The organism is Sulfitobacter sediminilitoris (assembly GCF_010667575.1).
In the GTDB taxonomy this organism is placed as follows: domain Bacteria; phylum Pseudomonadota; class Alphaproteobacteria; order Rhodobacterales; family Rhodobacteraceae; genus Sulfitobacter; species Sulfitobacter sediminilitoris.
The window spans coordinates 112,595-169,425 of record NZ_JAABNT010000010.1 but is presented as its reverse complement, the minus strand read 5'-3'; the positions used below and the strand labels follow the sequence as shown (position 1 = coordinate 169,425).

The 56,831-nt window shown below is 56.1% G+C and carries 56 protein-coding genes, 2 pseudogenes and 1 other annotated feature (2 of these 59 running past the window's edge); of the genes and pseudogenes, 29 read left to right on the top strand and 29 right to left on the bottom strand.

Going from position 1 to position 56,831, the window contains the following annotated elements:
- Nucleotides 1-410 carry the 3' end of a replication-relaxation family protein gene (locus tag GV827_RS16015; RefSeq protein WP_164354810.1) on the top strand. The gene continues 502 nt to the left of window position 1, outside the view, so 410 of the gene's 912 nt are visible here — the last part of the coding sequence; the start codon falls outside the window, past its left edge; its stop codon occupies nt 408-410.
- 317 nt (nt 411-727) lie between these two features.
- Here GV827_RS16015 and GV827_RS16010 read toward each other — a convergent pair whose 3' ends face one another.
- Nucleotides 728-2,308, bottom strand: coding sequence for an ABC transporter substrate-binding protein (locus tag GV827_RS16010; protein WP_164354809.1), 1,581 nt, complete (start codon nt 2,306-2,308; stop codon nt 728-730).
- 282 nt (nt 2,309-2,590) lie between these two features.
- Between GV827_RS16010 and GV827_RS16005 the strand changes: the two genes are divergently transcribed.
- Nucleotides 2,591-4,720: a YjbH domain-containing protein gene (locus GV827_RS16005; protein WP_328823168.1), complete on the top strand. Its 2,130-nt coding sequence runs from the start codon at nt 2,591-2,593 to the stop codon at nt 4,718-4,720.
- Nucleotides 4,717-5,367 (top strand): YjbF family lipoprotein, encoded by a 651-nt coding sequence (locus GV827_RS16000; protein ID WP_164354808.1) that lies wholly within the window; start codon nt 4,717-4,719, stop codon nt 5,365-5,367. The genes GV827_RS16005 and GV827_RS16000 overlap by 4 nt, the downstream gene beginning before the upstream one ends.
- 152 nt (nt 5,368-5,519) lie before the next feature.
- Here the strand turns inward: GV827_RS16000 and GV827_RS15995 are convergent, their stop codons facing one another.
- From GV827_RS15995 to GV827_RS15975, 5 genes are all read right to left on the bottom strand, one after another.
- Nucleotides 5,520-5,711: a type II toxin-antitoxin system RelE/ParE family toxin gene (locus tag GV827_RS15995; RefSeq protein WP_164354807.1), complete on the bottom strand. Its 192-nt coding sequence runs from the start codon at nt 5,709-5,711 to the stop codon at nt 5,520-5,522.
- Entirely contained in the window at nt 5,698-5,997 is a 300-nt protein-coding gene (relB, locus tag GV827_RS15990) for a type II toxin-antitoxin system RelB family antitoxin (RefSeq protein WP_164354806.1), read from the bottom strand. Before relB ends, GV827_RS15995 begins: the two co-directional genes overlap by 14 nt.
- Nucleotides 5,998-6,208: 211 nt before the next feature.
- A complete protein-coding gene (locus GV827_RS15985) occupies nt 6,209-7,522 on the bottom strand; it encodes a nucleotide sugar dehydrogenase (protein WP_164354805.1) in 1,314 nt (437 codons plus the stop codon).
- A gap of 69 nt (nt 7,523-7,591) precedes the next feature.
- Entirely contained in the window at nt 7,592-8,944 is a 1,353-nt protein-coding gene (locus tag GV827_RS15980; protein ID WP_204325922.1) for a polysaccharide biosynthesis/export family protein, read from the bottom strand.
- A 142-nt stretch (nt 8,945-9,086) separates the two neighbouring features.
- Nucleotides 9,087-9,803: a metallophosphoesterase family protein gene (locus GV827_RS15975; RefSeq protein ID WP_164354832.1), complete on the bottom strand. Its 717-nt coding sequence runs from the start codon at nt 9,801-9,803 to the stop codon at nt 9,087-9,089.
- 390 nt (nt 9,804-10,193) lie between these two features.
- Here GV827_RS15975 and GV827_RS15970 point away from each other — a divergent pair, with 390 nt between their 5' ends.
- Complete coding sequence (locus GV827_RS15970) at nt 10,194-12,347, top strand: GumC family protein (protein WP_235930389.1); 2,154 nt, start codon at nt 10,194-10,196, stop codon at nt 12,345-12,347.
- A 352-nt stretch (nt 12,348-12,699) separates the two neighbouring features.
- On the opposite strand, the gene GV827_RS15965 is transcribed toward GV827_RS15970, so the two are convergent.
- Both GV827_RS15965 and nrtS read right to left on the bottom strand, forming a co-directional pair.
- Nucleotides 12,700-13,998 (bottom strand): adenylate/guanylate cyclase domain-containing protein, encoded by a 1,299-nt coding sequence (locus GV827_RS15965; protein ID WP_164354804.1) that lies wholly within the window; start codon nt 13,996-13,998, stop codon nt 12,700-12,702.
- Nucleotides 13,995-14,201, bottom strand: a complete 207-nt coding sequence (gene nrtS, locus GV827_RS15960; protein ID WP_204325921.1) for a nitrate/nitrite transporter NrtS — start codon at nt 14,199-14,201, stop codon at nt 13,995-13,997. Before nrtS ends, GV827_RS15965 begins: the two co-directional genes overlap by 4 nt.
- A gap of 575 nt (nt 14,202-14,776) precedes the next feature.
- Between nrtS and GV827_RS15955 the strand changes: the two genes are divergently transcribed.
- The gene (locus GV827_RS15955) at nt 14,777-16,258 is read left to right on the top strand and encodes a flavin-containing monooxygenase (protein WP_164354802.1); all 1,482 of its coding nucleotides are present in this window, start codon (nt 14,777-14,779) and stop codon (nt 16,256-16,258) included.
- Complete coding sequence (locus GV827_RS15950; protein ID WP_164354801.1) at nt 16,255-17,205, top strand: alpha/beta hydrolase; 951 nt, start codon at nt 16,255-16,257, stop codon at nt 17,203-17,205. The genes GV827_RS15955 and GV827_RS15950 overlap by 4 nt, the downstream gene beginning before the upstream one ends.
- A gap of 251 nt (nt 17,206-17,456) precedes the next feature.
- On the opposite strand, the gene GV827_RS15945 is transcribed toward GV827_RS15950, so the two are convergent.
- Nucleotides 17,457-18,161 (bottom strand): IS6 family transposase, encoded by a 705-nt coding sequence (locus GV827_RS15945; protein WP_164354800.1) that lies wholly within the window; start codon nt 18,159-18,161, stop codon nt 17,457-17,459.
- Nucleotides 18,162-18,329: 168 nt separating this feature from the next.
- Complete coding sequence (locus tag GV827_RS15940) at nt 18,330-19,226, bottom strand: sulfotransferase domain-containing protein (protein WP_164354799.1); 897 nt, start codon at nt 19,224-19,226, stop codon at nt 18,330-18,332.
- Between the two features lie 340 nt (nt 19,227-19,566).
- Here GV827_RS15940 and GV827_RS15935 point away from each other — a divergent pair, with 340 nt between their 5' ends.
- Together GV827_RS15935 and GV827_RS23630 are read left to right on the top strand one after the other, a co-directional pair.
- Nucleotides 19,567-20,028, top strand: a complete 462-nt coding sequence (locus tag GV827_RS15935; RefSeq protein ID WP_164354798.1) for a hypothetical protein — start codon at nt 19,567-19,569, stop codon at nt 20,026-20,028.
- A gap of 46 nt (nt 20,029-20,074) precedes the next feature.
- The gene (locus GV827_RS23630) at nt 20,075-20,284 is read left to right on the top strand and encodes a GDCCVxC domain-containing (seleno)protein (protein WP_164354830.1); all 210 of its coding nucleotides are present in this window, start codon (nt 20,075-20,077) and stop codon (nt 20,282-20,284) included.
- Nucleotides 20,285-20,391: 107 nt separating this feature from the next.
- On the opposite strand, the gene solA is transcribed toward GV827_RS23630, so the two are convergent.
- On the bottom strand, nt 20,392-21,561 hold the full coding sequence (gene solA, locus GV827_RS15925; protein ID WP_164354797.1) for an N-methyl-L-tryptophan oxidase: 1,170 nt from the start codon (nt 21,559-21,561) through the stop codon (nt 20,392-20,394).
- A 59-nt stretch (nt 21,562-21,620) separates the two neighbouring features.
- Here solA and GV827_RS15920 point away from each other — a divergent pair, with 59 nt between their 5' ends.
- The 5 genes from GV827_RS15920 to GV827_RS15900 all read left to right on the top strand — a co-directional run bounded on the left by GV827_RS15920 (nt 21,621) and on the right by GV827_RS15900 (nt 27,025).
- Nucleotides 21,621-22,535, top strand: coding sequence for a LysR family transcriptional regulator (locus tag GV827_RS15920; protein ID WP_164354796.1), 915 nt, complete (start codon nt 21,621-21,623; stop codon nt 22,533-22,535).
- A 916-nt stretch (nt 22,536-23,451) separates the two neighbouring features.
- Nucleotides 23,452-23,967 (top strand): GNAT family N-acetyltransferase, encoded by a 516-nt coding sequence (locus GV827_RS15915; RefSeq protein WP_164354795.1) that lies wholly within the window; start codon nt 23,452-23,454, stop codon nt 23,965-23,967.
- Nucleotides 23,968-24,132: 165 nt separating this feature from the next.
- Complete coding sequence (locus GV827_RS15910) at nt 24,133-24,882, top strand: hypothetical protein (protein WP_164354794.1); 750 nt, start codon at nt 24,133-24,135, stop codon at nt 24,880-24,882.
- A gap of 376 nt (nt 24,883-25,258) precedes the next feature.
- Nucleotides 25,259-25,525: a DUF6429 family protein gene (locus GV827_RS15905; protein WP_235930387.1), complete on the top strand. Its 267-nt coding sequence runs from the start codon at nt 25,259-25,261 to the stop codon at nt 25,523-25,525.
- A 54-nt stretch (nt 25,526-25,579) separates the two neighbouring features.
- Complete coding sequence (locus GV827_RS15900) at nt 25,580-27,025, top strand: DUF6880 family protein (protein WP_164354793.1); 1,446 nt, start codon at nt 25,580-25,582, stop codon at nt 27,023-27,025.
- Between the two features lie 240 nt (nt 27,026-27,265).
- On the opposite strand, the gene GV827_RS15895 is transcribed toward GV827_RS15900, so the two are convergent.
- The 6 genes and pseudogenes from GV827_RS15895 to GV827_RS15870 all read right to left on the bottom strand — a co-directional run bounded on the left by GV827_RS15895 (nt 27,266) and on the right by GV827_RS15870 (nt 31,751).
- Complete coding sequence (locus GV827_RS15895; RefSeq protein ID WP_328823170.1) at nt 27,266-27,472, bottom strand: FAD-linked oxidase C-terminal domain-containing protein; 207 nt, start codon at nt 27,470-27,472, stop codon at nt 27,266-27,268.
- A 32-nt stretch (nt 27,473-27,504) separates the two neighbouring features.
- Nucleotides 27,505-27,666 (bottom strand): hypothetical protein, encoded by a 162-nt coding sequence (locus GV827_RS15890; protein WP_164354792.1) that lies wholly within the window; start codon nt 27,664-27,666, stop codon nt 27,505-27,507.
- Between the two features lie 57 nt (nt 27,667-27,723).
- A pseudogene (locus GV827_RS15885) lies at nt 27,724-28,950 on the bottom strand (AMP-binding protein); the annotation flags it as partial.
- A 15-nt stretch (nt 28,951-28,965) separates the two neighbouring features.
- Nucleotides 28,966-29,154 (bottom strand): hypothetical protein, encoded by a 189-nt coding sequence (locus tag GV827_RS24005; RefSeq protein WP_328823167.1) that lies wholly within the window; start codon nt 29,152-29,154, stop codon nt 28,966-28,968.
- 265 nt (nt 29,155-29,419) lie between these two features.
- Nucleotides 29,420-29,891, bottom strand: a pseudogene (locus GV827_RS23625) (transposase); the annotation flags it as partial.
- Nucleotides 29,489-29,605 (bottom strand) — a sequence feature (AL1L pseudoknot). (Overlaps the previous pseudogene by 117 nt.)
- Nucleotides 29,892-30,683: 792 nt before the next feature.
- Nucleotides 30,684-31,751 carry a helix-turn-helix domain-containing protein gene (locus tag GV827_RS15870; protein ID WP_164354789.1) on the bottom strand — a complete coding sequence of 356 codons (1,068 nt, stop codon included), beginning with the start codon at nt 31,749-31,751 and terminating at the stop codon, nt 30,684-30,686.
- A 226-nt stretch (nt 31,752-31,977) separates the two neighbouring features.
- Here GV827_RS15870 and GV827_RS15865 point away from each other — a divergent pair, with 226 nt between their 5' ends.
- Together GV827_RS15865 and GV827_RS15860 are read left to right on the top strand one after the other, a co-directional pair.
- Nucleotides 31,978-32,880 carry a recombinase family protein gene (locus GV827_RS15865; RefSeq protein WP_164354788.1) on the top strand — a complete coding sequence of 301 codons (903 nt, stop codon included), beginning with the start codon at nt 31,978-31,980 and terminating at the stop codon, nt 32,878-32,880.
- A 329-nt stretch (nt 32,881-33,209) separates the two neighbouring features.
- Nucleotides 33,210-33,929 carry a CpsD/CapB family tyrosine-protein kinase gene (locus GV827_RS15860; RefSeq protein ID WP_328823166.1) on the top strand — a complete coding sequence of 240 codons (720 nt, stop codon included), beginning with the start codon at nt 33,210-33,212 and terminating at the stop codon, nt 33,927-33,929.
- Nucleotides 33,930-33,942: 13 nt separating this feature from the next.
- On the opposite strand, the gene GV827_RS15855 is transcribed toward GV827_RS15860, so the two are convergent.
- The 3 genes from GV827_RS15855 to GV827_RS15845 are packed head-to-tail and all read right to left on the bottom strand — an operon-like array spanning nt 33,943 to nt 37,018.
- Entirely contained in the window at nt 33,943-34,848 is a 906-nt protein-coding gene (locus GV827_RS15855; RefSeq protein ID WP_164354787.1) for a ParB/RepB/Spo0J family partition protein, read from the bottom strand.
- A complete protein-coding gene (locus GV827_RS15850) occupies nt 34,848-36,179 on the bottom strand; it encodes an AAA family ATPase (RefSeq protein WP_164354786.1) in 1,332 nt (443 codons plus the stop codon). Before GV827_RS15850 ends, GV827_RS15855 begins: the two co-directional genes overlap by 1 nt.
- A 23-nt stretch (nt 36,180-36,202) precedes the next feature.
- Nucleotides 36,203-37,018 carry a helix-turn-helix domain-containing protein gene (locus GV827_RS15845; protein ID WP_164354785.1) on the bottom strand — a complete coding sequence of 272 codons (816 nt, stop codon included), beginning with the start codon at nt 37,016-37,018 and terminating at the stop codon, nt 36,203-36,205.
- 107 nt (nt 37,019-37,125) lie between these two features.
- Here GV827_RS15845 and GV827_RS15840 point away from each other — a divergent pair.
- A protein-coding gene (locus GV827_RS15840; protein ID WP_204325919.1) for an IS630 family transposase occupies nt 37,126-38,090 on the top strand; the annotation gives its coding sequence in 2 pieces (ribosomal slippage) (nt 37,126-37,467 and nt 37,470-38,090; 963 coding nt in all).
- 417 nt (nt 38,091-38,507) lie between these two features.
- On the opposite strand, the gene GV827_RS15835 is transcribed toward GV827_RS15840, so the two are convergent.
- Both GV827_RS15835 and GV827_RS15830 read right to left on the bottom strand, forming a co-directional pair.
- Nucleotides 38,508-38,894, bottom strand: a complete 387-nt coding sequence (locus GV827_RS15835) for a type II toxin-antitoxin system VapC family toxin (protein ID WP_164354784.1) — start codon at nt 38,892-38,894, stop codon at nt 38,508-38,510.
- Entirely contained in the window at nt 38,891-39,130 is a 240-nt protein-coding gene (locus GV827_RS15830; RefSeq protein WP_164354783.1) for a type II toxin-antitoxin system Phd/YefM family antitoxin, read from the bottom strand. The genes GV827_RS15835 and GV827_RS15830 overlap by 4 nt, the downstream gene beginning before the upstream one ends.
- A gap of 412 nt (nt 39,131-39,542) precedes the next feature.
- On the opposite strand from GV827_RS15830, the gene repA reads away from it, so the two are divergent.
- The 3 genes from repA (at nt 39,543) to repC (ending at nt 42,889) form a co-directional block, all read left to right on the top strand.
- The gene (gene repA, locus GV827_RS15825) at nt 39,543-40,643 is read left to right on the top strand and encodes a plasmid partitioning protein RepA (protein WP_235930398.1); all 1,101 of its coding nucleotides are present in this window, start codon (nt 39,543-39,545) and stop codon (nt 40,641-40,643) included.
- Nucleotides 40,643-41,599, top strand: a complete 957-nt coding sequence (gene repB / locus GV827_RS15820) for a plasmid partitioning protein RepB (RefSeq protein ID WP_164354781.1) — start codon at nt 40,643-40,645, stop codon at nt 41,597-41,599. Before repA ends, repB begins: the two co-directional genes overlap by 1 nt.
- Nucleotides 41,600-41,782: 183 nt before the next feature.
- Nucleotides 41,783-42,889 (top strand): plasmid replication protein RepC, encoded by a 1,107-nt coding sequence (gene repC / locus GV827_RS15815; RefSeq protein ID WP_164354780.1) that lies wholly within the window; start codon nt 41,783-41,785, stop codon nt 42,887-42,889.
- Nucleotides 42,890-42,911: 22 nt separating this feature from the next.
- On the opposite strand, the gene GV827_RS15810 is transcribed toward repC, so the two are convergent.
- A complete protein-coding gene (locus tag GV827_RS15810; RefSeq protein ID WP_164354672.1) occupies nt 42,912-43,295 on the bottom strand; it encodes a hypothetical protein in 384 nt (127 codons plus the stop codon).
- On the opposite strand from GV827_RS15810, the gene GV827_RS15805 reads away from it, so the two are divergent.
- From GV827_RS15805 to GV827_RS15790, 4 genes are all read left to right on the top strand, one after another.
- Nucleotides 43,176-43,820: a response regulator gene (locus GV827_RS15805; protein ID WP_164354779.1), complete on the top strand. Its 645-nt coding sequence runs from the start codon at nt 43,176-43,178 to the stop codon at nt 43,818-43,820. The two genes, GV827_RS15810 and GV827_RS15805, sit on opposite strands and share 120 nt — an antisense overlap.
- 207 nt (nt 43,821-44,027) lie before the next feature.
- Nucleotides 44,028-44,393 carry an Hpt domain-containing protein gene (locus tag GV827_RS15800; RefSeq protein WP_164354778.1) on the top strand — a complete coding sequence of 122 codons (366 nt, stop codon included), beginning with the start codon at nt 44,028-44,030 and terminating at the stop codon, nt 44,391-44,393.
- A 5-nt stretch (nt 44,394-44,398) separates the two neighbouring features.
- A complete protein-coding gene (locus GV827_RS15795; protein ID WP_204325918.1) occupies nt 44,399-47,674 on the top strand; it encodes a PhnD/SsuA/transferrin family substrate-binding protein in 3,276 nt (1,091 codons plus the stop codon).
- A 43-nt stretch (nt 47,675-47,717) separates the two neighbouring features.
- On the top strand, nt 47,718-48,113 hold the full coding sequence (locus tag GV827_RS15790; RefSeq protein ID WP_164354776.1) for a response regulator: 396 nt from the start codon (nt 47,718-47,720) through the stop codon (nt 48,111-48,113).
- A gap of 9 nt (nt 48,114-48,122) precedes the next feature.
- Here GV827_RS15790 and GV827_RS15785 read toward each other — a convergent pair whose 3' ends face one another.
- Together GV827_RS15785 and motA are read right to left on the bottom strand one after the other, a co-directional pair.
- Nucleotides 48,123-48,569: a flagellar motor protein gene (locus tag GV827_RS15785; RefSeq protein ID WP_164354775.1), complete on the bottom strand. Its 447-nt coding sequence runs from the start codon at nt 48,567-48,569 to the stop codon at nt 48,123-48,125.
- A 3-nt stretch (nt 48,570-48,572) separates the two neighbouring features.
- Entirely contained in the window at nt 48,573-49,442 is an 870-nt protein-coding gene (gene motA, locus GV827_RS15780; RefSeq protein WP_164354774.1) for a flagellar motor stator protein MotA, read from the bottom strand.
- 140 nt (nt 49,443-49,582) lie between these two features.
- Here motA and GV827_RS15775 point away from each other — a divergent pair, with 140 nt between their 5' ends.
- Entirely contained in the window at nt 49,583-50,206 is a 624-nt protein-coding gene (locus GV827_RS15775) for a flagellar motor protein (RefSeq protein ID WP_328823165.1), read from the top strand.
- Here GV827_RS15775 and GV827_RS15770 read toward each other — a convergent pair.
- The 3 genes from GV827_RS15770 to GV827_RS15760 all read right to left on the bottom strand — a co-directional run bounded on the left by GV827_RS15770 (nt 50,203) and on the right by GV827_RS15760 (nt 52,508).
- Nucleotides 50,203-51,402 (bottom strand): flagellar motor protein MotB, encoded by a 1,200-nt coding sequence (locus GV827_RS15770; RefSeq protein ID WP_164354773.1) that lies wholly within the window; start codon nt 51,400-51,402, stop codon nt 50,203-50,205. The genes GV827_RS15775 and GV827_RS15770 overlap by 4 nt on opposite strands.
- Nucleotides 51,403-51,545: 143 nt before the next feature.
- Complete coding sequence (locus GV827_RS15765; RefSeq protein WP_328823164.1) at nt 51,546-52,013, bottom strand: MucR family transcriptional regulator; 468 nt, start codon at nt 52,011-52,013, stop codon at nt 51,546-51,548.
- Nucleotides 52,014-52,292: 279 nt separating this feature from the next.
- Entirely contained in the window at nt 52,293-52,508 is a 216-nt protein-coding gene (locus tag GV827_RS15760; RefSeq protein ID WP_164354772.1) for a hypothetical protein, read from the bottom strand.
- A gap of 274 nt (nt 52,509-52,782) precedes the next feature.
- On the opposite strand from GV827_RS15760, the gene GV827_RS15755 reads away from it, so the two are divergent.
- The 5 genes from GV827_RS15755 (at nt 52,783) to GV827_RS15735 (ending at nt 56,172) form a co-directional block, all read left to right on the top strand.
- Nucleotides 52,783-53,451 carry a winged helix-turn-helix domain-containing protein gene (locus GV827_RS15755; RefSeq protein ID WP_164354771.1) on the top strand — a complete coding sequence of 223 codons (669 nt, stop codon included), beginning with the start codon at nt 52,783-52,785 and terminating at the stop codon, nt 53,449-53,451.
- 449 nt (nt 53,452-53,900) lie between these two features.
- Entirely contained in the window at nt 53,901-54,272 is a 372-nt protein-coding gene (locus GV827_RS15750; protein WP_164354770.1) for a hypothetical protein, read from the top strand.
- A 238-nt stretch (nt 54,273-54,510) separates the two neighbouring features.
- A complete protein-coding gene (locus GV827_RS15745; protein WP_164354769.1) occupies nt 54,511-54,912 on the top strand; it encodes a flagellar biosynthesis regulator FlaF in 402 nt (133 codons plus the stop codon).
- Nucleotides 54,913-54,918: 6 nt separating this feature from the next.
- Entirely contained in the window at nt 54,919-55,338 is a 420-nt protein-coding gene (locus tag GV827_RS15740) for a flagellar biosynthesis repressor FlbT (RefSeq protein WP_164354768.1), read from the top strand.
- A 9-nt stretch (nt 55,339-55,347) separates the two neighbouring features.
- Nucleotides 55,348-56,172 carry a DUF1217 domain-containing protein gene (locus GV827_RS15735; RefSeq protein ID WP_164354767.1) on the top strand — a complete coding sequence of 275 codons (825 nt, stop codon included), beginning with the start codon at nt 55,348-55,350 and terminating at the stop codon, nt 56,170-56,172.
- 7 nt (nt 56,173-56,179) lie between these two features.
- Here the strand turns inward: GV827_RS15735 and GV827_RS15730 are convergent, their stop codons facing one another.
- Nucleotides 56,180-56,831: the 3' portion of a flagellar motor switch protein FliG gene (locus GV827_RS15730; protein WP_235930385.1), read on the bottom strand. 380 nt of this gene lie beyond the right edge of the window; the window shows 652 of its 1,032 coding nt (coding positions 381-1,032); its start codon lies beyond the right edge, outside the window; the stop codon is at nt 56,180-56,182.

The following is a 56,831-nucleotide window of genomic DNA, read 5'->3' as shown; positions in this document are numbered from 1 at the left end:
CGGATCAACTCTTCGCGCTCGACTACGGCGGCAGCTATCGCGCCTTTGCCCTCGAGGTAGATCGAGGAACTGAACCGAAAGTCTCGAGCGCCGCGCGAAAAAGCTGGGCCACAATGATCGACCAGTACGGCCAAGTTTTGGAACAGCAGCTCTACAAGCAGCATTACGGCCTCAAAGCAAATCTTTTGGTACTCTGTGTGATGTCCAGTGCGCGGAGAGCTGAGGCGTTTTGTGAGATGCTGCAGGGGAGGGCAGACAGCGTCGCGGCGTCAGTCTTGGTTCGACCTTTTGCTTCGTCTTGCAATTCGCACGGCCTTTTTGATCCTCAAGAGCTATTCTGGAAAGGTGAATGGCGGCGTCCCGGACTGGATGCCGTGTCTTTGCAATTGAAGTCAGTCGACCTCTCTTAGGTCGTCGTGGCGCGCCGCAAAAGCTCAGTGCGTAAGGATGCGCTGAGGGCAGGACTCAAGGAAACCGTCTTGAAGGCGCTGTCAGAAGGTTTTGAGGCGGCGGGCTGTCATAGCAACAGAGCTCTTCAAACAGACATACTGAAAGACGCCCCAGGCTTCTATTTGGTCAGGTGATTTGCAGGACATTTCAGTCTTGTCGGAGAACTGATTACAGCCGACATCCGCACTGGCTACATCAAACCTGCAGAACTCTGAAACGTGCTCTATCCCCGAAGATAACGCGGGCGCTTGAGATCAGGCGCCCGCGTTTGACCCCATCAGTTCATCTTGAAATACTTGAACTTGGCCGTGTCATCCGCCGCGACGATCGTATCGACGCCAGACTTCATGCCCCAGTTCAATACCTGGTGGTGGATCGGCACATAAAGCGCCTCAGATTGCACCACTTCCCAGATCTCACCGATCATGATGTTCCGCTTTTCCAGATCCGTCTCGGAGGCGAGCGCCTCGATCTTGGCATCCAGATCCGCATCGCCAAAACGTGTACCGTTCCAGGAGCCGTACTTCTCATCCCGGCTGTGAACCAAGAAGTTAAAGATGTACTCGGAATCGTAGGTCGGCACGCCCCAGCCCAGCATGTAGAAATCCGTCTCAAGCGTGTTGATCAGCGGGAAGTGCTGCGCCTTCGGCTTGGCATCAAGGTTCACGGTCACGCCGATCTGGGCGTACATGCCCACGGCTGCCTGACAGATTGCCTCGTCGTTGATGTAGCGGTCGTTCGGGCAATCCAGCTGGATCGAGAACCCGTCGCCATAGCCTGCCTCAGCCATCAGCGCCTTGGCCGCCTCGACGTCGGTCTTTGACGAACTGTCCATCGCCTCGCTCCAGCCATTCACGAAGGGCGGTGCGATCATGCCGGCAGGAGCCGACTGTCCGCGCATCACGACCTGTTTGATCGCATCCCGGTTGATGGCCATGTTCATCGCCTGACGCACACGCACGTCAGCAAAGGGGTTCTTGCCCTCAACGTTGTCGTTCTTCAGATCGTCATCGCCGGAGTTCATCCCGAAAAAGATCACGCGGTTCTGAGGCGCCGTGCGCACGTCCAGACCATCGGTCCCGGCCACGCGCTGCAAATCCTGCACCGGCACGTCCTGAATGAAATCGACCTCACCCGACAGCAGGGCCGCCACACGGGTCGCGGCGTTCTGGATCGGCGTATAGACGATCTCGGTCACTTCCATGGGGAATTCACCTTTGCCCCAGTAATTCTCATTGATCGTCAGAACCGTCTTTACGTCAGGCTCGCGGCTGACCAGCTTATAGGCACCGGTGCCATTGGCGTTCTTGGCCGCGAAGGTATCCTCGCCCCCTTCGTAGTCCTGCACCTTGACGGCGTTGTTCGCCTCGGCCCAGTCCTTGTCCATGATGAACAGGTTGGTCAGGTTGTTGGGCATGATCGGGTTCGGACCGTTCGTCTCGATCTCGACGGTCAGCGCGTCCGGTGCACGGACCTCTTTCACCGAAGCCAGCAATTCCTTATAGTCGCTGTCTTCGGTCATCGCGCGGTCAAGGCTGAACTTCACGTCAGACGAGTCGAACGCCGCGCCGTCGTGGAACGTCACGCCTTCGCGCAGGGTAAAGACCCAGACATTTGGATTTTCTTCAGACGGTCCCCACTCGGTGGCGAGTGCGGGCACGATGGTGCCTTCCATGTCGCGCATGACCAGCGGTTCCATGATCTGGTGCGCAAGCGCAGAGGTCGGGCCTTCGTTCTGCGCGTGTGGGTCAAGCGTCAGCGCATCCCCTGCCCGCGCCCAGCGGATCGTCTCAGCGCTGGCCAGTGCTGTTGTGGACAGAAGAAGGGCCGCAGATAGCAGCGTTGTGGTGGTTTTCATTTTGGTTTCCCCGTTGTTTTATGATTGAAACAGTTTTGGGGAGTTGCGCGGAGGGTGCAAGCAGGTTTTTCCCCTGATCGAAATGCCCCGCACTCTAAATACAAACCTGCTCAGTCTCGCGGCATTGCAAGATCGGCTTAATTCCCCCAATGCGGCACTCATTCGAGTAGGGTCTGTTGCATAACTAACGCATCATCGGACGATCATGCCCACAGTTATCCAAGCGCCCTGTATAGTTCTCGCCGATCTCCTCTATGTTCGGTGAAAAATGAGGCAATAATCGTGTTTACCAGGAGCCGCAGGTCAACAGCCTACTTTACCGTTGCGTTCGCGTCGACGACCGCGCTTGCCTGGACATTTGCGGCTGCCCAGTCGGACCAGACGTCGTTGTCCACATATGGGACACCGGGCCTGGTTGAGACACCCACCGCACGCAGCCTGAATGACGGGGAACTCGCCTTCACCTCCAGCTTGGTCGGTCCAACCCTGCGCAATACCGTGACGTTTCAGATCTGGCCGCGGGTATCTGGCAGCTTTCGCTACACGCGGATCGATGGGGCGCAAGGCGATGGCTCAGCCAACTACGACCGCAGTTTTGACATTGCTTTCCAGCTTCTTGACGAAACCGACCTGCGCCCCGCCGTGGCGCTTGGGCTGCGCGATTTCCTCGGCACCGGGCTCTACAGCGGTGAATACCTTGTCGCGACCAAACAGTTCGGATCGCGTCTGGAGGTCACTGGCGGTATCGGGTGGGGGCGCTTTGCTGCAAGAGATGGCTTTACCAACCCCCTTGGCATTCTCGATGATCGCTTTGAAACGCGTCCGGGAGGCTTAACTGGCAAAGGCGGTCAGGTCGAAACCGGTAACTGGTTTCGCGGTGACGCCGCAATCTTTGGGGGCATCGCCTATCACCTGAACGACCGCACGACGCTTTTCGCAGAATATTCAACCGACACCTACGAACGCGACTCGAACCAGGGCCTGATCGATATCGACAGCCCCCTCAACGTTGGCGTCCAATACCGCTTCCGCAACGGTGTTGATCTCAAGGCCTTCGTCGTAGGCGGAAATGAGATTGGCGCACAGCTCAGCTATGTCATTGATCCCCGCAAACGGGCCAGCCCCGGCGGCGCTGACACCGCCCCGCGCCCCTTGGGCAACCGCGATCAACTCGCCATCGCAGACTGGAACAACTCCGCACGCGGCGGCGGCAAGGCTGCAGCGCAGCGCGTACTTGACGCCCGGTTAGCCGAGGAAGGCATGACCCTGCAAGGCTTTGAAATGTCAGGCAGCAGTGCCACGATCCGGGTTGAAAACAACCGGTGGGGCGTTGAGGCACAGGCGGCGGGCCGTGCAGCACGTGTCATGGCCACGACGCTGCCGCCAAATGTCGAAGAGCTGCGTGTTGTTCTGCAAGAACGTGGTGTTCCGATGAGCCAGGTCACCACACGCAGGTCTGATCTGGAAGACTTGCAATATGACTACGATGGCTCCTGGCGCACCTACGCCCGCGCCGAAATCGGTGACGCTTCCGACCTCGGTCGCGCGGGTGAAGTGAGCGAAGCCTTCCCGGTCTTTGACTACGGCCTGACACCCTATGTCGCGCTGTCGTTCTTTGATCCGGACGAGCCTTTGCGTGCCGAAGCAGGTGCGCAATTCAAGGCCTCCTACCGGCCTGCCCCCGGCCTGACTTTTTCTGGCAAGTTCCGCTACCCCTTCGCAGGCAATATCGAGGATTCAGCCCGCGTCTCCGACTCCGCCATCGAGCCCGTCCGCACCAACGCCGTGCTCTATGCCCGCGAGTCCGAACTTGAGATCAACACACTGACCGCAGAGTACATGTTCCGCCCCGGCAAAGACCTCTTCGGTCGTGTGACGGCTGGATACCTCGAAGACATGTTCGGCGGTGTTTCTGCCGAACTGCTGTGGTACCCGGTGGGCAGCCGCCTTGCCCTCGGGGCCGAGGTGAACTACGCCCGCCAGCGTGACTTTGACATGTTGTTCGGGTTTCAGGACTATGACGTGGTGACCGGCCACGCCTCAGCATACTACGACTTTGGCAACGGGTTTCAGGGACAGATCGACGCCGGCCGCTACCTCGCAGGCGATTGGGGGGCAACCATTGCTCTGGACCGCGAATTCAACAACGGGTTCCGCGTGGGTGGGTATTTTACCCTCACGGACGTCTCGTCTGATGACTTTGGCGAAGGCTCCTTTGATAAAGGCATCCGGTTCGAAGTGCCCCTGTCATGGGTCACGGGCCGCCCGTCCAAAACAACACTCAAGCAGACCATACGGCCAATCCAACGGGACGGCGGTGCGCGTCTGAATGTAGATAACCGGTTGCACCGCTTTGTCCGCGATTATCGCGGTCAGGAACTGCGTGATGGCTGGGGGCGGTACCTACGATGAAATGGTGTTTTGGCATCTTGGCAGCTGCACTGGCACTTTCGGCGTGCGGCAATTCCAACCTTCAACAGCGCGCCATTCAGGTATTTCTGGATGAACCCGCCCCTGCTGATGCATCCGGGCAATTTCCCCGTTTCCGGCCAATTTTGCAGGCTGGTCAAGGCCCTGCGCTTGATGTGCGCATCGCTTCGGCGGGTGCGCGTGGCGGTTTCTTGCTGGAATCGCGCCGGGGCAACATAGAAAGCTGGCTTGGCAACGACGGCGTGTCGTTGATCTTTGATCGCGGTGTGCTGCACGGCACGCGCGGCATCGGCGCAGGCCTTCTGGCTTCTGACGTGGCCCCAACAGCCAGTGCGGTGCTGGCGGGGCGTTCCGGCAACGTGGAGCGTGTTCACACGTACCTTAACGGCAATGATGAAGCGGAAACCCGCGCCTACGCCTGCACCATTACGAACGAGGGGCAGGAGACCATCCAGCTTGATAACGGGGCCACGCCCACGCGCCGGATGAAGGAAATCTGCCGCAGCATCAATCAGCAATTCACCAATACCTACTGGGTCGATACCCGCCGAGGCCGCATCGTGCGCTCACGCCAGTGGTCGGGTGAATATGCCGGTGAACTGGTGATCACTACGGTCTATAATTTCTAAGCTTTGGACCCATTCATTGACTTTGTGCTGCAGCTGGCCGCGTGAGTGAGGCTCCCGGCCTCTAAGGGTGATCTGATGCGCCATCTTTCTCGCTGAGCGTCGAGCAAATGGCGCACCCTCCCCGCAGTAAGGGGCATTCTCTCGCTAGCCACTCAGGGCCACTGCTGTGCTGCGTGCAGGACACGCAAAATAGTCACGACTTCTGGGTTATCTGGGATACGTGAGGTTTTCGCTTCGATCTCATCTTTGACAGCTTGGGCTGCGTCTGGATTGTCGTCGGAAATGAAATCGACAATCGCCAGCAGGTCGGCGATGGCCGCGGCCTTCATTTCAAGATCGGGCACGGCGCTTTTCGTCAATCAGTGCCTGCGCTTCCTGCATCACTTGGGTATGCGGAGTCGCGGGGCGCGGATCATCCAAAGCTTCTTTCACCTTGGCACGGAACCAAGCGTCGTAGGCATCAGGATCGGCTGTCAGACCAGCGGGCAATCCACCTTCCGTCGCAACGCGCGTGAGCAGGATGCGTACTGCATCTGAGAGGGTGAGGCCCACACCCGCGAGGGCGTCAGCGGCCTGAGCTTTAAGCTGGTCGTCCACGCGGACATGAAGCATTGAAGTGCGTGCGGGCATGGGAAGTCCTCCTGAGCAGGAATGTATCTCATTTGAGATACGACTTCAATCATCTGCAACTTGCCCTACTCAAGTTGCGGTAGGCTCTGTAAATCAATCACGAAAAACCCGCGTAAGCGCGGTCTTCTTGCGGGTCTCAAGAGTTTCCTCAGCCTACCCAGCTTGGACTATATCAGCCGCGATGGCGATGCTGTTCTGACGTGGTCTAAGCTCAGGCCTTGGTCACCAAATCCATCGGCAAGCCGCGCTTGGCCATCGCGTTGCGCGTGTCGATGATCGGGCAGCCCAGTTCCAACAGAGCCGCGTAATCCACCGCATCATGATCCGTCGCAATGACCACAGCGTCGAACCCAGCATCAGAAATCCTGCCGGGATCAAGCGCGGCGCGCCCCTCAAAAATCCCATACTCCCGCATCTGCGGGATCTGCGGCACATGCGGGTCGATAAAGGAAACCTCTGCCCCGGCTTCCTCAAACAATTGCATCAGCCGCATCGCAGGGCTCTCGCGCATGTCTGACACGTTCTTTTTGTACGCCACCCCCACCAGCAACAGCTTGGCCCCATTCAGCCCCCTGCCCTGGGCCCGGTCCAGCACCTCGCGCGTCCGGTGAACGATATGCGCGGGCATATTGGTGTTGATCTCTCCTGCCAGTTCAATGAACCGCGTCGGCACGTCGAACTTGCGCGCCCGCCAGGTCAGGTAAAACGGATCAATCGGGATGCAGTGACCGCCCAGACCGGGACCGGGATAGAACGGCATGTAACCAAAAGGCTTTGTTGCCGCCCCGTCGATCACCTCCCAGACGTCGATCCCCATCTCGTCGTAGATCAGCTTCAACTCATTGACCAAGGCGATGTTGACCGAGCGAAAGATGTTCTCGGTGATCTTGACCGCCTCGGCCACGGTGGGTGTGGGGACTGTCACGACCGTCTCAACAACGGCACCGTAGAAAGCCTCCATCAGCGCCTGCGCGGCTTCGCCATCGCCCGCGATGATCTTGGGAATGGTCTGGGTGCGATAGGTTGCATTGCCGGGGTCTTCCCGCTCGGGTGAGAACCCAACAAAAATATCACGCCCCAAGGCATGCCCACTTTGCGCAAGGATCGGCTTCAGCACTTCTTCGGTCGTTCCGGGCCACGTGGTGGATTCAAGAACCACCAGCGTCTCGGGCGTGACATGCGCCGCAATCTGGCGCGCGGTATCCTCGACGAAGGACAGGTCCGGTTCGCGGTGTTGGTTCAGTGGGGTCGGCACGCAAATCACAACCACATCGCAGGTTGCGATCTGCTCAAAATCCACGGTCCATGCGCATAGATGGTCCGTCTGAGCCAGATCATCTGGCGACACCGCCTCAATATAGCTTTCACGGGCATAAAGCCGTTCGACCTTGGACGCGTCTACGTCAAAACCAATGACGGAATACCCGGCCTTCGCCGCTGCCACCGCAAGCGGCAGACCCACGTACCCCAGCCCAATGATGCCAACGGTTGCTTCGCGTGTCCGAAGCCTGTCCAAAAGTGCCATGCGCTGCGCCTTGCTGCCCTGCCCGTCAAACCTTCTGATACAGGCAAGATGCCGGCAAAGACCAGCCCGCTATCCGTTCGTCGCGACGTTGGCCGAGTTGATCAGCAGCGGGAAGATCTGGCGGAAGGCGCGGTTCCAACGGGTGATCGGCTGTTCGGCGATGAACACGATATCGTTGGGTTGCATTTCGAACCGTGTCGCCAGCGTCATGTTGGCCGCGTTGCGGGCGTCCAGATGCCACGCCGTCACCGCCCCGAAGTCAGCCGGATTGGACGACCCGCGCAGGACGTAGATCTGCGATGGGTTCGCAGTTTCTGCTGTGAACCCGCTATCGGAATAGATCGCATCCGCAAGCGACGCCTGACGGCCAAAGGGCATGGTAAAGCGACCCGGCTTGCTGACCTCACCGGTCAGGTAAACGAAATCACGGTCCACGGCATCGAAATCAACCCGGTCTTTAAAGTTTGACCGCGCCTCTGTCAGCGATGCCCGGCGCAGGTTCACTTCCGCATTCAACTCTGCCAGCGCCTGCACCCGCGCTTGCTGCCGGAACTGCGCAAGCGTGATCTGTTCTTCGAAATAGGCCTGCGCCTTATCCAGCTCAAACTCTGTATCGACGAAGACGCTGTCACCATCGACCAGACGCACCTTTTGCAAATCGCCGCGCCGCAGGTATTCCTCCAGCGGGATCTGGTAGAGCGTCCCGTCGCGGTAAATGCGGATCGACGCGAAATCGAGGTCTTCGGTCGAGATGCCCCCTGCAACGGCAAGCGCCTCATCCAGGTAAAGCGGCGTCAGGCGAATGGGCGCAACGGTGGGGTTGGATACCGCACCACCCAGCGACACGCGCTTTGAATTAAACTCGGCAATTTCAAGGCTGAAAGTCGGGTCAATCTGGCTTTGCACAAGGCTTTGGAACAGCTGGGCCTCAGCCTCTTCCAGTGTCAGCCCTTCCAGCACCACGCGGCCCACATCGGGGATCGCAATCGCGCCATCATCCTGGACGGTATAGCCCTGACGCGCATTCTGTGCGGCCAACAAGCCGCTCAGTTCCTCAACAGTGTTTCCCGATCTCTTGGTTGCCAGCAACAAAACATCACCGACGCCAATCTGGTAGGGTCCGGGGGTCACGGCCGGCGGGATGCGCAGGGTCATTGCAGACGGACGCTGCTGCACGTCCAGCGACGCAGGCGGCACAGCCCCTGCCCCACGCGCGGCCCCTGCCCCGCCCGCGTTCTGAAAGAACACGGCTGGAAGCTGCTTGGGGTTATACTGCGCCCTGTTCGCCACCAGGACGGTTTCCGCATTCACCGGCAGAACCCGCACCTTGCCATCACGCGCATCGACTTTGGGCGAGACATAAACAGACCCGCAACTGGCCATAAAGAACACAATCGAGGCGATGAACGTCAATCTCAGCATCAGGAATACCCTTATTACGCGTACCCACTGTTTGTTCAGGAATTGACCTGTCGTTTCAAGCTGTCCATGGCCAATTCAAAATTTTGAGCGAGATTGTCGCCAGATTGCCGCATTATCCACAGGCTACCCAATCAGAACGGGCTCAGATGAACTCGCATGTCCCCAGGCCAATCGCCGCAACCGTCAAACGACCGCTGTGATACGCGCCCGTGTCGATAGAGATTCGCGATGGCGCGATCTGAGGTTCGCGCACGATGGTGTGCCCGTGCACGACCCAAAGGTCATCGTTTCGCGGCGTGGTCATAAACTCTTTGTGCCCCCACAGCAGAACCTGGCTCGACTGATCTTCAGGCTCCAGATGCGGGTCCATTCCGGCATGCACCACGCAAATATTCCCACTTTGATGCATCAATGGCAGGTTGCGTAGCCATTCCAGCACGCCGTCTGGCAGCGCCGCTTCAAGCGCATGGCTGGCCTCCGTTAGCTCCTCAACATCCGAATTCTCGCGCACGCCACCAATTCTGTAACTCGCCAGAGTCTGAAGCCCCCCATTCCGCAGCCACCGCTGCCCCCGGCCTGCCGGATCGTCAAGGAATTCCAGCATCATGCGTTCATGGTTGCCCATCAGGCAGGTGACGTTATCCGGCAGATCCTTTTGCAGATTATGAAGCCACTCCAACACCCGCGCGGAGTGTTCACCCCGGTCGATATAATCACCGACGAACACCAGACGAGGAATGCCATGAAGATCCACATCTCTGGCCTCGACAAAAACATCGACGTCTTTCAGGCACTTGCCCAGCAGATCATAGCTGCCGTGCAGGTCCCCGACCACCAGCAAAGGCTGTTCGGGCGCCATGCCGCTGACATCGGCGGGCGGGTTGGTCTTCTTCGTCTTGGAAGGGACTAATATGGTTCTTATACGGTCAAGCACTCTTCGTGGCCTTACTTCGGGCAGGCATGCCCAACTCGTTACGTTGCAGCAATCGGCCGTACCCCCTGCCTCATCAGCAAGATGATATGACACACCGATCATGTTCAGACATAATACGTTCGGAGCTCAAGAAAAGATGTCCTTTCTTTTGCCAAGGTATTCTCAGGCACCCATGGCGCCGAGATGCAGGTGAGTGAACGATCAGATCCAAACTCATGCTTAGCTTGTATCAGCCCTCCAAAATACACGTTATTCGTCACTGCAGCGTTGCCATTAGGCCGCTCATATGAGAAGCAAGCAATCATGGCTTAATGAATGAGTTCTCCGTTGAATAACGCCCACCCCTCCGAACGCGCGCGCTTCAGGCAGACGATGCAAGTCGAAGACGACGAGATCGACCTCGCCGCCCTGGTGGGGACCCTTTGGCGTGGCAAGTTCCTCATCTTGTTTTGCGCCATTGCTGCCGTGCTCATGGGCGGCTGGTATGCGTATTTTCAGGCAACGCCCGTCTACACCTCAAGTGCGACAGTTGCCTTGGAAAGCCGGCAGGAACAGGTCGTCGACATCGAAAGCGTCGTCACGGGCCTTTCGGGCGATCAGGCGACGATCAATACCGAAGTAGAAGTGATCCGATCCCGAGGCCTTCTCGAAAAGTTGGTGAACCGGCTGGATCTTGTGCAAGACCCTGAATTCAATGCGAATTTGCGGCCTGAACCTCGCTTTTCAATCGGGGCTTTGGTGGGATTGATCCGGTCACTTATCTCCACAGAGACGGAAGATTTGGCTGTTCCATCTGAGCGGAGCGAGCTGGATGCAGTCATTGATGCGGTTTTGGAAGACATCTCAGTCAGCAACATCCGGCAAAGCTATGTTTTCCGCATCACGGCGACGACAGAGAATCCGCAGAAATCAGCAGCATTCGCGAACACGCTCGCAGAGCTTTATATTCTTGAACAGTTGGAAACGAAATTTGAAGCGACCGAGCAGGCGACAACTTGGCTGACCGACAGGGTTGCAGAGTTGCAGGTACAGCTTGAAGCCGCTGAGGCCGCTGTAAAGGACTTCAATGCTGGCGCTGAACTCGTTAGCGCCGACGCGCTGACCGGGCTGAATGTCCAGATCAAAGAACTGAGAGATCGGCTGGGCGATACACAGATTGAGCGTGACGCGACAGCGGCACGGTTGGATGCCCTGCGTGTTGCCGCTGCGAGCAACGATATTGACGTCATGGCGCAGACAGCAAACGACCAGACACTGAACCGGGTGCGTCAGCTTATGGCGAACAGCGGTCAGGAAAGCCCGGACCGTTCCGCGTTCGACGCGCGCTTTGAGCAGATCGTCACACGCGCCCAACTCGAAGTGTCGCGCGCTGAAAACCAGATCGGCGCCCTGCAAGAGACAATCCAACAGCAAGAACAACAGATTGTGAATCAATCGGCCGATCTGGTCCGTCTTCAGCAGCTTCAACGCGAGGCCGAAGCAAGCCGTCTGATCTACGAATTTTTTCTGAACCGGCTGAAGGAAACCAGTGTTCAGGAGGGTATACACCAGTCTGACAGCCGTATCCTCTCGCAAGCGGTTGTCCCCAATCGGCCTTCTGCACCCCGCAAGTCTCTGATCCTTGCGTTGTCGATGATGCTGGGTCTTATGTTTGGCTCTGGCATCGTACTGCTCCGCGAATTTGCCCAGAACACTTTCCGCGAGCCTTCCGAACTTGAATCCCGGACCGGCTATACCGTTATCGGTCAGGTGCCAGCGATCCCAGCCCGTCGACGCAAGAACGTCCTGAAATACTTCGTCGACAAACCCACTTCGGCCGCCGCCGAAGCGATCCGCAATCTGCGGACCTCTGTCCTGCTGTCGAATATCGACAACCCGCCGAAGGTGATCATGTCCACCTCCTCAATCCCGCAGGAGGGTAAGACGACCCAATCGATGGCGCTTGCGCTGAACCTGACCGGACTTGGAAAGCGTGTGCTTTTGATCGAAGGGGACATTCGCCGCCGGATCTTTAGCCAATATTTCGAGCTTCCGAACACAAACGGACTACTGTCTGTATTAGCTGGTAACCTCAGCCTGCAAGATGCGGTCATCCGCATCGACGCTCTTGGTGCCGACGTGCTGATTGGTGAGAAAGCCAAGACCAACGCCGCCGACATTTTCTCGTCTGAACGCTTCGCGATGCTTCTTGAAACCGCCCGCGAGCAATACGACTACATCATCATCGACACGCCCCCGGTTCTGGCCGTGCCGGATGCACGGATCATCGGCAGACATGTCGATGCGATCGTCTACACAGTCAAATGGGACAGCACCTCGCACCGGCAGGTGCGTGAGGGCCTCAAGGCTTTCGAAGATGTCAATCTGCGCGTCTCCGGCCTCGTGCTTGGCCAGATCAACGCGCGCGGAATGAAGCGATATGGCTACGGTGACAGTTATGGCGCCTATAACGCCTACTACGACAATTAGGCCAGGTTGGAGACTACTTAGCGAGAAGGTGTGCGGTCTTCTCGGCCACCCATGCCGCCTCAACGTCCCTGTCGGTCAGAATGCTGGCCGACACGCCAGCCTTTGCGGGCTACACGGTGACCTTTAGGTCATTCCGGCGGACCTCCGCACCCTGTCCACAAGCAATTGTGACGGTCGTTGAGCCGGAGCTAGGCGCGCATAAGCGAAGGCTAGCGCGAGCAAGACCTACAGATCGTCTTAGGTTGTCGAGTTATCTTGCGTGCAACGGAGTTTGTTGCGTTAGGCCGGCAGTCGCAAAGAGCCTGTGGCGTTTCACCTTTGATAGATCAAATGAAGCCCGAACCCGATGTCATTAGGGTGGCGAAGCATCCTTTTCATTTTTCGCCAGCAGGGCCTCAAACTTGTTCTGTATTTCGCGCAGTTCCTCAATGGCACCGCGGATATCTCCACTGTCATAGAGCATGACTTCGACATGCTTTCCCACGTGCGACAGTTGTTTCTGAACTTCATGCCGCGCTTCTTGAGCCAGGGTCTTCAACTCGTAATAACGTACCGGGCGCGCAAATCCGCGCGGCTGAAACTCCCCGGCAAGGTCCGCCGAGACGACAGTTTCTACCAAGTTGAATGTGTTTTCATCCATTACGATCTTGTTAGGTTCCGCAACACTCTGCAACCGAGAGGCCAGATTGACCGGGCTGCCAAGAACGGTGTAGTCGAGCCTTTGGTCTGAGCCGAAGTTGCCGACCGTACAGAAACCAGTTGCGATACCCATTCGTACCTTCAGCCCGTTGGTGACGCCTTTCTTTCGCCATTTGCTCTGCAACTGGGCGACCCTTTCCTGCATTCTTACGGCCATTTCGACGCACCGAAGCGCATCCTCGGCTTCACCCTCCGTTTCAGGATCCCCGAAAAAGACCATGATGGCGTCCCCGATGAACTTGTCGATGGTTCCGCCACACTCAAGCGCAATATTGGTCATTTCGGACAGATAGGAATTCACGACGTCGGCAAGGCGTTCGGGTTCGAGCGTGTCGCTGAGATCGGTGAACTGGACGATGTCGGAAAAGAAAATGTTCAGTGTCTTGCGCCTATGCACATGCGACGTGTCTTCACTTTCCGAGAAGATGCTCTTGTAGATCTGTGGTGAAAGGTATTTCGCCAGCCGGGTTGCAAGGTTCTGCAGTTCCCTGGATTTCGCTTCGATCAGCTCGCGGTCCCGCAGCTTCTGTTCCAGAAGTTCCTCGCGTTCCTTGCGAAGCGACCATTCTGCCGTCCGGTCGACGAACTGGCCTTGGATGCCGTTTAGGTAGGTGAAATCAGCGTCTTGTGTGAACGTGGACAGCAGCGAGTAGATCCGGTCTTCTCCGTTCGCGGAAATCTCAACCTTGGGCAGCAAGACCGAACCGTTTTCCAACAATTCCGATTTGTATGTATCGATCTGGACACCGGGAAGTCCGAGCTGTTCGAGCACATCAAACATTGAGACGTTGGAGACATTTCCCAGCAGTGGAAAAAAAGCGCGGAAATTGTCGTTGGTACGCAGAATCTCGAAGTCTTGGTTCGCGAAATATGCTGCGGTAATCGCGTTCTTGAAGTTGAAAAAGCTCAGATCAAGAATCGATTTTTGATTAAAGAACTGCTCTGCATTCATCGTCGAACCTCCTCATGTAGAACCACTTTGGCCTGATTGTCTCGGTACTGTGCAAGCTTGCCAGTCGCAGCCCCCCAACTCGTGACGCAGTAAGGAACGCAATAGGTCAGGATAATCTTGACCACAGGAGGGTAGTCGCCCGCGAGGATACCGTCACCATGATTGATGCCGGTCAGAACTGTTCCAACCACCAAAGCCGTCATAGCTGCTTTCCGTGGAGTGCCCCCGCCGAACAGCAATTCCGGTATGCTGGGTTCGGACTGTGTAATCAGTGTCTCCAATAAGTATCTCACCGGCCAAGTCGGCGCTGTGATCATTCTTCGGATGCTTTTGCATGCGAACCGGTTTAGAGGAGCATACTTTTTCCAGACTAGCCAGTTCTTTTGGCTAGACGCCATCGGGAAGAACGGGCTTTGGAGCCGTGGACCTGAACGTCAGATTTGTACCGCTCATGAGACATCGGGCGCAGCCGCAGCGAATGGCCGATGTTCGTAAAAGCGTTCGCTACAGTGCAAAATCGGATGTTGCCGTGGTGCTGGCTTGTCATGAGTGACCGCTCTCGGTGGCTACAGGGTCATCCGACGAAAATACTCCGATGACCGAGTCGAGCCCAATGTGTAAGTTGATGCGTTCCGGGAAGCGAATTGCCACGCTTCCGGTATGAAGCGGTGCGGTGTCAGACGTATTTGAGCGATATCTGCGGCAGAATTGATTTGTCACTGAGGAAGGCAGCGCTCTAACCTGCTTTAAAATGAAGTAGACAGAAGAGAGCAATTGAATGCCTGAGCACTTTGATGTTCTGATTGTGGGTGCGGGCATTTCCGGCATAGCCGCAGCCTACCACTTGCAAGACCAGTTGCCCGATGCGTCCTTCGCGATACTCGAAAGTCAGAATGGGTTCGGCGGGACCTGGAAGACGCACCGATATCCCGGTATTCGCTCCGACAGCGACCTTTATACATTTGGCTACCGCTTCAAGCCCTGGGTTGGACCTCCGATCGCCAGTGGCACGGAAATCATGCGCTATTTGGAAGAGGTCATCGAGGAAAACGATATCGCGCAGCACATCCGCTATCGCCATCATGTCCAAGCCGCGCGTTGGTCGAGTGACGACAATCTCTGGACGCTCTCGGCAACCAATCTCGATACCGGAGAAACGCGCGAGTTCACTGCCGGTTTTCTTTGGATGTGTCAGGGCTATTACCGGCACGACAAGGGCTACACGCCGAATTGGGACGGGATGGCGGATTTTGGTGGACAGATCATTCACCCGCAGAACTGGCCAGAAGACTTCGACACGTCCGACAAGCGCGTGGTCGTCATTGGCTCGGGCGCAACGGCCGCGACGATTGTCCCGGCGATGGCCGGAAAATGTGCGCATGTGACGATGCTTCAGCGCTCGCCGACGTACTTTTTCATCCGTCCAAATGTGCATGAATTGGCGCAGGCGCTGCGAGAAATCGAGATCGACGAAGATGTGATCCATCCAATCGTGCGAAAACGCATTCTCTTCGATCAGAACGCTTTTATTCAGCGCTGCGCCGCAGAACCGGAGGAGGTCAGGCAAGAATTGTTGGCGCTCGTGCGCGCGCATGCGGGAGAGAAGGTCGATATCGAAAAGCACTTCTCGCCTGGTTATCGCCCATGGCGGCAGCGTCTTGCGCTAGTTCCTGACGGTGATCTGTTTCAGGCTATCCGCGACGGCCATGCCTCCGTCATCACCGATGAAATAGAGCGCTTCACGGACAGCGGAATTCAATTGAAATCCGGCGACAAGATTGAAGCGGACATCATCGTCACGGCGACCGGTTTTAACCTCAATGTGCTCGGTGATATCGACTTCATCATCGATGGTGCACCGCTCGATTTCCACGAAACTCTGACCTATCGGGGTATGATGTTTACCGGCATGCCCAACATGGTCTGGGTCTTTGGCTATTTCCGCGCCAGTTGGACTCTGCGCTCCGAGCTTATCGCGGACTTCGTATGCCGCCTATTGACCCACATGAAAGCCAAGGGTGCAAAACGCGTCGAGCCGATGCTGCGGGCTGCCGAGCAGGACATGACGCTCGGCCCGTGGATGGATCCTAAGGATTTCAATCCTGGATACCTGATGCGCGGGATGCACTTGCTTCCGAAGCGCGGCACCACGCGGGACTGGCAGCACACGCAGGATTATTGGCACGAAAAGGACGAGTTTCCGCAGATCGATCTGACTGACGAGGTGTTCGTCTATGACGGCAATAGGGCAAGCGCGTGAGTGTGCCGTCTGACGTTCATCCGCAGGTGCGCGCGGTGTTGAAGAAGATGGCCGAGCTTGGCATCCCGAAGGTGCATGATCTGTCAACGCAGGCCGCGCGCGCGCTCGTCGAGAACCTGTCTGCCGCGCGGCTTGAGAGCTACCCGCCCCCCGAGGTGCATGCGGTTGTCAACACGGCCACCGGTTCCGACTACGGCGATGTTTCGGTCCGCATATACCGGAGTTCGGCCGCCACCGAAGTGCCCGCGATCGTGTTCTTCCACGGCGGGGGACATGTCTTCGGAAGTCTCAACACGCATGACACTGCCGCGCGGTTTCTCGCCCACGCCACGGGATCGACCGTGGTGTCGGTCGACTATCGTATGGGACCAGAGTACCCGTTTCCGGCAGCAACGGAGGATGCATATCAAGCGACCCTCTGGGTTTCGGCGAAGGCTGCAGAGCTTGGCATCGATCCAACCCGTTTGGCGGTCTGCGGCGACAGTGCCGGTGCCAACCTCGCAGCCGTGGTCGCGCTTATGGCGCGGTCTGAGGGCGAGCCCGCTCTTTCCGCGCAGGTTTTGGTCTATCCGGTCATCGATTATCGCGGCAGCACTCCATCACATGCGCGCTATGCGCAGGGGTATGGCGTTCTAGAAGCGGGGACCGTGACGTGGTTCAGGGATCGCTATCTTCCTGATCCCGCCCTGCATGATGATTGGCGCGCTTGCCCAAAAAATGCAGCGTCGCATTCCGGCCTGCCGCCCGCATTGATCATCACAGCCGAATGCGACGTGTTACATGACGAGGGCATCGCATATGGCGAACAACTTACGTCTGCAGGGGTAACTGTCGAGCAAATTGACTATGCCGGAATGATTCACGGGTTCTTCACCCAGCTTGGTCTTGTGGACGATGCCGAGAGGAGTCACCACGACATCGCCCAGTTTCTTTCCAAATACTGGTGACGGTCAACTCGGAGTGACCTAAAAACAACCGGCTGTGTCTGGACCGAACCATTGCTTTTCTTGCTGCGGTGGCGCTGGCGTCTTGTTCAATCGCGTTGCTGCATCTGCAAGCCTTCGAATCACAGCAGGTCCGGTGGGGGCTCAGCTCGGTCATCTGAAGGTTTTTGTCGGATGACAGCTTCGTCTAAGGTTTGTGGCGGTGCTGTCAGACCAATTCGAACTCGTCTCTGCAAGGACAATATGACTGCCCTTTATGCCGCACCGAGACCGCGCCACTCAGCAAGAGCGGCGGCGCGGTTGAGTTTGAAATTCGTTCGAGTTGAAAGGCTGCGTTCCTGATTAAAGTGGTTGTAAGCGGATGCGTGGACGGCGTCGAATTTCTGAAAACTTCGCATGCGCCGGAAGCGAAGCATCGCCCTCTCTCGGCGTCGGAACGGCAGATGTAAATTCTCTGCCCCATTGTTCAGCCAGCGACCGGTTTCCTGCCTGTGTGCCGCGCCGATCTCCTTCAGCGCGGCGCCATAGGACCGCAGCAGATCCGTGACGAACACCTCCGGGCAACCATGCTTACGCATTGCTTTCTTTAAGAATTTCAGGGCCGCCTTCTTATCGCGTGTCTTCGTCGCAAAGCTTTCCAGCACCTCGCCCTCATGATCGACCGCCCGCCAAAGGTAGTGCCGCTCGCCGTTAATCTTGACGAACATCTCGTCGAGATGCCAACGCCATCGGCTGGACTTCATGCCCTCAATCCGTCGCTTTCGTATCTCGGAAGCGAACATCGGGCCGAACCGGTGCCACCAGTATCTCACCGCTTCATGGCTGATATCGATGCCGCGTTCGTGCAGCAGATCCTCGACATTTCGAAGGGACAGAGGGAAACGGACGTACAGCATTACCGCCAGGCGGATAATCTCGCGGCTCGTTTTAAAATAACGAAATGGATCAGGTTTGGTCATCCGGTGAGGCTACGAAACCGCCCTGCCCGCCTCAAGCTAGTTTGTTCTGACAGTACCCGCGCCTCTACTTGTTGACTCCAAACGCCGTAGGGCGATGACCCGGAATGACTGCGGTCCACCCTCAAAGGTGCACTTCAGATTGGGCGCACCTGAGTTCCTCCGGAGCCGCTATACTCCAGACGCTAGCCAGCTGCTGCATTCTTGCCCGAGTTCAGTCAAGGCTCTGGCTTCATAGCGGGCCTTGTCATCGTCGGGAAGAATGTCGCGCCATCGACCGTTCACACCGCGGTGGATGAAAGTCTCTGCACCGCCGTCCCAAAAGATTCCGCCCATAGGCACCGACTTGCTCGCATTCGCCTTCATATAGTCGAATGAACAGTGCTCCAGGATCGCTTCCCAGCGGCCATCGTCAATCTCGATGTCAAGGAAATCGGCGATGCGGCGAATTTCTCCCGGCATATCGCGTTTGAGCGCTTCGAAGTGGATCAAATGCACGTTTGGCAGATGGCGAATCTCCCACCAAGTTCGGATGTTTTCCCAGAAGGGCCACATCGGATAGCCATCTTTTTCCAACCACTCCCGGAAGTACTGCACGATGTCAGGTGTCGGTCGCTCGATCGGCGGCCCAACCCGGCCGGGGGTTTCGTTGAGGACCTCATACCATGCGTCATTCGCGTTGGCATGGTGGTTGTGGAAGCTCCAGACTACGTCGCGGCCATCGCGGGCGATGTAAATGTATTTGGCTTTTTGCGAGAAAACGAGCGCGTCTACCGGCAGGTGAGTTTTGAGGAAGCGTCGATGAGTTTGCGCCGCAACCTCAGGCAGCTTGATCTCTTTCGGGGGAACCCGAAGATCCAGCCACGGCGACATCTCGGCCACGTCGTGACCTTCGACGCCATTGAAGATCAGCTGGCTGACGATTTGCTGAACCCAAGTAGTTCCTGACTTCGCGTAGGTGGCGATTATTATATCGTCATCTCGAAACTTGAAATCGTTCCAAATAGTCGAGTCAAAATGGTGGTTGTGGATTTCCCTTGTCTTTTTCGGCTGATCCAGCTCGCTCATTTCCCCGATCCCTTCAGCTAACTGAAAAAACAACTCTGCCACGGAACATCTTCATGCGGAAGAAGGGGCGGCACAATTTCTCTGAAGTTGCGTAGGCAAAGTGCCAGAGGCGGGCCCGGTTTGGGCTCAACGGAGACATCTGATTAAAACCATCAGATGACCGCCCATCGTAGCATTGCTGCCGTTGCCGATATCGCCACACAACACGCTGTCTTCGAGTGTGTTCCCAAACACTGTGGTGGAAAACTGTATCGCAAACACTGTGGGGCAAAGAGTGTGTTACGGTTGCTTTAGCTCTCGCTGGACATCGTGTAGCCGATTGAACGGGAGGAATTGACAAATGGTCCAAAGGATTTTCGCTGCTTTGGTCGCGCTTACTGTGAGCGCCGGTTCAGCAATGGCGGTTTCGCCCGAAGCTCAACGCCTCATCGACCGCGCGGCAGCAGATTGCCAGAGCTTTGAAAACGGCGAGTTCGATCGAGGCGATGCTGTCACTGAAATCGAACTACGCTCCAAGTTTGGGACCGTGAACGCGGAACTTGTGGACGAAAGCCAGTACGCATGTTCTTCCGCTGTGTCGCTCTACTGCGGAACAGGTGGCTGCATACTTAATCTCATTTTGGACGGTGAGACGATGGCATGGCAGGCAACAGGTTGGCGTCTCATTGATTGGGGTCCTGACCGTTTCCTTCTGATTGGACGTGATGGAGGCTGGTGTGGAGGCACTGGAGCAGAGGTGTGCTATGAAGCGCTGGTTTGGAGCAACGGCAAGATATTGACCGTGGGTCCTGGGCCCGAGTGAAAACACGCTGATATTCTCATAACTCTGACGTGGCACGTTGAATGATCTGAACCTCACCCTTGAAAGCGAAATCACGTGCCCCGAGTGTGGCCACAAGGCAGCGGAGACCATGCCGACAGATGCTTGTCAGTGGTTCTACGAATGCTCCTCATGCAAGGCTGTGCTCAAGCCTTTACCCTGCGATTGCTGTGTCTATTGCTCCTACGGAACTGTGCCTTGTCCCCCGATCCAAGAAGGTGGATCGTGTTGCGGCTGATCTAATCTCGTATTCGCAAACACTGTGGGCAAACAGTGTGTTGCGAAACCAGGCTTCAATGTCCTCAAGGAAACCTCTTGCCGCGTAGCCGCAATCTTGCACCGAGCTCAAGCGGCGCCCGCTTGTTTCGATGCAAACCGGTCGATTGACAAGAAACCGACTGGAAGGCTTGTGTGTCCGTTAAGCGCGAGGTCTGCGAGCATTTGACCTATTATCGGCGCAAACTTGAAGCCGTGTCCTGAAAAACCCGTCGCAATGGTAACGTCAGGCATGTTCGGATGCTGGTCGACAATGAAATGATTATCCGGTGTCATCGTATACATGCACACATGCGCAGATCGGATGCCGTCATTAAGGCCCGGTATGTACTTGGCGGCAAAGTCTGAAACTTCCCCCCTGTCTTTATCAGTCACTACACGCTGTATGGTATCCGGTGAGGCCGCGTCTCCGGCATCATGCCTCAGAAGCATTGTACCCAGGTTATCGAAATGAGGCTTGCCCGCGAAAAATCCTTCAGGCGCGGCCCAGAAGTAAACCGAGAAGTCATTAGGATCGTAGTTCTTGGGCTGTTTTGTGTCGAAGTAGACCACAGGTATGCGCCGGGGTTTCAAGGGTAAACCCAGACTGGCAAAAGCATCGCATGCCCAAGGACCCAATGTCAGAACGAGCCTGCCTGCGCTGATCTCTTCACCATTCACAGTTACGACGACGCCCCCTCCCTCTTGCCGCCATCTGGTCGCTGCCGACTGGAAGCGCAATTGTGCTCCATGCCGCCGTGCAAGATCACGAAATGCGTCAAGACAGGCCTCTGCTTGGAGAAGCCCCGCCCCCGGCTCGCGGAGAATTTGCCAGCCATCCGGGACTGAAAAGCCGGGATAGCGCTGCTCAGCCTCCTCAGTATCGATTTTCTCGACAGCAAGACCATGTTGATCCGCCGCCAGGCACACACCATTCAAAAGCGGATGGTTCTGCGGTGCGAAATAGAGCGCACCTTTTATGTCCAGCAAACGAGCGTTGCTTTCTGCCTCCAACTTTCGCCAAAGATCATTGGACCGGCGGGCAAGCGGTACATATTCCGGTGACTCAAAATAGGATTCGCGAGTGGCTCGCGTTGGTCCATGCGATGAACCAAGCTTACTGTGGGGCAGATTGGCATCAATGCCCAGCACACGTGCTCCGCGTTTTGCAAGGGTATATGCCGTAGCGCTTCCCATAGCGCCCAACCCAACCACGATGACATCAAAAGTCTCCATTTCGAAATCTCCCACATTGGCCATGTCGTAAGGGTCTAAAGGCATTCAATTTTGTTGGGTAGAATAATCATTGAATAATCATTATGCAGATTTGCATGGAGTTACATTGGGACGATCTCAAGATCTTCTTGGCCGTGGCGCGCGCTGGATCATTGACAGGCGCAGCACGCAGGCTGCGGGTGAGCCAGCCAACTGTGTCACGCAAATTAGCTGCAATGGAACAAGCGTTTGGAGTCAAACTCTTCGAACGCAACCGCGATGGGTACCAGTTGTCCGGCCCCGGCGCCGAAATTTATGAAACTGCAAACCAGGTCGGTGAAGATATTTCCGAGATCGAACGCCGCCTCAGTGGGCGTGATATGCGGCTCGAAGGACAGGTTACGGTTACCTGCACTGAGGTCATGTCCAATCTGTATCTTGCGCCCCACTTCGCCCGCTTTTTGCAAGCGCATCCCGGTATTGAGCTAAGCGTTAATTGCACGTTTCAGAACCTCAGCCTCAGTCGTGGTGAAGCAGATGTCGCGGTGCGAAACACAAGTCGTCCACCCGAGACCCTGATTGGGCGAAAGTTGGTTAAAGTAGCCACTGCTGTCTACGTGGCTAATGATATGATTGGTTGTACCGGTGAAAAGGCCGCACCCCGGCACTGGATCGGGTGGCAGGACGAGGCCTACTCAAAACTACTTATCACTTCTCACTTTCCAGACGCAGTGGTGAAGCACCGCGTCGATGATATGCAGACAATGCGTTCAATGGTCCGCAATGGGGTCGGTATTGCTGCCTTGCCCTGCTACATGGCTGACCCAGACCCTGGCCTTTCCCGGTTGTTCCCTGATCCAATTTTTGAAGGCGCCCTGGATATCTGGGTTCTGCGTCATCCAGCAGTCCGGCAAGTCGCGCGTTTACGCCTGATGACCGAGTTTCTGGCCGATACAATATTGTCAGACCGCGATCTTTTTGAGGGTGAGCGGCCGGGGGAAATTGAGGTTCATGATTAAGCTCAGACATCGACATCAGCCGCGGCCTTATCGTTAAGCGGAAATGGATGAGCAACGAGCAAGGCGAGCGGGTCTCTGTCAAAAAGGATCGTCGTGTGCGACCGTGGTTCTTCGAGCAAGACGGCGGCTGGTATTTGCAGTGCCGCTAGCGGACATTCCTTGCGACGCAGATCGATCCGGAGCGAAGAGCTGATTTGGAAAAGCTTCAACGGGTGGGATCAGATACTCAGGGATTCCGGATCTGGCCTGTTTGGAGGCCCATTGTCCTCAAACTACGCTACCGCCGAGAGTTCACAGTTGTGAACTGTCATGATCCAAGAAAGTCCAAGAGCCCTTATCCTTACAGGCAAACTCCACGGCGCAAAGTCTGCCGCCGTCAGTCAGAAGTGACATTCCAAACCTGTTAAGCATCGAACTGTCAAAAACCAAATAGGAGACATTCGTAGAGCTACGGATGAATAACCGAGTTACGGGACTTTCCAGACCTTTGGCTGATCTTAGTCGATAGACGCTTTCGACCCAGGCCGTTCGTTCAACCGTCACGCTTCTGCAGTCGCAGCCCGCTAATCGGCCATTCGCCGCAGGTGCGAAATCTGGAGATGGTCGAACTCACACATCGAGGAGAGGGTGTGTGAAAACTCGAAATTCGCGCCCTTTTGGTGCCGCTCATTTTCCCGAAGCGAGGTGTTTGTGGCTCAGCTCAACGAGAGAGGCTGCAAATCTTGCTGTTTTTGTCGTTTTGCCGCCGCGCAAATAGTTTTCACACAGCCTCCGGACAAAGCTGCCATCGTCGACACAAGGCGTAACAATGCATTCCAGGCTGTGTCATTGGCTGATGCCCTTGCAAATTTTACTGTGTCGGCGCGGAACAGCGGTGTAAGCTGCCTGTCTTTATTGAGCAGCAAAAGAGGTCAGTATGGCATATCGGATAGTGTCGGTTACCGAAGTAGATGACGAACCCGCATTCGAAGAACTTCTGACCGAGTATTACGCGGTCGTATTTCGTAAACTGGGTTTGGTGGGCGGATCTGCGAAAAAAGAACCAAAAGATATGGCATCTTCCGTTCTGGCGAATATTCAGACGATCTTGCCGCCAACCGGCCGCCTTTTTCTGGCATATGGCAAACAAGATCGCCTTGTGGGGTGTGGCACGCTGCAACAAGCCCGCCCAGATGCCGGAGAGCTAAAGCGTCTTTTTGTTCGACCGGAAGCAAGTGGAAACCGCCTCGGCCGAGCTTTGGTGGACGCCCGGATGGAGGCCGCTCGGAACATGGGTTGGCGCACCCTTTTGGTGAATGCTGTAACAGGCAATCAAGATATGCTCCGCATCTATGAAAGCCTCGGCTTTAGGTTCATCGAAAGATACCCGGAATGTTCCGACCCTATCGAACTGACTGACTACTTTGACTATATGCAATTCGACTTCAGTTGATTTCTGTTCTTTCCGCTTGCGGCTGAGTGTGTCGAAAAACTCGAACAATCCGCACTCTCATTTTTCAGTCAAAATCCGTGTACTCGCTTGCATGCAATACGTTGCCATTTTTGGCGGAGTTCATTGGCGCTTGTCTGTGACTGCCTTTAAATCTAGCGTGAGAGGATGACCTGGAGCCTCCCATCGGGCCTGAAGCGAAGGACCGAATTGTCGCCGCAGATACCTCTCATTTTGGCGCTCTTCACAGCGGTTGTCGCCTGCGACCGTGACCCACCTGCGCTGACACCGCCCGGCGGTCCCGAGGACTTTTTGCGCGCCGCAGACGTTTTGAGTGCTGCACAATGTGAACTTGACGCCGCCGCAACCCGTTCCGATCCGCGCTTTTCCGCGATGAAAGCCGAGATTACGCTTACTCTTACTGTTCAAGTTTCGGAATCTAGCGGCGGTAGCCTTACCCTGACGATCCCTATCGCCACGACCGACCTCACGCTCCGTCGCGATAGAGTGCCGGAAGGCGCGGCACTTCGGCTAATGGACTTTCGTATTACCCACATTGTTGGCACAACGCCGGCTTGCCCGACGGCAGAAGTGCCGCTTTCCGAGACGGGCGTACGCTACATCGAAGGTGGCCTAGGCCTCCGTGAGTGGGTCACGGAAACCGACCGGCTAGTGGCACACACCGGTCGCGCACCGCGAGAAGTGAACTACGCCATGAGTTTTAATGTTACTTTGAGAAATGATCGATCACCCATTTTCTCCCGGGCGATCAATTCCGTTGACGCAGATTTTGTCAGACAGGAAGCAAGCGGACGCGAAACTCGTCACCGGATCGTTGTAACCATCATCCCGGGCCAGCCGCGCGAAAGCGTGCTCCACGATGCTGCCAACCGCTTTCTTGACCGCATAGACAACTGATTCGTTGGTCAGTCGCAGCACCTTTCAGACGCAGGCATGGCGTACCTTGCTTTTATCTAAAGAACTCAGCTTGAGAACTGATGTCTCCCTTGGGCTCGCTGCCGCCATTAGATCGATTGCAGCATCAAGGCGGATGGGCCCAGATCGCGTCGTCACTCACGGCCCAGAGCCGCCGTCCGGCGACGAATAGAAATGCGGCGGTGCGGCCCGTCAAATTGGCCATTCGCTGCAAGTGCAAGATTTGCGTCCATCAAGCTCTCTGATCGTCTTTGCCTTCAACCCATTCCTTTCGAACAGTAAGGTTCTGCTGCTACTCTCCAGGACTGCCGACCATCCTGTTCAAAGTCGCGCTTGCCCGGGATCGCGGAGCGGCGAGATGATGGCTGCGCGCCGACACTTCGGAGGAGAGGAAACCATGGAGCTTGATACTGAAAAACTGGATCGAGCCGCGCTGGCCATTCTGAGCCTGTCGCTGCATGACGAAAACCGGGTCTGGAAGGGTATCGACTGGGCGATCACCGACCGGCTGCACGAGAAAGGTCTGGTTCACGATCCAGTTGGCCGGGCCAAATCACTTGCCCTGACCGATGAAGGCCTGGCCGTCGCCGAGGCTGCTCTGAACGAATTTTTCAGCACAACTTGACCCGCTGCATCCGACCCGATTGCGCTGTCTGGTTGAACAGCCTATCCGTACTCCATGTCCAAAAAAGCACTGAATAAACAGAATCTGGTGGCACTCGGCGCTGATCGATTGGCCGATCTATGCCTCGAACTGGGCGAGGGCAGTGCAGAGATCAAGCGCCGACTCAGGCTGGAGCTGACCCATGCCGCCGGGCCCGAGGCACTGGCCCATGAGGTACGCAAGCGGATCGCCACCATACGTCGTTCGACCAGCTATGTGGAGTGGAACCGGACACGGCCTCTCATCCGCGATCTGGATACGCAATTGACTATGATCGCAGACAAGATTGCGCCGGGCGCGCCCGATACCGCCTTTGATCTTCTCTGGCAGTTCGTTGAACTTGCGCCATCTGTTTATGAGCGGACAGATGACAGCAATGGCAGCATCGGCGATATCTTCCGAGACGCCGTCACCCGGTTCGAGGATTTAGCCCCTCACATCCAACCAAACCAACCGGTGTTGGCTGAGCGCATCTTCGCTGCCATGTCGGACAACGGCTATGGCGAGTGGGACGGGCTTCTGGATTATATCGGATCGGCTCTGACGCCCGATGGTATCGTCGCGCTGAAAGACGCCGTTGACACCTATGAGGCAGCACCGCTGCCCGAAGACTCGATGGAAAGCCGCGCGGTTTTTGTCGGCGCCGAGCCGGTCGGCTATTCCCTCGACAAAGACTGGTCGGCAAAGCGCAAGGCCGACGAAATCCGCCGCTGGCGCCAGGAGATCGCCGATCTGGAAGGCGATGTTGATGCCTTTCTGTCTCAATTTGATGTCGAGCAGCTGGAGAATCCCACCTTCGCTGCAGACGCTGCCACACGCCTAATCGCCGCGAACCGCGCCACCGAAGCGGTGCCCATTCTCGAAACCGTACGGGACACGGCTGGCAAGCGCTTTATCCCGCACACCTGGGATGAGGCCTATGTCGCAGCCCTTGCCGCGCTTGATCGCAAAGAAGAACTGCACGCATTCCGCTGGCAAAGGTTCAGCGAAACCCTGGCCCCGTCCTATCTGCGCGACCTCCTGAAGGCCCTGCCTGACTTCGACGATATCGAGATGGAGGAAAAGGCCAAGGCTCTTGCCTTCAGTCATCGAAATTTCGAGGCCGCACTTGGGTTCTTCCTCGACTGGCCCGACCGTAAACTCGCGGCCGACCTGATCACTGCGCGCGTCGATGAATTGGACGGCGATGCCTACCATGCTCTCACCCCGGCGGCGGACGCCTTGCAGCATGACCACCCACTGGCCGCTACCCTTTGCCGCCGCGCCATGATCCGCTACACTTTGGACAAGGCCAGATCCACTCGTTACAAACACGCGATCCAGCATTTCGCTGAATGCGCCAGTGCCGACGCGTATATAGAGAGCTATGGGCAGTCTATCGACCACGTTGCTTTCACGGCAGAGCTGAAGGCCAAACACCCGCGAAAATCCGGTTTCTGGTCTGGCGTGAAATCCACCTGAATAGGGTAGACAATCAGCGCCTCACGTACGGGCGCGGGTGATAGCACCGGCCCACAGGAGACACTCACCGCGTCGGTCCGCGCCGCGATGCAGCTTCACCGAACCGGACTTTCGCCGCGAGTGCAAAATCCGGCGGTGGTCGAACTCACAGTCTTCGAGACAAAACGGGCTGGTTGTCTGGCACTCGATTATCCCGGATGCCGTCAAGAAAACGACCGCCCTGCCCATCTGAAGGATGTGTCAGTTGATATCGACGGTTTTTCCCGGGTTCATGATGTTATCGGGGTCCACCGCACGCTTTATTGTAGCCATAAGCGCGTAGGCTGCGCCGCGTTCCTCGACCATGTATCTCTTTTTGCCGGTGCCGACGCCATGTTCACCAGTCACGGTCCCGCCAAAAGACAGGGCGACCCGGTTCACATCTGATGCGAGCTGCTTGGCTTTTATCAGTTCTTCGGGATCATTCGGGTCAAACAGGATCAGCAGGTGGATATTGCCGTCCCCACATGCCCAACGATCGGGGCGATCAAACCGGCCTCATCCCTGCCGTGGATTTCCCGAATGCTTTCGCCTGTCGACAGACGCGCGCCGAGCAGGTCTCTTAACGCGGCAATTGCCCGAGTGTTGTTCCTCTGTGTCAAATCACGCTCCTTTTTGTCTTGTTGCTGCACAACACTGGCCGGCCCTTCGCAACAGCATCACCGGAACTCTCCGTCGTAAGCGTCGCGCAAAAGGTTTTTCTGCACTTTGCCCATGGTGTTTCGCGGCAGCGAGTCCAAAAACTTGATGCATTTGGGTTGTTTGAAACGGGCCAATTGATCCTTGATGCCGCATAAGATGTCTTCAGCTGACGGTGCGGCACCCTCCTGAGCAACAATGACCGCCACGACGGCTTCACCGAAATCCGGATTTGGTACACCAATCACCACGCTCTCAACGACGCCTGCCAGGTCGCCGATCACCAGCTCGATCTCTTTGAGATAGATGTTGTAGCCGCCCGAAATGATCAGGTCTTTCCCGCGTCCGACGATATGCACATATCCGTCCTCGTCGATGCGCCCAAGATCACCGGTGATGAAAAAACCAGTGTCGCGCAACTCCTCTGCGGTTTTCTCGGGCATCTTCCAATAGCCCGCAAAGACGTTTGGCCCGCGCACTTCCAAGACGCCAATGTCGCCCTGTGGCAATGGGAAGTCCACAGTGCCCGCCCGTCTTTCACCGTCATACGGGTTAGAGGTGTTCATGTTCGTTTCCGTCATTCCATAGCGTTCGAGAATGGCGTGGCCGGTCACGTCGCGCCAGCGATCATGGGTTTCGGCCAGCAACGGCGCCGAGCCGGACACGAAAAGGCGCACATAGAACGTCGGCACCCCCATAAGAACCGAAGCTTTCGGCATGTAGCCAACGATGTCATCCGCATCGAACTTGGACACTAAAATGCAAGACGACCCGGCCATTAGCGTGACATTTGTCGCAACGAACAATCCATGTGTGTGAAAGATCGGCAAAGCGTGGATCAGGACGTCATCCGCGCTGAAGTGCCAGCTTTCCTTGAGGGTCTGCGCGTTTGCCGCCAGCGCCCGATGCGTCAGCATGGCCCCCTTGGACCGCCCCGTCGTGCCCGACGTGTAGAGGATGGCCGCCAGATCGTCCGGCCCTCGTGGAGTGGCTGCAAAGCCCGGCGCCGTCGCATCACGCCGCTCCACCAATGAACCGCTTTCATCGGCACCGATGGTCAGCACCTCGGCAACACCGGCGTCTTTTGCCACAGCCGAAAGCGCGGCCTCCCGCTTCGGATCACAGATAAAGACACGTGGTTCTGCATCGGTCAGGAAATAGGCGACTTCGGTTGCGGTATAGGCGGTCTTCAACGGCAGAAAAACCGCGCCAGCCATGATCGTTGCGACATACACTTCCAGCATCGCCTGGGTTTTTGGGGCCTAAACAGCAACGCGATCACCGGCCTCTACACCCGCCTCGACCAGTACCTGCGCAATGCGCTCGGCATTGGAAAAGAATGCCTGATAGCTGACCTCTTCCCCGGTCTGATGATTCCGCAAGAAATGACTGTTGTCCGCGCCAAGGCTGGGGGCGCGCAGTTTCTCGGCAAGATGGTTTCCGTGATACATGAGACGTTCTTTTATCCCTTTCTCAATGCACTGACGCTGGCCGATGTCGAAAGATGGTGATGGCTTGCATAAGCCTGATGGTTCTGTTCGATTGTTGCGCCATCATAGATGTTGTTGACCATCACACCCGATGAATTGCCGATGCCCCGCGGACTGTTAACGCCGGGTTAAGACCGCACCAGTCGCCGGAGCAATAGTGCACCATTTTGCCGGATCTGGCTGGAGTAAAACTGCGCCACTTTTGGGATGTGGGTTTGTCCATCAGGTCGCGCTTTGCCCGTGCTGATGCAAGATCGGGGTCACGCTCGACAGATTTATGCGCATAGAAGGTCGATGGTGCGATCCCCAGAACCCGGCAGATCGGCCCGACACCAAAGACGCCTCGGTGCTCCTCGATAAAGGCGATCATCGTTTGAACGGGCGGTCGAGCTCCGCCGCCGCGAAATACGCAGATGCCTTCTTCAGGATCTCATTGGCGGTTCGAAGTTCTCGGTTCTCCCGCTCCAATTCCTTTATCCGGTCTTTCTCAGCGCTGGTAAGCCCCACCCGCTGCCCAGCGTCTCGTTCCGCCTGGTGGCACCAGGCGCGCAGGCTGTCAGGCGAACAGCCCAACTTCGGTGCAATCGCGCGGTAGGCAGCCGTATCGCTCGTGTAAGCACCGCGGTCTCTCGAAACAGCCGAACACCGCGTTCGCGAAGTTCAGCCGGATAGGCGGGGGTGAATCGTCTCTTCGTCATAGGGCTCATCCTTTGAGTGTTTTACTCTCCGGTAAACCCAGGGCGGTTCAGATACCTGAAGCCGTGGCGGCGATTCATAAATTCTGGTAGCTGGCCTTTCGCGTGTCTACATTCTTTGAAGCTTTGAATGACTGCGATGACTTAGCGTTAACTTGCCCGAGGCCTTTTAACCACAGAAGAAAACCTTACCATTCCTGTCCGCAGTGTACTTGATCAGACCACATCAAGGATGTGATCCCCCTCGCTTACCAAGGCAGCTTTTGGTGAAAGAACTCAGAAGTGCGAGGGGGTACCGCACATGAGTACGGTCAAGTTATGTTAACCATTCACGGACAGAGCACAAGTCTTGGAGAAGATGTCGTTACGTCACTCTTCAGGACTAGAGCGCGAAGAGATGCTCCTCCGCCAACTTCTGCATAGCCAACGGAGGAGCTAGGGGAAATACCCAACCACTCACTTCTGCGAACAACAGTACAGTTGGGTGAACTGCGTTGAGTGGCAAGCCCCTGACGTTACGTTACCCGCGATCAAAGCAGAGGAAAATAGGTTGATTGAGTGTCTGACGAGAAAAGAGCACACGCCCCGAAATGAGGCGACCGCCAAGCGACATCACTACGATAGCCTCAAACAACTACCAACCGATCTCGGCGATTCTCTTGACGCCTTTCTTTATGCAAGAGCTCTCAAAACACTTAGCGGTCTCACGCCTTATTAATACATCTGCAAAATCTGCACTTCTAAGCCAGATAGATTCACCCTAAATCCGATCCAGCAGGTGCCGGGATTAAACACTTAGGTTGCGGCCCGCCACATGCGAAACCGACCTTGACCCGTCACCTCGTGGATTAAGCCCCTCCCCTCCATCCAAGCAAGGTTGCGCTGAACGGCCGCTCGGCTCACATTGGTGAGGGCTTCCGCCATGGGGGCAGAAACCAAAGGCCATTCGGTCAATAATGCGAGCAAGGCTGGCGGCGTCTTTCCCGAGAGCAATCTCATCTCTGTTTCCGCCCGCGCAGCCCAAGCCTCGATGTCATCAAGGTGCCGCATTGCGGTCAGGCAGGCGGTCTCCATCTCGGCGAGCCAGCGAACCAGCCGATCGGCATGCGGCCCTTCTGACCGCAGACCCCCAGTCCCGCCCATGGCCAACGGCCCAAAAACCGCGCCCCTGCCCTCGGCCGCGGCGATACGCGCTGCGGTGACCGCCGCTTCCATTCTGTCGCCCTGTTGCCCGAGGCCCGCAAGGCTCCAGAGATGAAAGCCCATACAGGCGCGGGTGATTGGGTGCAGGTCTGAGGCTTCACGCATCACGCCTGTCCAACTGCTCGTCCGATCTGCGAAACGTTCGGCCTCATCGGCCATATTTTCTGGGTCGCGGCGCTCGAGGAAGGCAGACAAGTCCGCCTCGGGGTCGGGACCACTTGTCAGACGCCGCGCAGCCCATCCGACTCGCGCAAGCGCAACAGCGTCATCCTGCACGCCCGAAAGGCGCATGGACATCCAAAGCATCAACCGATCGGGACCAATGCGGTTGCCCACATGCCAACTCAGCTCCGCCGCTTCAATCAGGGCCAGCCGATGTCGCCACCCTTCCGGCCCGCGGCGCAGCCGGTCGTCCAGTGCACCAAGCCGGCCAGCCACTTTGGCAAGATGCGCCGCATAGCTCGCTTCCGCGCGTCGCCAGTCGTCAATGACCGAAGTGTCAGGCGGTTCCGCCCGCGGCCCCGGAGGCAGATAATCGGGTTCCTCTTCCACCGGACCCGGCAAGAACCAGAGATCGTCTTCCGATGCCTCTTCATCCCGCTCGGTGGGATCAAGAGTGTCGTTAAAATTATCATGAAAAGTGGATGCTTGCGGCTTCATGTGTGCAAAATACTCCTTTTTTGCACATTTCCCAAGTGTTTCTTCGGCCTCATCGTCCGCACTTTAGATTGCGTTCGCGCGCGATGGTCGACGTGGTTTCTCACATCACGCTCAGCGCAAAGAACCTAAGGGAATTCGCACAAACACGACGAAAGAGCTTTCGCTTGCATTCGTTTATAAACGATCGTTTATTGGCGATACTTAAAATTGCATACGGCTGGATTACATGCCCCTGATAGGCTATGCGCGCGTCTCCACAGGGGATCAGACCCCGCTGCCCCAGTCTAAGGCCCTCCAATCTGCTGGATGCGCAGAGATCTTTGAAGAGCACGCATCTGGCGGCATTCGTGCGCGGCCGGTGCTTGCGCGCGTGCTCGAACGCATCCAAAGGGGCGACACGCTGGTCGTCGTGCGGATCGACCGGCTGGCGCGATCTCTGTCGCACTTGCTGGAGGTGATCGAGCGGCTGGAGGCAAAGGGCGCTTTCTTCCGCTCGCTGCAGGATCCGATCGACACGGCCTCCCCCCAGGGCAAGTTCACCCTGCAGGTTCTCGGTGCTGCGGCCGAGTTCGAACGCGCCCTCATCCGCGAACGCACCAAGGCAGGACTTGCTTCGGCGCGCACCAAGGGACGTGTTGGCGGCAACCCCGGGCTCCGCGCAAAGGATCCGGGCGCGCTGCGCAAGGTGCGGCTGGCGCGACAGGACAGTTACATGAAGCGCCTAAACGAGACCGCGCAGGATTGGGTGCCGCATGTGCGCCACCTTCGACCCGATATGGCTTGGGAAGACGTGCTAAGGATCATCAATGGCCCTCTGACCCTTGACCGGCGCTGGACTCAAAGCCGTTTGCTCCGTGCAGTGAAAGCCTATGTACGTGAGAGGTTTCTGCCCGCCGAGGTGCTGGGCCGAGCAAGGCGCCGTGAAACCGACGACCGTCTTCCCGCGATTGTCGCCGCCATCAAAGGCGGTGATCCTGACATGACGTTGCAAGCGATCTGCGAACGGCTCGAATCCATGCGCGAACGCACCCCTCGTGGACGCACAAGCTGGCAGCCTTCGTCGGTTAAAATGCTATTGGATCGAGCGGAGCATCTTGGCCTTCTTTTGGGTGACAAAGCCCCTCGATAGGCTCGCCTCCACCAAAAAATTCCAACAGAATAGGCGTGCAGTCGATTCTTAGATCAACGAAAAGCTAAGTATGGCTTGGATCGACGTAACAATTCATTGAATGCTAAATTTTGAGAACCAGACGGGGCGAGGTAGTTTTTCATATGCGCCATCAAAGACTTAACGCCCTGCCTAACCATAGCACCTATAAGTGCTGCGGATAACTTTTACACTACATTTAGATTCTTCTTACCGGATCGGGCATCATCCTGCTCCGCGAATTTGCCCAGAACACTTTCCGCGAGCCTTCCGAACTTGAAGCCCGGACCGGCTATACCGTTATCGGTCAGGTGCCAGCGATCCCAGCCCGTCGACGCAAGAACGTCCTGAAATACTTCGTCGACAAACCCACTTCGGCCGCCGCCGAAGCGATCCGCAATCTGCGGACCTCTGTCCTGCTGTCGAATATCGACAACCCGCCGAAGGTGATCATGTCCACCTCCTCAATCCCGCAGGAGGGTAAGACGACCCAATCGATGGCGCTTGCGCTGAACCTGACCGGACTTGGAAAGCGTGTGCTTTTGATCGAAGGGGACATTCGCCGCCGGATCTTTAGCCAATATTTCGAGCTTCCGAACACAAACGGACTACTGTCTGTATTAGCTGGTAACCTCAGCCTGCAAGATGCGGTCATCCGCATCGACGCTCTTGGTGCCGACGTGCTGATTGGTGAGAAAGCCAAGACCATCGCCGCCGACATTTTCTCGTCTGAACGCTTCGCGATGCTTCTTGAAACCGCCCGCGAGCAATACGACTACATCATCATCGACACGCCCCCGGTTCTGGCCGTGCCGGATGCACGGATCATCGGCAGACATGTCGATGCGATCATCTACACAGTCAAATGGGACAGCACCTCGCACCGGCAGGTGCGTGAGGGCCTCAAGGCGTTCGAAGACGTCAATCTGCGCGTCTCCGGCCTCGTGCTTGGCCAGATCAACGCGCGCGGCATGAAGCGATATGGCTACGGTGACAGTTACGGCGCCTATCACGCCTACTACGCCAATTAGGTTGGGTTAGAGATTATTCTGCCAGAAGATCAGCGATTTTCTCGGCCAGCCATGACGGGTCAACCTCCCTGCCCGTCCGGATGCTAACAGACACGCCAGACTTTGCAGGCTTCACATTGACCTTTAGATCGTTCCGGCTCACTTCTGCGCCCTTTGGCGCGGGTTTCGGCTTGGGCTCTTTCTTCGCCCCTGCCCTGAGCTGTGGGATGATCGTCCGGAACTCGCGTTTCGGGGTATTGGCAATATCCACCTTCGCGACAATCTGATCGTGAAGCTCAACACAGGCCCGCCCCAGGGAAACATCGCCCTGCGGCACGCCCAGACGGTCCGCGATTTCCTCTTGCGTCAGGTCCCCCAGCGCATCGGCGATCAGGCCCACAGACAACAGCTCTTCGAACCCAGACAGGTTCTTGCGCATGGTGTTTTCATGAAAGCGTTCTTCCAGGTCGGCCAGCGCGCGATCCCCGGCCTCGGTCGCGATGACCGCCTTGACCTTGATCCCTAGCGCCTCACAGGCCGCCAGACGCCGCCGACCGGACTGAATGACAAACTGCTCGCCCGACTGCAGCGGATAGTCATGCTGAGGCTTCCAGTCCGCTTTGACGGGTCGCACGCGGATGGGCTGCACCTGACCCCGTCGCCTGATATTATCGACAAGCGCGGCAAACTCCGGATCGTTCTTCCAGTCCCCAACACGGTCCGTGCCCGCCTGATCAATGATCTGGCGTGTTGGCAGTTCCAGCGCCAGCGTGCCACTCATCACACCCTTGGCGATACTCTCACGCGTCTCAGAGAGCCGATGCTTGAGCATGTTCATTGCCGTGCCGCCCCACATGCCGCCCATCGCTGGACCGTCCTCAGCAGGGGCCTCTGGCGCTGGAGTAACCCCGCCTGCGTCAAGTTTGCGTTTACGCGCCATCAGTTCCACCTTTCGTCAATAAAGGCCTGCGCGAAGCCGCGCGGCGGCAGGTGCGGCAGGCAGCGGGTGACCAGCATATCATTGACCGCGTTGGCGTTGGTCATGAAGGCCTTTGCACTGGTGCGCCGGGTACGGGGCGGCAGGTATTCGTAGATGCTCTTGTACTCCTCCGACGCATTGGCGATGGCATCGGACCGGTTATACCAGACCTGACTGATCTCTCGCGGGGAGCGTTTGTAGAGATCAAGGATCTGGTCAAGGTCCTGATTGTTCTGCTCCTGCACGATTGTCGGCAGCACGATGTGTTCCCCCGCCCCTATTTCTAGATCAGATTCAAAGCTCATGATGAAATCCAGATATTCCCCGATGTTGCCCACATAGGTCGACAGCGTTGCCAGATCGAAACCCTTCATTGTCTGCGGGATCACCACCGAATCCGCCGCCACCAAACCGTTCAATTGCATCAGTGTCAGCGAGGGTTGTTGATCAATCACGATCACATCGAGCGTTTCGTTAAGAGCGCTCTCAAACTTCTTTGTATCAAAGCTGCCGTCGGTGCCACGCAGATCCGTCGCCTTGATCTGGGACGGGTGGGCGTCAGCCCATGTGTTGATCGCGTCGCGCAGCACACGGTAGACGGGGATGCGCGCACCCTGTGACAGGAAAAACAGGCTGATGTCACCATTCTGGATGTTCGCGCCACCGGGGATCAATCGGGTGCCAGGCCATGGGGTAGGGCGCCAGATCGCATCGATTTCCTCTGAGGTGCGCTTTGTCAGCTCGGTGCTGCCGGGGTCGTCCACGCCCATGAATTCGGCCAGTGTTGCCGTATCCGGGGAAAAAAGCGGCAGCTCCGCATCAGCGAAATACAGACTGGCGGTCGCCTGCGGGTCCGCATCAATGATGCCCACACGCAGACCGTAGAACAGCGACAGATATTGCGCGAAATGGGCGGCGGTGAGGGATTTGCCCGTGCCGCCCTTTTGCGCGCCAAAGGTGATCACCTTGACCGGATCATCCGCCTGCCGCCAATACAGATGCTCTCGCCTGGCACCGGGACGGCTGGCCAGAATACCCCGGATCTGCATGATCTCGGACGGTGAAAAGCTGCGCTCGCGCCCTGTGCGCTGACCTTCCGGGAAGGCCGGCTCGTCCTTGTCGATCCGCGTCAGGTAGGTCGCGTCGACCGACAGAAACTCGGCTACCTCTGTCATGGAGAACCGGCGAGAGACGCGACTGCGCATCGTCAGATCGCGCTGAAGCTTGGTGTTGACCTGTCCCATCACGCGCCCAAGGTTGCGGATAAACTGTTCGAATTGCCCGTATGCCATGAATTATATCCGCGGATATAGTGTTATTCCGCCACTTTGGCGCGACCAGACGCCAAGAACAAGCTTTGAGAGTGGGCTTCCCAGCGTTTGAGGTAGGACGCAAGCCGTTTCGCCCGTGCTGCCGCGCTGTTTTGCGGTGGCAGGCTCTTGGCGAGACGTTTCAGTTGAAGCAGGGAAGGGGGATTGGCCCAATGCGGCCTCCAAATTTTCTCAAGCGCGCCAAGAAAGGCGCTCACCTGTTCTGAATCGCTGAAACTTGCCCCAAGCCACTGTCTGGCAGCTGGCGAAAGCGCGGCGCCTGAAACCCCCTTTTCTTCAAGAAACTCTGTGAAGGACTGAATTATATCCGCGGATATAATCTGTGGCTGGGCCTCAACGGCGCGAGAGTTCTTCAGCAAATCGTCAGTAGGCCAGGTGTCGAAAGCAGGATAGGGGACACGACCAACGCATCGCTTCCATGCCAAAACTAAATCATCCATCACCGCCTTGGCGGGACTCTGGTTTCTATGATTATAATTTTGAGTTCTTAACGGGCGTTCAGTAGGCTTAACACTGCGTTCAGTGTTCTGGCTCAATTGCTTACGCCATGCGGCCCAGAAAACCACGCGGTACCGCAGACGGTAATTATAGCCATTGGCCATCTTCTGCGTTTCAGTCTCGATCAGGCCTTCTTCGCTCAGTTCCGGGATATACCCGGACACGGCGGCACAGGACCGGCCCAAGCGGTCGCCAAGCTGCGCCAGGGAAGGCCAGCACTGGCCCTCACGGTTCGCCATGCGGCACAATTCTGCCAGCGTGCGGAACGCACCAGGCGTCAGATCAAGCTCGAATACGGACATCGGAAAAGCGACAAATCCCTTCTTAGAGCGGTTCCAGTTTTGATTGAATCAAAGGGGATTCACAGCTGGGCAGTTTTCTGATTCATCCTGTTCAGGAGGATCAGTTTATGCCCAACCCGCTTTCTGTTGATATTCGCGCCCGTTTTGAACGTCTCTTTGCCGAGGGTCTGTCAGGCCGGGAGATTGGCCGCCGCCTTATGATTTCAGCGGCATCTGCCTCTCGGCTGTCGCAGCGGCTGAGGCAGGGGCGATGCCTGACGCCCGCCAAGAACCCGCGGAACACCGGACATGGTCGGCTGGCCCCGTACCATGGCTTCCTGATCGAGTTGATCCGCCAGGACCCGGACATCACGCTTAAGGAACTGCAAGGCGCACTTGCAGATGCGCATGACGTTACCGCGTCTGTTTCCGGCATTGATCAGGCGCTCAAGCGGCTGGGTTACATGTACAAAAAAAGAGCCTCATTGCGGATGAGCGCAAACGCGCAAGGGTAAGGGTAAGGCGCGCCCGCGCCGATTGGTTTGACCATCGCGTCCCGGCGATCAGCACGATGCCTGAACGTGTTGTCTTCCTTGATGAAACATCCGTCAAAACCAACCTGACGCGAACAAGAGGGCGGTCCCTGCGCGGCACCCGGCTGACAGCATCCGCGCCGTTTGGATCGTGGGGTACCCAGACCCTGATTGCCGGGCTGGCGGCCTCCGATCTGGTCACGCCTTGGGTGATCAACGGGGCGATGGACGGCCCCGCATTTGTCGCCTACATCCGCGACGTTCTGATCCCCGAGATCGAGCCAGGCACCGTTGTGATCCTCGATAACCTTGCCACCCATCGGAACAAAGAAGCCGAGGCGGCCCTGCGCGCCCACGGCTGCTGGTTCCTCTTCTTGCCACCCTACAGTCCGGACCTTAACCCGATCGAAATGGCGTTCTCCAAACTGAAAGCCCTTCTGCGCCGTATCGGAGCGCGATCCTTTAACGCCCTCTTCCACGCCCTCAGCGAAATCTGCGAGCTATACACGCCAGACGAATGCTGGAATTACTTTTGCGAGGCAGGATACGCTTCTACGTAAACTGGAACCGATTTAGGGTCCACCATAATTGGTTCATCGACACCCGCTACGAACCCAGTGTTGACCGCGAACGCCGTTGGACTGAAAACATTGTAAACGTGCGTCGTCGTCAAAAACCAATAATATGAGAGCGATCGCAGGAATTGCGCTAACTATTTTGAATGAAAGAGGAATATCGCGGCGGCGTAGGCAGAAGACGCGCACCAATCTCGCGAAAGGCATGCAATCAAATGCTCTAGCCCGCTGGCCTCACAAATTCATAGGGGCGCTTGACCAATCCTGACAATACCTGCAATCGGCATGGGGGCCACCGATGTGCTCAGATCTATTGGCATCTGTACTCCTGTACGAAGCCAAGGCCCTTTTATCGATTGAATTTGTTCACAATTTGACGAAGGTACAGCAGCAATAAATCCTTCAGACCTTGATCAGGGGGCCTTCGTAAGCGGCAAGTTTCTGATCGACGGTCACCAGTTGCATCCCCTCCCCCATCGCCTGCGCCAGCAGCATCCGGTCAAACGGATCACCATGCAGCGGCGGCAAAGAGGCCAGAGCCAGACAATGGCGCCCCTCTATTGCCAGTTCCCGGTAATCATTGCTCAGCAGTCCGGCCCGAAGCACGGAAGCATCGGTCTGAAAATCAGGACGGTTCAAAGATTTCTTAATCGTCACTTCCCACAGGCTGGCCACGCTGAACCACAGGGTGTTGTCCATATCCTTGATCAGGGCATCCGCCTTTGGCGACATCATGTCATCCCGCGCTGCCAGCCAAAGCAACAGATGCGTATCCAGCAGCAGGTTCACCCCCCCTGCCCTTCGAACATATGGCGGATGTCATCGGCGAACATATCGTCAAAGTCTTCCGGCATATCGACCTGACCTTTCAGGAACCCCGTGCGCCTTGGCGCTTCGCTTTCCACCATCACGACCTTGACCAGCGGCTTGCCCGCTTTCGCGATGACAAACGGCTCACCATGCGTGGCGGCTTCAACCAGCTTTGACAAATGTGTCTTTGCTTCATGCATATTGACGGTTTTCATTGCGAACTCCAACTTAGTTTACTCAACTTAGTCAACCACCTGAGTCGAGTCAAACGTCAAAGCGATTCTCTTCAACATTAGTCACTAACACGTCGAAATAGAGTCTATTCAATGGTCAGGGTTATTCGCTTGCCGATAGGGTCGGTTTTACTGATATATAAGAATATCAGTGCATTAATAAGTCTTTTGCGGCCTGAGAGCCACCGACCACAAGATGTTGCGTTTGAGCCCAAAACACCTGAAACTTGAAATCTGTTGCACAAAAGGCTTCTCTTGGCGTAAGAAACGGTAAAGAAGGCGCTACCGAACCAAAGCGTTACTATGAAAGAGGGCAGTTGTGGCAAGTGACGTCACCATCAACGCACGTATTCGTGCGAACGCGGAAACCTTATCCGCCGCACTTGAGCACCACATGCACACAGTGTTCGCGCCCGATGCCCGCAAGGAACTGCGCCTGTTTTCCGCGGGTGAAGCAGCCGATCTGCTCAACATATCCACCAGTTTCCTGCGCAAGCTACATTTTGACGGAAAGATCCCCGATGTCCACATGACACCGGGCGGACGCAGACACTATTCCGCCGAAAACCTCGCTGAAATCCGCAAGATCCTTGAGGCCAGCGCCAAGACCAAGGGCACCTATCTGCGCGGACGTCGCGAGGGCGACAAGCTGCAGGTGCTGTCCTTTCTCAACTTCAAGGGCGGTTCAGGCAAGACCACCAGCGCGATCCACGCCGCGCAGCGCCTGGCCCTCAAGGGATACCGGGTGCTTTGCATTGATGTTGACCCGCAGGCATCGCTCACCACGCTGTTCGGCTACCGTCCGGAGTATGATTTCCTTGATTCCGGCACGATCTATGACGCGATCCGCTACGAAGACCCCCTGCCCCTCTCGGATATCATCCAAAAGACATTCTTTACCGGGATCGACCTCGCCCCCGGCGGGCTGATGCTGCAGGAATTTGAACATGAAACCCCGCAAGCGCTGATCAACAACACGCCGCCCCCGTTTTTCGCCCGGCTGGCAACCGCCATTCAGGAGGTCGAGGCCGACTATGATCTGGTGATCTTCGATTGTCCGCCGCAACTGGGCTATCTGACCATGTCCGCGCTCTGTGCCTCCACCGGCATCCTGATCACCGTGGTGCCCAACATGCTCGACGTCGCCTCGATGTCGCAGTTCCTGCAAATGAGCGCCGATCTGCTTGATGTTGTCTCTAACGCTGGCGCAAGCATGGATTTTGACTTCCTACGGTTCCTCATCAACCGGTACGAACCCAACGATGGCCCCCAGCAGCAGGTGCTTGCCTTCCTTCGACAGCTTTTCGGAGATGAGGTCATGGTGGCATCCATGCTGAAATCCACTGCCATTTCCGATGCCGGTCTGACGCATCAGACAATCTATGAGGTCGACCGCTCACAATTCCACCGCAACACCTACGACCGTGCGATGGATTCACTCAATCTTGTGAATGATGAGATCGAAACGCTTATCCAAAAAGCATGGGGGCGCTGATGGCGCGTAAAGGTATTCTTTCACCCGGACCGGGCACATCGAGCGCCCCTGCCCGCCCCAAACCCGTGAAAGCCCCCCGTGGTGCCGTGGGTGCGCTGCAATCCTCTCTGACCAAACTTCAGGAAAGCGCGGTACAGGAGATCGACGCAGCACTGATCGAAGATGCAGGGTTTGAGGACCGTCTTGGCACCGATCCTGTGGCCCAGCGACAGCTTCAGGAAAGCCTGTCGACGTATGGCCAACAGGTTCCTGTCCTGTTGCGGCCCCACCCCAAGAAACCGGGCCGGTTCGAGATTGTTTATGGCCGCCGCCGCCTTGCCGCGCTCAAGGCATTGGGTCAGCCGGTCAAGGCGATGGTACGTCAGTTGGACGATCATGCGCTGGTGATGGCGCAAGGCCAGGAAAACACCTCGCGGCAGGACCTGTCTTTCATCGAAAAGGCCAGTTTCGCCGCACAGCTCAAAGATGCGGGATATGAACGGCAGACAATCGCGGACGCCCTGTCGATCGATCTGCCAATGCTCAGCCGGATGCTCAAGGTGGGCGAAAGCTTCAGCCTCGATTTCCTGCGCCTGATCGGTTCCGCCCCGGGCATCGGGCGCGACCGCTGGCTGGCCCTGTCCAAGCTGTTCGAAGATCCGGCGGCGAAAAGCCGTGCCAACACCTTTACGCGCTCACCGGATTTTTCCGGCCTCGATTCCGATGCCCGGTTCGACGCCGTCTTTGCCCGCGCCACCGGCAAGGCCGCCCCAAAATCCAAGGCCCCTGCCCCGGACAAGCCGCGCACCCTGCGCAGCACGGATGGCAAGGCAATCGCAGACATCCGCAGCACGAAAAAGGGCGTCACACTCAACGTGACCGCCCGCGCGTCAGAGGGGTTTGACACGTGGTTGAACGACCACGCCGAAACCCTGCTGCAAGAAATCCACGACCGCTGGCAAAAAGAGCGTTCGTGAGAGGTGAGGAAATAAAACAACAAGGAGGCACGACAACAAGGCGGCAAAAGAAAAGCCCCCCAGGATACATCCCAGAAGGCCATTCTCACTCTTTGCACCTTTGAGATAGCCCCAATGATTCGTCTGTGTCAACTCTGCCTGTAGGGCAGGGGGCAGGAAACTGTTGTCTTTCGTGAAATTTACATGAAACACGCGTCCCAAATCCAATTTGGGCGGCCAGTAGAGGCTGTTCAAAACCCATCGCCCCAGGAAGGTCCGGACAAATGGGAACTCCTCAAATCCCTGACTGACACGGCAGGTGAATTCGATCTGTCACACCGCACATTGTCCGTGCTCAAGGCGTTGCTGACGTTCTTGCCCACGCGGCATATTCCGCGCGGCCTCGCAGCGGTCGTTTTCCCATCCAACAAGACATTGTCTGACCGCCTGTCCGGGATGCCGGAAAGCACGCTGAGGCGCCATCTGACCAAACTGGTGCAGTCTGGCATTGTCAGCCGGCAAGACAGCCCGAACCGCAAGCGCTATGCACGGCACGTCGGGGCAGGGGTCGCGATTGCCTATGGCTTTGATCTCGCTCCTCTGGCCGCCATGCACACCGATCTGACCACCCTCGCACAACGCGCCCGCGCAAAACGTGACCAGCTCCTTGCCCTGCGGGACCGCGTGCTTTGCTTGCGCGCCGCTGTGATCGACCTTCAGGGCCAAAGCCCGTTGACGGACCACATCGCGAGGCTTGCACGCAGGAAGCCGGAGGAAGAGGCGCTGATGAAGGCCCATCAAGACCTGACCGACCTTGTGGATAACCATCCCACATCAGCCCCTGAAGCAAACGAACTGAGCACCAGTGACAACCAGAATGAGCGGCACATACAGAATGAACTTAAATATGATTTAGACCCTGAAGGGACAGACACTCAGATGGCGGCACATGCTGAACGCTTTGATGCTGAGAATGGAAAGATGATTTCACTCGCTGAAGTGATCGAACGTTGTCAGGCGTACAAGGGGTTCTTTCCTAACATTGTCCGCTCTTGGCGCGATATCATTTCGATATCTGACCGTCTGGCACCGATGGTAGGGATCGACCAGCCGGTGATGCATCAGGCAAAGAAAACCATGGGCGCAGAGGCGACAGCCGTTGTCATTCTGTGCATTTTGGAGAAGATGGAAAGCATCCGCAGTCCCGGCGCCTACCTGCGCCACCTGATCAAAGTCGCCATGTCAGGGAATTTCAGCATTCTGCCGATGTTGCGGGCCGTGAAATCAGGAAATTGTCAGCTGACAACTTGAAAAATGCCATATTATCAATATATTAGTTGTACACCGCCCGCAATATAGCCCCCTTATCGGGCGCGCTCAATGTTTCCACAGGGCCGACAAAGTGTGGCTTTTTTGTATTTTGTTGCGCACGTCCAACTTTGGCCACATTTACATGTGAGCAATATTGGTACAGCATTAATGCGTCCCCCGCTTCTCTCACGTGGGGCTCTCCGCCAGAAGGCGAGATACCTTTCCTGTCTGTCCACAGGGCACGCAGCACAGAAAGTGGATCAGCCATCGGGCTGATGTTGAAAGAATGAAGTTTCTTCTCGTTGATGACGATCCTATCGCGCTGGATTTGCTGAGCAACATCCTGATCGGTTGCGGGTACGAAGACTTGGTTTGCGCGCGGAGTGGGAATGAAGCCCTCCAGCATCTCAAATTGCGCCAAACCCCCTTCGACTGTCTCATGCTTGATTTGCGGATACCTGATATCGACGGCATCAAGCTGTGCCGGACGGTGCGTCAGTTCAAGGAATACGAGAAGACACCGATCATGATGATCACAGTCGCCAGAGAAGAAGAGCTTATCGCATCGGCGTTCTCGGCTGGCGCCACCGATTACATCTTCAAACCTTTCGACGTTGTGGAGCTGATGAAGCGGGTCCGCATCGCGGAAATCATTGAGGACCCGGTTCAGGCACGCGAACTGGCACTGGTCAGATCAGGCCAGCAAGGCCAAGAGCAGTTCACCGAAAGCATGCTGACACGGCTGAAAGTGGACCGCGATTCCAATCTGAACCGGCCGCATTCAAAGCTGTCTCAGGCTTTCCAGCAGACTGCACGATACTCAACGCTTTTGCCGAAAGCACTTCGGTATCTGTTTATGAATGGCAACCTACGACAAATCACTAAACTACTGACAAGCGCCAAACCTGATCGCAAGGGGGGAGACACCTAGATCAGGTAAAGCGCTACGACAGAAAAAAAAAGAAACACGAGCAAAAAAGAAAACCGCACAAACAGCCACCAAAAGGCGACGGGCGGGCATACAGGTTCAAACGGCAGGCACATCCGGATCCCGAAGAAGTCCACAAGAGACTTCGTCACAAAATCCCACCCCGCTTTGTCCTACGTATGTGAGAAAAAGAAAGCAGACGAGGCAGGTATGACATCGCAGCAGGCGCTACAGAACGACAAGCTACAGCTGCTCCAGGCAGGGCTTGCAAGACTCAAGCTGGAGTTCATTGAAACACTGAAGGGCCGGGTCGCAGAACTCGATAGCCTGATGGATGAACTCTATGAGGAAGACGTCGACGTTGAAGCCGTTGTCGAGACAATATGTCAGCACGCGCACAAGCTGCATGGTCAAGCAGGCGCGTTTGGCTTTAACGACGTCGGCGCGAAAGCAGCCCAGCTTGAACAAGAGATCCTGAACGCCCAAGAAGGCGCGAAACCCCTCAACACCGAGGTTGTTGAGGCCCACTTGGCAGCATTGCTTGATCAGATCGAAGCAAGCCTGGATGCGGTCTGAGCGCCGTGTTTACCCCCATGTCATCTGTGTTCCGCATCGGTCAGGGCTTTGTCTTGGCCTTGATCCTTACGGCGCTGTCTGTCCTGGCCACACCCTCGCGTGCACAGGAGACAAGCCCACAGCCCATCAAACAGTTGACCTTGGGTATACTTGCCACCGAAGGGGCCACCCGTGCGCTGGAAGCATGGACGCCGACCCAAGGGCTTCTCAATCGTGCGGCATCTGCCCAGAACCTTCCGTATCGCTTCAAGATTGAACCGCATACCGATACGTCGCTGATCAGCGGTTTGGGCGAAGGCAATATTGACTTGCTTTTGGGCGACCCCGCCGCTTTCGTCGTGGCAGAGGTAGAGGAGGGCGTGCGCGCGTTGCTTTCCGTAGCCCACATGTGGGACGGGACGACTTATGACCGCACAGGCGCGGTTGTTTTTGTTCGAAATGACAGCGGCATCCGCCAGTTTAATGACATCGCTGGCGAAAGGATTATGGGCGTCACTGCGAACGAATTGACGGGCTGGCAACTGGCCCTGCAAGAGTTCCGCAAATACCGCCTCAGCCCAGACGACATGGCTGCTGATGTGCTGTTTTCCGGCGGCAACCAGCGCGAGGTCGTCTATGCTGTGCAGAATGACCTTGTCGACGTCGGAGTGATCCGTGCAGGGGTACTGGAATACCTTGCCCAGCAAGGCGCGATATCGCTTGATGACTTTCGTCCGATCCAACCAATTGTGCACGAGGGCTATCCGTTCTGGGCCAGCACGCCGCTGTATCCTGACTGGGTGATGGCGGCGATGCCTGACGTACCCGAGGATGCCCTTGCGCTGTTGATTGAAACCTTGCTCAATGTCACTCCAAGCAACGTTGAATCCCAGGCGGCAAACGGTGTTCTCTGGCAAGCGCCGCAGAACTATCAGGCGGTGCATGAGTTGCTGATCTCTTTGCGTGCGCGGCCTTATGAGAACTATCTCCGGCAGGCGGCAACGCGGATTTATCTTGCGTACAAATGGCCTGTGATCGGGCTTTCAGCGCTAATCCTTCTGTCGCTCGTGCTGTTGGGATATGCGCTGCTCCGCAATGCCAGCCTTGCCGAGGCGCGCAAGAACGTCCTGCAGTCAGAGGTGCGCTCAAAGCAGTTTTATCGCAATGCGATTGAGGATCACACGGTGTTCTGCATGCTGACCAAAGACGGCATCATCTCACATATGAACGAACAGTTCGTTACGGCGCTCAAGCGCAGCCGCAACAGCCTGATGAACACGCCACTGGCCGAGATCATGAAGGAAACCAACCGGCAGATGCTGGAGGGCGAGATCATGGCCGCGATGAACGCCGGTGTGCCGTGGCAGGGTGCATTGCAGTTGACCAAACAGGACGGCAAGAGCGCGTGGGTCCAAAGCACGTTCATTCCCGTCACCGGCACCTCGCGCAAGCTGAGCGAGATTGCCATCGTCGCGTCCGATGTGACCAGTACACGCAAAGGCGTGTCCGAGACCCGCTTTAATGACACGCTTGAGCTGATCCAAGATCAGATCGTGGTGATGCGCCCCGTCAGCCTTGAAATTACCTACGCCAACACCGCTGCGGTGCAGACCCTTTTTGAAGACCGGGTTGGAGGCACCTGGAAAGGCAAGAAGGCCGGGGATTTCATTATGGAGAAAGATCTGCAAACCCTGAAAATGCGTTGCGAGGCTATCGAGATGGGTCCACAGCGGCGCATCACTTGGGAGGCAGCGGGCAAGAACGACGTCACCTATGAAATCAGCCTCGAATACGTGCAGCCAGAACAGGATGAACCGCGTCTCATCGCCATTTACCGTGACGTGTCAGAGCGCAAGATCATCGAACGGGCCAAGAACGAATTTATCGCTACCGTCAGCCACGAGCTGCGCACGCCGCTGACCTCAATCAAAGGCGCGCTGGGGCTGGCCATGTCCGGCGCCGTAGGCGAGATGCCCGAGAAGATGGGTGGCGTTGTCGACATGGCAGCGACCAGCTGTGACCGCCTTGTGGTACTGATCAACGATATCCTTGATCTGGAAAAGATTGAATCCGGCAAGATGGATTTCCAGATGCAGTTGTTCGACATTGATCAGCTTGTGACCGACGCGTTGCAATCCAATGCCTTCTACGCCGAGAAATTCAATGTCAGCATCGACCGGCTTCCGCAGCCCGAAGATGAAAGCTATATGACATATGGCGACCCGGCGCGCCTGACGCAGGTGATGGACAACCTAATTTCAAACGCGGCGAAGTTTTCCAAGACAGGCACCAAGATCGAGGTCGGGCTGTCGCGCAAGGCCGATCGTCTGCGCATCACCATCCGGGACTTTGGTGATGGTATCCCCGAAAAGGCGCAGCCCACGATCTTTGAGAAATTTACGCAGGCTGACAGTTCTGACACCCGGTCGAAGGGCGGGACTGGGCTTGGGCTTTCGATCGTAAAACTGATTGTCGAACACCATCAGGGCCGGGTGTCTTTCGTCAGCAAAGAAGGCGTTGGCACAGAATTCTTTGTGGATCTGCCAATGGTAGATGGTGAGAAAGTTATTCCGATCCCACGTATCGCCGAGGAAAGCGACCTGCCGGTCGCATTCTCCAACGGGGCTGCGCTTTCGCTTGCGGACGCGCCAGAGACGCCAGTCCAAGAGGTTGTTCACCGCCTGCTGGACCTGAGCCGCAAATCGGGCCTTGAGGCAAAGTCCGAGGTTGCGCAGGTTACGGTAAAGCAGCTGGCCAAGGGCCGCGGTGTCGTTGGGAATTCTTCTGCGATGACATGGCTTGGGGCAGGGCAGCGCGGCGTTCTGAGCGATCTTATCAAAGCAGACAGCATGGATGACCGCGATGTTTGCGTGATCGAGTTCAGTCAGGCCGCTGATCCCGCAAATACCATCACCAAACGCAACATGGCGTCGACCACACTGATGCAGGACTGGTTGGCGGCATGCAGCGATCTGATGGATCAAGCCGGCACCCCAGCGGTTGCAGCGATCACCGGGGACGCGGCACTCCAGACCTGGTTGAAAAAGCAGGGCATAGAAACCTTTGATGAGAGCGCGCAGGCTTTTGCGCACTCGGGCTGGGCAAACGTCGATCTGCTTGCGCAGTTCGGATCAATGAATGACGGCGCCACAATGGCGCTTTACCCCAAGTCAAACAGCAAACTGCCGCCGGAGTGGCCGATGGTGCTGATCGTGTCGCGCATGGAAGAAGCCCAAAGCGGACGCGGCGTGGTGTCGAAGTTTTCAAGCGGCGGAGGCGGGCGGGGACGCCGCAGAGCGTAGCAAGTAAGAGGGCAGGTAAATTGAGCAGGAGCATGAGAACAAGATGACAGAGCTGACGAAAATTTTGCATCTGGAAGACGATCCGGAGATCTTGCAGATCACGGGAATGGCGCTGGAACTTATTGGCGGCTTTACCATCGAGCAGGTCGATCGGGGCGAGAAGGCGCTTGATGTCATCGAGGCTTTTGCGCCGCAGCTGATCCTGAGCGACGTGCAGATGCCGGGACTGACGGGACCAGAAACCCTTGTCGAAATCCGCAAGATACCGGGGTACGAGAATGTTCCGGCTGTCTATTTGACCGCACGGTTGATGGATGGCGGGGATAGTTTGCTGGTGCATCCGATGGATCTGGATGTGGTTGGAAAACCGTTCGATCCGACGACGCTGGCTGACGATCTGCGCAAGATCTGGGCAAAGGGCTGGTCCGCAGCCGCCTGAGCAGGCCTGTTAAGGCTTAGCGGTCTGCGCGTTTCGGCCAAGCACGAACAACGCGCGGCCCGCATCATCCATCTGTGCGATTTCCGCGCGCTGTTTTTCCTGCTCCACTTCCTGCTCTACCCGGCCCAGGACGACTTCTCTCGTCTTGACCTCCCGGAATGCGTTCATCAGCCTTGCTTCGGCAAGAACGGCCTTTTCCTCGATCTTGTCCTGTTCTTCTGTCCAGTGCGATTGCTGGGTTTCAACCGATTGCAGATAGGCGGGCAGATAGGGCCGTGTGTCGTCCGTGCTGGTCCTGGCTTCCTGAATGGAAACAGCCTTGAGCCGGTCTTTCTGCGTTTCAAGTTCTGCCTGCTCGGCCCGCAGCGCGGAAAGCTCCGCACCGATGGCCTCCATCTGGTGGCGTGTGATCCGCTCCATCAGGCGTAACGCCTTGAGACGATCACGGACTGCCATGGGTCAAGCGGCCTGTGGCATGCTTTGACGGGCTTCTTCCATCTCGTAAAAGCTGGGCTGCAGCGATGTCGGGATGTTGCCGCGTCCGATTTCGGTGCAGATCGCAGGTGAGTGGTTGTGCAGAATGGCGATAAAGATATCCCGGATCACCGAGTAATACATGCCGTCCTGCTCCTCGATCGCCTCAAGCCGGTTCGCGAGAGGCGAGACAAAGCAGTACGCGAGGAAAACACCCAGAAACGTACCCACAAGCGCGCCACCGATCATAGCACCCAGCACGGCGGGTGGCTTGTCGATGGAGGCCATGGTCTTGATCACGCCCAAAACCGCTGCAACAATCCCGATGGCAGGCAGGGCATCAGAGACAGTGGTCAGCCCGTGAGGGGCGGTGAGCGCCTCGTGATGGTGTTTCTTGAGCTTGCGGTTGATCACATCTTCGGTCTGATAGGGGTCATCGAACTGAAGCGCCAGCATCCGGAAACTGTCTGTGATCAGGTCCACGGCAAAGTGGTCCTTCTGAAGCTTTGGATATTGCGAGAAGATGCTGCTTTCTTTCGGGTTTTCAATATGTTCATCCAAAGACAGCATGCCGTCCTGCTGATACATCTTGGCCAGCGTGAACATCAGGTTCAGCAGATCAATGTAGTCTGCGCTTTTCCACTTGGGGCCTTTGAATGCCTTGACCATCGCTTTGCCGGCACCAAGAAGATTGCCAAAGGAATTCGCGGCGATGAAGGATCCCAAAGCCGCGCCGCCGATCATCATCCCTTCGAAGGGGAGAGCATGCATGATGATGCCCATGTCGCCGCCAGACAGCATGTATCCGCCAAAGACCATGCCCAACACAACGATAAAGCCGATAATAATCGTCATTTCTTTGCCTGCTCTTCTGGTTTTTTCTGACTATACTTATGATTTATTCTAAATATCAAGAAGAGTTATCCGGTTGTAAGTATAAACTCTGCAATACAAATACAGTTGACAACTAAATTTAAACAAATAGATGATTAACCGTGTCTCTTCTTATGATGCCGGAGCTGCCCCGCATGACAAACTCGCAAAGTGCATTGATCGTCCTTATTGATGCCGAAGATGTTCGGCATGCCTTTGCCAGCTGGCCGGATGAGATTTGTCTGGCCGCATGCCTGATGCGGGATGGTGACTGTAACATGGTGGTGTTCCGCCGGGACGAGCGGCCACACATTGCTGAACGGATCATGGATGTCCTTCGGCTTGCGGCGCGGGACATCTGTTTTGTTCCGCAGGTGCCGGGATTTGAAACGCGGTCTTTTCGATACTCGGATGAGCGGCGGTTGATGGCACTGGTAGCGTCTGATCCGACGGTACTGGACGAGGCCATCGATTATGCCGTGAACTACACTTACGCGTTGGAAGAAGGGCTGGATCCGGCGCTGGTTCTTGGGCTGAAGCCAAGGGTTCCGGCCGCGCCGGTGTCCGCCCCAAAACCCGTACAGCACAGCACACCTGCCCCTGCTCCTGCTGTGGATCGGAAGTCCACCGGCGAATTGAGCCCGCTTCTGCCCGAATTCCTGCGCAGGTCCGCCGAGCAGGCCCGCCGTCCAAGATTTGTGAGCGTGCGTAAACCCAAGCTAGCTGTATTGGCTGCACAATATTAGCGCAGCGCATTGCGCAGGTTTTCAAAGACCTGATCATCAAGCGGACTGGGCGTCGGCGTGGTATGATCCGCCGCATGCTTTGTCTCTTGCAACAAAGGGTCGGTGTGGTCCGTACCGGTTTGCTTTGACGGTGACACGTGATCGTCGTGGGTCCCTTTTCCGTGCGGTTCGGCGTCTGCCTTTTGGACAGGAGCGTCAGCCTGATCTTCCGTTCGGTACTGCACCATGATCGAGATGCGTCGGTTAGAGGGATCTTCGGGGTTTTCGGGCTTTAGAAGCTGTGTATCAGCCATGCCGGACACCCGGATGATGCGGTTGCGGTCCACGCCTGATGCCTCGAACACCCGGCGTGTTGCGTTTGCGCGGTCAGACGACAAATCCCAGTTGTCGTAGGTATCATTATTCGCGAAGGGCACCGCGTCCGTGTGGCCGGACAGGATAATGCGGTTGGGCAACTGGGACAGTGATTTGCCAAGGTTGCCAATCAGTGTTTCGGTGGCACCGGCCATTTCGGCGCGGCCACTGTGGAACATTGGTTTGCCTTCCTGATCAATGATCTGGATGTGCAGACCTTCGGGCGTTTGTTCGAAAATGACATTCTCAACCAGCGGATCAAGATCGGGGTTCTGCTGCATCGCCTGCAGGATATCGTTCTGCAGTTCCTTGAACTTCATGTCGTCGATGGGATGCTCTGCCTTGATGTCGATTTCGGCGGACTGTCCACTTGCGGTTCCGCTGTCACCGTCAGGGCCGGCCTTTTGAATCTTTTCCGAAGCATCAGCAGACGCAGGATTTTCGTGGTCGCCCTGCTTGTTGCCGAGCACCTTTTCATCCGGATTAGATGTCTCCGTGACATCCCTCACTTCCCATTGAGTGGGGGAGGGGTCATCCATCGCCCCCAGTTGAGAGCCACGCGCAACGATACTGCCGCTGGATGCGGTCAATGTGCCGGGGGGACCCAGCGTTGCGCCATCCAGAACACCGCTGCCGCCGGGCAAGGTTGCGTTGGTAAAGTATTCCGCAATCCCGCGCAGTTTCTGTTCGTCAGAACTCGCAAGAATCCACATCAGAAGGAAAAATGCCATCATCGCCGTCATGAAGTCAGCGTAGGCTACCTTCCAGCCACCGCCGTGGTGTCCACCACCTTCGATGACTTCGATCTTCTTGAAAATCTTGGGCTGCGTTGTCGCTGCCATATACTCTGCCTCAACACGTCGAATGGATCGATCGTTATCGGCGGCAGTGCTTCTGCTACTCCGCGGTTAGGGGCAGGTATCAAGGTTAAAAGAGGATTAACAGCGGCTGAATTGAGGCATTTCCAAGGCGCCGGGAGATGCTTTTAGGCAGAGGGCAAGCTGTTTTGTGTTGCCACGTCATCGCGGGTGTATTTGCCCAGCCCAATACGCTTTGCGTATTCTGCCTTGCGGATGGAATAGTTCGGCGCAACCAATGGATGATCCTCTGGCAGATCAAAGCGAACACGGTACTGTTCTTCGGTCAATCCATGCTCTGCCTTCAGATGCCGCTTGAGCATTGTGAAGGACTTGCCACAGCATAGGCAGGTGACTGCCTCGTCCGTGACTGACTGATCAAGTGGCACCGCCGGAACAGCGATCTGGGTACTTAGGTCTGCAGTTGAAACCAGACTTCGGGGTACGTCTTTGTTTGCTGCGTCTCCCAACACGGCCTTCAGTTGTTTCGCGAGTGCCACAACGTCCTCGACGGTAGCATTCTCGCGAGCTGCGAAACAGGAAAGGACCTGCACCAAGGCGTTGGTCGGCTGTGTCGCATTAATCTTGTTAGTCACCGATCATTCCTTGTGTTACCCGCCCTGGTTGAAGAAATCCGTTCTTCCAATTTTTAAGATGTATTTGGCAGTTGCAGTATCCAAGTCAAGGACCGTTTGAGAATATTTGTCTCATTTGAAGAACTTTCAACTTCGAGTTATCTTTATTAACCAGCTTAGACGGGATTCTCTCTTTGTGTCGCAAGAAAATTCAGAGCGCTGTGCTGCCATCGGCGGAAAGTTGCGGTGTCCAATTGATGCATTTGCACTTTTTCGCCGATGATTTGGGCTGATGTTCGTTTATTGAAAGTGTCGCTTGGCATCTCTGGGGCTGGCGTGCGTTTGCATCTGCAACGCGTCTGAAAGAAGTCCCGAACGGGCGATCACATCTGTCGCATATTGCATCGTCTCATGCAGGAACTGGTCGTGCTGAGTGAGCTGGACGAGTGAAGAGAGTCGGTGCGCGGCGGCGATCGCTTGTTGTCGGGTCGCCTGAGCGCCATTGGAACTTTTCATAGTGATAACCTATATTTCAGGTTTTCAGGCGCTTTCTGCATCCATTATGAGCAGTACCTAAGTATTGAAGTTAATCATTCGTAAAATTTTCGATTTTTTCTTGTGTTGGCTCAAATTTTTCTCGAAGAATGGACTTCCGGATCGTGACCTGGCTTGAACCGATGGATGGGTCGCCAGGCCGGGAAGATGATTTCGTAAGGCAACTTGATGCTGTGTGCGGGCGGGAGTGGCCAAGACAATGTTTAGAGAACAGATAGGGACGTCATCTTTGCTGGTGACGAACGACCCCTCAGTTGCGCATCCATTGACTTACCTGTTTCTTATTGTCCTCAAGCACAAGTTCGAGACAATTTCGACGTTCCAGAAAATCGCGGAAAATGGCATCGACCAAGCCACAAAAGGTGTTGTTTTTGTTCATATTGCTGATGACTGCAATGGCAAAATCGAAGCTATCCAGTCACTGAATTCGCTGGACAAAAAGCCCATCGTTATTGTTATCCGGGACCGCGAATGCATTTGTGGCACCGATGCATTTTTTGCTGGTGCGGACGATGTTGTTGAATGGCCGTGCCCCTTGCATGAACTTGCGGCGCGGGTGGCAGTGCGCCTTGGTCATCCACTGGATCAAGACAACCTGCAAAACCTGAATGTAGAGTGGGAAACCGAAGCATATCTTGCTGATCGTGCGCAACTGACCACCGTTGAAGCACAGATTCTTGGAATTCTTTACCGCCATCAAGGAGAGATCGTTACGCGGGACGATCTGAGCCAGGCGATAGACGGACGACCCTGGCAGTATGGCGACCGCAAGTTCGACGTTCATGTCGCCAAGATCCGCAAGAAGTTCTCTCAGGCATTCGGATCAGAGATTTCGGTATCGACGGTCAGGTCATCGGGCTATCTGCTTTTGACCGAAACCCAGGACAGTGGCGTCGAAGGCTGATTGTTGCTGCTTGATGCTCAGACTGCCAGAAAAACCACAATCTGCCGGTGATTCTGCGATGAACATATTTATTCCAATGATGCAAATATTTAAATGTAAAATTCATGTGTTGGTAGTTGTGTTCCAAATCTGGGCGTCGGCACCATTACTAGTTATGTGATGAACAATAGCTACCATATCTAGACATCAGAAAATCAACGACAAAAGCGGATTTTTGCAACCTTTCGAATGTTAACTTTCGCCTGCCGAAAATGGTTAACGCTGAGTAAATGCCCAAAAAAGCGTAGAAAAATTAACAAATTTTCGGTTCAAAGAGTCCGTCGAATTGAGTAACTTTGAGTTGAAAAGTTAACGGAGGTGAAGTGGTGAAGACTCAAACTGTCCTGGAGCATGTTTGGAGCCATCAAATGGAGATTTGCGAGGGCTCAAATCATTCTCCGGTTGCGCGCATGCTGTCGTCCCTATTGTCCGTTCCGACCGTGTGCTTCACCTCGAAGCTGGATCACGAAGGCATGACCGCCTGCGCCTGTATCGCGGGAGAAGAGGTGATGCCGGGTGCGTCACTTGCCGATGTGCTCTTTGAGGAATTCGAGATCGAAGTCAGCGATGATACCGTCATCTACATTGAGTCCGCAGCAATGAATCAGGCCAAGGATTATTCTGCTGAGACGCTGGGTCAGGCAATCGGTGACATCCTTGTTAAGCTGGCTGTGCCACATCAGACGGAAAATCCGGTTGGCGTAGCGCCTGAAGGACATGTTGTGTCGCAGCAGACTCGGGATAAGCAGCTGTCTTGGCAAAGAGAAGCGCTTGTTCAGTAGAATCGCAACGATCCGGCGGCCCTAGTGGCAGCGCGTAGAACTAATCACAATATATGGTAGAGCCCACGAACCATCCGGTACGTGGGCTTTTCTCTGGTTGTGACATCGCTGCAATAATCGGGGTCGTCGATGCCCTAAACGGCCCGAATCTCAGTAAAATTTCCAAATGTTAAATTTCCCTTAACTCCGCATCGCTACAGTTACCGTTGAGGCAGAAAAAAAACAAAAGGTGACAGGAATGAGCGTAGCCGCGTACAAGCGGACGATCTCGCACACGGAAGCGCCACGCGAGATTGAGCGTCGCATCCTTGCGCAAGTGACTTCAGAACTAGAGCAGCAATTCGAGGCCTTTGATACGACAGAGCGTCGTATTGATCGTTTGCAATTGCTGGCTGACGGTTTGCGGCACACGCTTTGGAAAAACCAGATGATCTGGGCCACGTTCAAAATGGACCTGCTGGAAAAAGACAACGCGCTGAACCCAAATCTGCGTGCCGGGCTCGTGTCCTTGGCTGTCTGGGTTGAAAGCCATACGCAAAGCGTCATGGCGGGTGGCAAGACGGTTCGCCCGCTGATCGACGTCAACCGAAGTATTATTGATGGCCTTGGCGGACGGGCCCTTAGCGCAGCACCGGAGTGATCGGATATGGGATTACAACTGACACTGAAACCGAATGAGCGTCTTCTGATCAACGGCTGCGTTGTGCGTAATTCTGACCGGCGCCAGATGCTGGTGATTGAGACCCATGCAGATATTGTTCGCGAAGCAGACCTGCTGAAAGAGGATGAGGCGCGCACACCTGTAAAAGAGGTGTATTTTTTCATCCAGGCTTCGTTGCTTGACCCTGCGATACGCGCAAAGCTGGTGCCGATCATTCAAAAGAAGCTGGGACAGATGGTTCCTGTTTTCCATGATGAGGTTGCGCAGCACATTTTCGATGCTGCCCATCATGTGTCCACGGCAGATTTCTATAAGGCGATGCGCGCGCTGCGTCCGCTGATCGAATACGAGGCCCGGCTGTTTGAGATGCTGGAAGACAAATACGCCAAGACGGCGGCAGAGTAGGTTGGGACGATGATCAGCATCAATGGTCTTGGCAGTCCGACTGCATTGCGATTGATAGATGCGACGCGCGATCGGCAGATTGCATTGATGCGCGATGAGCCGACCAATCAGCGTGCGGAACAAGCATTTCGCGAACGCATTGGCCAGATCACGACCCCAAAAGAGCTGATCGAGGATTTCGAAGTCTATAGCTTTGTGATGCGCGCCTTTGACCTGGAAGACCAGATCTTCGGTAAGGGCCTGATGCGCAAGGTGTTGGAAAGTGACCCGGTCGAGGAAACGTCCCTGTTGAACCGTCTGACGGATCAACGGTTTCGGGAACTGCACCTTTCCTTGGGATTTACGACCGAAGAGGGCGCGCAGGTTCCGAATTTCAACGGTCTGACGTTTCAGAATGCTGTTGTGGACCGGTTCTATGACCGGCAGTTCATCAATCAAAACGATGAACAGAACAGCACAGTGGGCACAGTACTGGAATTTCGCGAGAAAGCGGAAACCATCGACAGTTGGTTCGATGTGTTGAAGGACAAGAAACTGACCAATTTCTTTCAGGTGGCGCTGAATTTGCCCAAGGAGATTTCAGGTCTGGACCTTGATGTGCAGAAAAAGCTGTTTGAAGAAAAATTTGATCTGGCCGATCTGGCCGACCCGGCAGAGCGTGAGCGGTTGATCACCCGCTATACGGCGATTTCTGATGTGATTAATCCGCAAGGGTTTGCTTCGAATAATATCGCTGTAAGCATCTTGCAGTCTGCCAGTTTTGGCGCGCAGTTCGTGCCCATCACACTGGATGTGGCCACGATCAATTTCTCGGCTTCGCAGCTTTACCGCTAAGATGCTTTTAGTCCGACATGTCTTCGAGCATGTCTTCGCCGGTTTCCGGCAGTTCCACCGTTCCATCAGCGATCAATCGCAATGCCGCTTCGACCAGTTGTGATTGGGCGTCTTTCACATCGCGGGCCTTGACAGGCCCCATGGATTCCATCTCTTCCTGCAACATTCCGCGGGATCGCGAGGGCAGGGAGGCCAGGAAGTATTCCCGGACTTCTTTCTTTGCGCCGCGCAGGGCAAGCGGCAGGGTGTTCCCGCTGACTTCACGCATGATCTTGCCCAGCATGTTTTCCTTGAATTTCACCATGTCGTCAAAGACGAACATTTTTTGCTGGATGGCTTTGAACTGAACCGGCTGTCGCTGTTCCAGCTCTTTCGAGATCTTGCTGAACAGGTCTTCGTCGAGTTTATTGAAAATCGATACAAGCTGCCCTTCGATACGCGCCTCGGCGCTGCGCCCGGCCTTGGCCAGAACGTTTTCGCGCAGCGTGGTTTCGATGTTCTGAATGGTATCGGTGGGCAGGTTGTCCATTTGCATGATCCGCTCGATCACGTCCGGGGCGCGGTCGGCCCCCAGCATGGGCAGCACCTTGGCCGCTGCTTCGGGCCGGATCCGGGTCAGGATGACAGCAACGGTTTGATTGTGTTCTTTTGACAGGAAC

Excerpts from the sequence above, each read along its gene's own strand:
- motA (WP_164354774.1), bottom strand. The coding sequence starts at position 49,442 with ATGACGATTATTATCGGCTTTATCGTTGTGTTGGGCATGGTCTTTGGC.
- GV827_RS16010 (WP_164354809.1), bottom strand. The coding sequence starts at position 2,308 with ATGAAAACCACCACAACGCTGCTATCTGCGGCCCTTCTTCTGTCCACA.
- GV827_RS16000 (WP_164354808.1), top strand. The coding sequence starts at position 4,717 with ATGAAATGGTGTTTTGGCATCTTGGCAGCTGCACTGGCACTTTCGGCG.
- solA (WP_164354797.1), bottom strand. The coding sequence starts at position 21,561 with ATGGCCAATGTGGGAGATTTCGAAATGGAGACTTTTGATGTCATCGTG.
- repB (WP_164354781.1), top strand. The coding sequence starts at position 40,643 with ATGGCGCGTAAAGGTATTCTTTCACCCGGACCGGGCACATCGAGCGCC.
- GV827_RS15745 (WP_164354769.1), top strand. The coding sequence starts at position 54,511 with ATGAGCGTAGCCGCGTACAAGCGGACGATCTCGCACACGGAAGCGCCA.
- GV827_RS15900 (WP_164354793.1), top strand. The coding sequence starts at position 25,580 with ATGTCCAAAAAAGCACTGAATAAACAGAATCTGGTGGCACTCGGCGCT.
- GV827_RS15830 (WP_164354783.1), bottom strand. The coding sequence starts at position 39,130 with ATGAAAACCGTCAATATGCATGAAGCAAAGACACATTTGTCAAAGCTG.
- GV827_RS15935 (WP_164354798.1), top strand. The coding sequence starts at position 19,567 with ATGGTCCAAAGGATTTTCGCTGCTTTGGTCGCGCTTACTGTGAGCGCC.
- GV827_RS15985 (WP_164354805.1), bottom strand. The coding sequence starts at position 7,522 with ATGGCACTTTTGGACAGGCTTCGGACACGCGAAGCAACCGTTGGCATC.
- GV827_RS15785 (WP_164354775.1), bottom strand. The coding sequence starts at position 48,569 with ATGGCAGTCCGTGATCGTCTCAAGGCGTTACGCCTGATGGAGCGGATC.
- GV827_RS15870 (WP_164354789.1), bottom strand. The coding sequence starts at position 31,751 with ATGAAGCCGCAAGCATCCACTTTTCATGATAATTTTAACGACACTCTT.
- GV827_RS15915 (WP_164354795.1), top strand. The coding sequence starts at position 23,452 with ATGGCATATCGGATAGTGTCGGTTACCGAAGTAGATGACGAACCCGCA.
- GV827_RS15980 (WP_204325922.1), bottom strand. The coding sequence starts at position 8,944 with ATGCTGAGATTGACGTTCATCGCCTCGATTGTGTTCTTTATGGCCAGT.
- GV827_RS15945 (WP_164354800.1), bottom strand. The coding sequence starts at position 18,161 with ATGACCAAACCTGATCCATTTCGTTATTTTAAAACGAGCCGCGAGATT.
- repA (WP_235930398.1), top strand. The coding sequence starts at position 39,543 with ATGCACACAGTGTTCGCGCCCGATGCCCGCAAGGAACTGCGCCTGTTT.
- GV827_RS15770 (WP_164354773.1), bottom strand. The coding sequence starts at position 51,402 with ATGGCAGCGACAACGCAGCCCAAGATTTTCAAGAAGATCGAAGTCATC.
- GV827_RS15740 (WP_164354768.1), top strand. The coding sequence starts at position 54,919 with ATGGGATTACAACTGACACTGAAACCGAATGAGCGTCTTCTGATCAAC.
- GV827_RS24005 (WP_328823167.1), bottom strand. The coding sequence starts at position 29,154 with ATGTATCACGGAAACCATCTTGCCGAGAAACTGCGCGCCCCCAGCCTT.
- GV827_RS15790 (WP_164354776.1), top strand. The coding sequence starts at position 47,718 with ATGACAGAGCTGACGAAAATTTTGCATCTGGAAGACGATCCGGAGATC.
- GV827_RS15845 (WP_164354785.1), bottom strand. The coding sequence starts at position 37,018 with ATGTCCGTATTCGAGCTTGATCTGACGCCTGGTGCGTTCCGCACGCTG.
- GV827_RS15955 (WP_164354802.1), top strand. The coding sequence starts at position 14,777 with ATGCCTGAGCACTTTGATGTTCTGATTGTGGGTGCGGGCATTTCCGGC.
- GV827_RS15750 (WP_164354770.1), top strand. The coding sequence starts at position 53,901 with ATGCTGTCGTCCCTATTGTCCGTTCCGACCGTGTGCTTCACCTCGAAG.
- GV827_RS15920 (WP_164354796.1), top strand. The coding sequence starts at position 21,621 with ATGCAGATTTGCATGGAGTTACATTGGGACGATCTCAAGATCTTCTTG.
- GV827_RS15805 (WP_164354779.1), top strand. The coding sequence starts at position 43,176 with ATGAAGTTTCTTCTCGTTGATGACGATCCTATCGCGCTGGATTTGCTG.
- GV827_RS15855 (WP_164354787.1), bottom strand. The coding sequence starts at position 34,848 with ATGGCGCGTAAACGCAAACTTGACGCAGGCGGGGTTACTCCAGCGCCA.
- GV827_RS15760 (WP_164354772.1), bottom strand. The coding sequence starts at position 52,508 with ATGAAAAGTTCCAATGGCGCTCAGGCGACCCGACAACAAGCGATCGCC.
- GV827_RS15735 (WP_164354767.1), top strand. The coding sequence starts at position 55,348 with ATGATCAGCATCAATGGTCTTGGCAGTCCGACTGCATTGCGATTGATA.
- repC (WP_164354780.1), top strand. The coding sequence starts at position 41,783 with ATGAAACACGCGTCCCAAATCCAATTTGGGCGGCCAGTAGAGGCTGTT.
- nrtS (WP_204325921.1), bottom strand. The coding sequence starts at position 14,201 with ATGACGGCTTTGGTGGTTGGAACAGTTCTGACCGGCATCAATCATGGT.
- GV827_RS15965 (WP_164354804.1), bottom strand. The coding sequence starts at position 13,998 with ATGAATGCAGAGCAGTTCTTTAATCAAAAATCGATTCTTGATCTGAGC.
- GV827_RS15940 (WP_164354799.1), bottom strand. The coding sequence starts at position 19,226 with ATGAGCGAGCTGGATCAGCCGAAAAAGACAAGGGAAATCCACAACCAC.
- GV827_RS15970 (WP_235930389.1), top strand. The coding sequence starts at position 10,194 with ATGAGTTCTCCGTTGAATAACGCCCACCCCTCCGAACGCGCGCGCTTC.
- GV827_RS15910 (WP_164354794.1), top strand. The coding sequence starts at position 24,133 with ATGACCTGGAGCCTCCCATCGGGCCTGAAGCGAAGGACCGAATTGTCG.
- GV827_RS15905 (WP_235930387.1), top strand. The coding sequence starts at position 25,259 with ATGATGGCTGCGCGCCGACACTTCGGAGGAGAGGAAACCATGGAGCTT.
- GV827_RS15865 (WP_164354788.1), top strand. The coding sequence starts at position 31,978 with ATGCCCCTGATAGGCTATGCGCGCGTCTCCACAGGGGATCAGACCCCG.
- GV827_RS15975 (WP_164354832.1), bottom strand. The coding sequence starts at position 9,803 with ATGGCGCCCGAACAGCCTTTGCTGGTGGTCGGGGACCTGCACGGCAGC.
- relB (WP_164354806.1), bottom strand. The coding sequence starts at position 5,997 with ATGCCCGCACGCACTTCAATGCTTCATGTCCGCGTGGACGACCAGCTT.
- GV827_RS15810 (WP_164354672.1), bottom strand. The coding sequence starts at position 43,295 with ATGCTGGAGGGCTTCATTCCCACTCCGCGCGCAAACCAAGTCTTCGTA.
- GV827_RS15850 (WP_164354786.1), bottom strand. The coding sequence starts at position 36,179 with ATGGCATACGGGCAATTCGAACAGTTTATCCGCAACCTTGGGCGCGTG.
- GV827_RS15800 (WP_164354778.1), top strand. The coding sequence starts at position 44,028 with ATGACATCGCAGCAGGCGCTACAGAACGACAAGCTACAGCTGCTCCAG.